This window comes from Klebsiella sp. GG_Kp146, assembly GCF_040061975.1.
GTDB classification, from domain to species: Bacteria; Pseudomonadota; Gammaproteobacteria; order Enterobacterales; family Enterobacteriaceae; genus Klebsiella; species Klebsiella quasipneumoniae.
This window is the reverse complement of record NZ_JBEAHA010000010.1, coordinates 1-57,671: the sequence shown is the minus strand read 5'-3', so window position 1 is coordinate 57,671 and position 57,671 is coordinate 1. Positions and strand designations below refer to the sequence as shown.

The window sequence follows — 57,671 nt, the reverse complement described above, 5'->3', positions numbered from 1 at the left end:
AAAGGTATACTCCGCCTCCTTTTTCCGCGTTGGTTTCGATGGAACGCTCCAGTGAGAGGATGCTACTGCGCACCATGACACAATTCACTTCTCCTGTACTGCATTCGCTGCTTGATACGGATGCCTACAAGCTGCACATGCAGCAGGCTGTCTTCCACCGCTACGGCGATGTACATGTGGCGGCGGAGTTTCGCTGCCGTGGAGACGACCTGCTCGGCATTTATGCCGACGCGATCCGCGAGCAGGTGGAGTCCATGCGCGATCTGAGGCTGCGGGATGATGAATATCGCTGGCTGTCCACCCTTCCCTTTTTTCGCCAGGATTACCTCGACTGGCTGCGCGATTTTCGCTATGACCCGCGCCAGGTCACGGTCGCCAATGACAACGGCAAGCTGAACATTCGCCTCACCGGCCCGTGGCGGGAAGCCATCATGTGGGAAGTCCCCCTGCTGGCGGTGATAAGCGAGCTGGTCCATCGCTACCGTTCACCCGAGATGGGCGTTGAACAAGCGCTAAACGCGCTGGAGCATAAGCTAGGCGACTTCGCCACCATGACCGCTGACCTCGATATGAGCGCCTTCCGCCTGATGGATTTCGGCACCCGCCGTCGTTTTTCACGCGATGTACAGGAAGCCATTGTGCAACGCCTGCAGCAGGAGCCATGGTTTGTCGGCACCAGCAACTACGATCTGGCGCGCCGTCTGAACTTAACCCCGATGGGCACCCAGGCCCATGAGTGGTTCCAGGCCCACCAGCAGATCAGCCCGAACCTGGCCAGCAGCCAGCGGGCGGCCCTCGCCGCCTGGCTGGAAGAGTATCCTGACCAGCTGGGCATCGCGCTGACCGACTGCATCACCATGGATGCGTTCCTGCGCGATTTCGGTCCGGAGTTCGCCACCCGCTATCAGGGTTTGCGCCACGACTCCGGCGACCCGGTGGAATGGGGTGAAAAAGCCATCGCCCATTACCAGAAGCTGGGCATCGATCCGCTGAGCAAAGTGCTGGTCTTCTCCGATAATCTCGACCTGGCGAAAGCCGTCGACCTGTATCGCCACTTCGCCTCGCGGGTGAAGCTGAGCTTTGGTATTGGTACCCGTTTAACCTGCGATCTGCCGCAGGTTAAACCGCTCAATATCGTGATTAAGCTGGTGGAATGTAACGGCAAGCCGGTGGCGAAACTCTCCGACAGCCCGGGGAAAACCATCTGCCACGATAAGGCCTTCGTCCGCGCCCTGCGCGAGGCGTTCGACCTGCCGCCGATTAAAAAGGCGAGCTAAAAAACATGGCCCGACGGCATTCTGCTATCGGGCCAATCAATATCACTCCTGCGGCAGACAGGTTCTGACGACCTCGGCAAAATACTCCGCGCCAGTTAGCAATATCTCATCATTAAAGTCGTAGCAGGCATTATGCAACGGTGTATTGCCCTGAGCATCTGAACCATCGCCGTTGCCTAAAAAGATGAAACAGCCGGGGATTTTTTGCAGAAAAGCGCCAAAATCCTCCGAAATCATCATCTGTGCGACGTTGCCGTCCACCTTCTCAGCCCCTACCACGTTAATCGCAGCGGTGACCGCCACATCAACGCATTTCTGCCAGTTCACCGTTGGCGCAAATTCATGGGTATAGCTGAACTGGCACCTCGCACCGTGCATCGCGCAAATTGCTTCGCTAATGGTACGCATTCGTTCTTCGAGCAGCATCTGCACCTCCGGTACAAAGCTGCGCGTATCCCCTTTGATTTCAACATGCGTCGGAATCGCATTGCGGATGCCATCGGTGTGCAGTTCAGTACAGGAAATGACCGCTGGCACGTTCGGATCAATATTTCGCGAAACAATTGTCTGCAAAGCCAGGATGATTTCCGCCGCAATTACCAGCGGATCTTTCGCCATATGCGGCCGCGCCGCATGCGCTCCCTGCCCTTGAATACGAATAATAAAGTTATCTTCACTGGCCATAATGCCACCGACTCGCGTGGCGATAGTCCCGGCTTTCATACCCGGCATATTATGCAGACCGTAGATTTCCTCAATGCCAAAGCGTTCAATAACGCCATCGTCCATCATCGCTCTGGCGCCATAGCCAGGCTCCTCAGCAGGCTGAAAAACAAAGATGACCGTGCCGTTAAAATTCTGCCGCTGCAATAGCAACTGCGCCGCGCCCAATGCAATGCAGGTATGACCATCATGCCCGCAGCCGTGCATCCGATCGGCGGTCATGGAGCGGTAAGACCGGTCTCCCTGTTCGGTCAATTGAATGGCATCAATATCGGCACGAATAGCGATAACGCCCTTGCCGTCGCCGCATTTCAATCTCCCCACTACCCCGGTTTTGCCAATATCGCGGTGTACCTCAATGCCCATGGCCTCGAGCTTTTCGGCAATAAACCGTGAAGTATTCTGCTCTTCGAAGGCGCTTTCCGGATGGGCATGCAAATAGTGACGCCAGGCGATAAGCTGCTGCTTTAACTGTTGCTGATTCATTCTCTGCTCCTGTAAACATTAGTCCATACGCTGGGCGCGCTGTAAAACCACCTGCAGCAGCACATTGGCGCCAGCAATCAGGTCTTTGGCCGCACTGTGTTCTTTGACGTTGTGACTGATGCCATCAACGCAGGGGACAAAAATCATCCCGGCTGGACATACCGACGCCATAAATTGTGCATCGTGTCCAGCGCCGCTTGGCAAACGTCGGTAACTGAGCGCCTGACGCTCCGCCTCGGCTTCCACCGCATTGACGATCTCATCGGCAAAAATGACCGGTTCAAAGCGCACCAGTGAGCGGCTGGTTATCTCCACGCCCTCTTCCTGCGACGTTTTTGCGACAAATTCTGCCAGTTGCTGCTCCGCCAGACATAAGATCGCATTATCGGTATTGCGAAGATCCACTGACATAACGACATGGTTGGGAATGACGTTGATCAGATTAGGCTTCACGCTGAAATGCCCAACGGTAGCTACCTGATCACCACCAAGGCTTAACGCCAGCTCACGGGCAAAAACAGCGATTTTCGCAGCCGCCAGCCCGGCATCGCGTCTCATGGACATTGGGGTAGTACCCGCATGATTCGATACGCCTCTCAGGGTAAATTCCTGCCACGAAATACCCTGTACGCCGGTAACAACGCCAATATCAATTTGCTCTTTATCAAGAATCGGTCCCTGTTCGATATGCAGCTCAACGTAGCTATCTACCGCCATATCTCCCGGCTGACGTTCGCCCTTATAACCAATGTTACGCAGCGCTTCATCGAGCGTGATACCGTCGAGATCTTTTGCCGCGAGCGCCTGCGCCAACGGATACTCGCCGGCAAACACCACGCTGCCCATCATATCGGGCTGAAATCGCACCCCCTCCTCGTTAGTAAAGAAGGTTACCGCCAACGGTCGTCGGGGGCGGATCCCGGCATCCTGGAGGGTGGCAATCACCTCAAGGCCGGCCATAACGCCGTAGTTGCCATCGTATAACCCACCGGTAGCGACGGTATCGATATGTGACCCCATCATCACCATCGGCAACGTCTCCTCGCCGTGATAAACACCGGTGACATTACCGATAGCATCAATAGACACACTCAGGCCCAGGGACTTCATGCGGGCTACAACAAAGTCCCTGCCGGCTTTATCTTCGGCCGTCGCTGCCAGGCGGCATACGCCGCCGCCTTCCAGCGCACCATATTCGCCAAGCGCATACAGGGAATCGATAAGCCGTTGGCCGTTAATCTGCAGAAAATGACTCATAAAACATCTCGCTAGTGATGGTGGTTATTGGAACATGCCGTAAAAAATGGCAGAGACGGTGATAAGCCCGATCAGGGTGACGAAAACGTTGCTCGCTTTACCGCGCCAGGGGGCAAGCACCGGTAATTTATGAATGGCGTACATAGGCAACAGCAGAAGAATTGCCGCCCCGGTGGGACCGCTGATGCATTCGATAATACCGAGGATACTGGGGTTCTTGTACGCGGCGAACCAGCAGGTAAACACCATAAACACCAGGATGACCGCGTCGACGAGGCGAATGCCAGGTTTTTTCCCGCGTGCGGCGGCGGCCTCCAGAATCAGGTCGCGCAGCGATTCATAGGCGCCGATGTAGTGGCCAAGAAATGATTTAGTAATAGCGACAAAGGCGATAATCGGCGATAGCCAGGCAATAATCGGTGTATCGTACTGATTGGCCAGATAGGACAAAATCGACAGATTCTGGGCTTTGGCTTCCGCCAGTTGCTGCGGCGACAGGCTTAACACGCAGCTGAGAACAAAAAACAGCACCACCACCGTCATGAGCAGGATACCGTAGCGCTGGATCTGCGCGCATTTCCCCTCAGCGAGCGCCAGACCGTAACGCTGCTTCTGGCGCACCACCATCGGCGAAATGATGGGATAGTGGTTAAACGACATCACCAGTACCGGGAAGGTCATCCAGAGGGATAACATGATCCCCTGCCCATCGCCTGTGGCGCTGAAGCTTGCGGTTTGCAAAATTGCGCCGTTCCAGTGCGGAATCAGAAAAAGTGCCATAAAAATAAGCGAGATAATGAAGGGATAAACCAGGGTGCTCATCACCCGCATTATCAAACGCTGTCCAAAACGGACGATAAACATCAGCCCGAGGATCAGAACGATGGCCACCAGCGACCGGGGAGGCTCGGCCATTGCCAACTGGTGGGTGATAAAGCTCTGCGCGGTGTTGGTGATTGCCACCGCATACATAATCAAAATGGTATAGACAGCGAAGAAATAGATGACGGTAAACACTTTTCCCGCCAGCGCGCCAAAATGCTCGCCAATAACATCGGTAATACTGCTTTCCGGCGTATTGGAAGAGTAAATGAATCTCGCCAGACCGCGGTGAGCCAGATAAGTAATAGGAAAAGCGAGGACAAAAACAATCAGCAGCGGCCAGAAGCCGCCAATTCCGGCATTAATCGGCAGAAACAGCGCCCCGGCGCCAATTGCGGTACCGAAAAGGCCAAGGACCCAAACGGTATCTTCGCTATGCCACTTTGCGGGATCGGAACATCCTTTATTGATAATTATATTTTCAGTATTCATCGGTCAGGTTCTCTCTGTGCATGACGCGAAAGCGCGTATGTTTTCGTTATGAGTCAGAACGCTTGTCACACCGAGGGCTCGTAGGGTAGGTAAGATGGCCCCCTTGTTATTGTCGATAGCGCTCAACCATTACGGCCAAACCAGACGATGTCTTCATAGACATCGGGTGATGTATCTCCTTCCGTGCTGATTAACAGAACCTGTGCATCGGCATTCAGGCGCAGAGATTCGGCAAGCTCGCGATACTCCGGCTGAGTCATCAGCGCGTAAAGCACGCCAGTGCCGATAGCGCCGGATTCCCCGGAGACAAAAGGTTCGTCAGTACCTGGTCGCGGAGCGGCCAGCAGGCGCATGCCATTGGCGGCCAGACAATCGTCGGCGGAAATAAAACAGGTGGCATGGTCGCGGAGCATTGGCCAGCTGGTGATATTAGGTTCACCACAGGCAAGCCCGGCCATCAGGGTTGACATATCCCCGCCGACGCTGTGCGGCAGTCCGTCATTAATGGTTGCCGAGCGATACAGGCAGTTCGCCTTGTGCGGCTCAACGATGATGATGGTGGGAGCCTGCTGCTGCATCTTTTCGATGAAATATCCCATGATGCTGCCGGCAAACGACCCGACACCGGCTTGTAAAAACAGATGCGTCGGCATCGGCGCCCCGCTTTCTACCAATTGCTGCCAGATTTCAACAGCGAGGGTCATATAGCCTTGCATGATCCATGTGGGGATCTGCTCGTAGCCCTGCCAGGCGGTATCCTGGAGTAAAACCCATCCCTGCTCGCGCGCGGTTTTGGCCGCCAGCCGAACTGTGTCGTCGTAGTTCAGTTCAGTAATCGTGCATTCGGCGCCATGCCGGCGAATATTCTGCGCGCGTACCGGTGACGAGCCCTTTGGCATATACACCACCGCACGCAGCCCAAGCTGCTCAGCCGCCCACGCCACGCCACGTCCATGGTTACCGTCGGTAGCAGTCACAAATACGATGTCCTTGATACGCGCCTTAATCGCTGGTGAATTAAGCTCGGCAAAGCTCAACGTAGTAATATCTCGCTCAAGCAGAGCGGCGAGATATTTCCCCATCGCATAAGATCCGCCTAATCCTTTAAACGCATTCAAACCGAATCGCTGGGCTTCATCTTTTATATGGATCGACCCCAGGCCCAGCCGCTGGCTTAAAAATTCCAGCTTACGCAGCGGCGTGACCCGGTAATCAGGAAATTTTTGATGGAATGCCAGCACTTCGTTCCCCACGCTTTCATTGAGCAGACTCAAGTCTGCTCCCTGGCCATAGGGCTGCCGCCGGGCGTTGAGTTGAAATTTAATTGTGTCCACTATTCAGGCACCTCTATTTTCATATCGTCCTGCGACGATAACGTTATTTGCGACCATTCCGCCTAAACGACGGGTGCACGGATCCGTGCGGCCTGAGACAGGACGGTCGCTTTAAATTGGTTAAGTCGGAGTGTGAGAGGCTTTTTGTCGCGATATGCCGCTTTCCCACTGCCTGTGATGGTACACTGCGCCCGGCGGTTAATTGGCGCAAAGTTGCCCATCGCGCCGCAATTTTCACTCTGTTTTATGATTCTCACGCAACAACGTTGCATGAGTGAGGTTGATCACAGGCTTGCAGGACGAGATATATGATGAAACTTGACGCATGGGATAAAAAAATTCTTACGCTCTTGCAGCGTAATAATCGCTTGTCGCAACGGGAGATCGCCGATCGGATCAGCCTGTCTCCTTCGGCAGTCAATCGGCGTATCGCTGCACTTGAGGATGCAGGGGTGATTAAAGGCAGTGTTAGCTTAGTGGACGCCAGTAAAGTGGGAAGACCCATCACCATTATGGTGCAGGTGACCATTGAGAATGAACGTCTCGATCTGCTTGAGGAGGATAAACAGCGTTTCGTAACCTGTCCGCAAGTGCAGCAGGTCTACTATGTCACTGGCGACTTCGATTTTCTGCTCGTGATCAACGTCCGTGATATGGCGGAATACGAAGCGCTAACCCGTGAACTCTTTTTTGCCTCGGGAAATATCAAGTCTTTCCGGACCATCGTGTCGATGCAAAATGCGAAGCAGGAAATGACGGTCATTATCGAGTAAGTCGTGTAAAAGTCGAAATGGGGAGTCAAAGAACGCCCCGGAGGTGTATTTATTTCCGAAATCCACCCTTCCCTGTGCGAAATCTACTTGTCTGATGGAAGATGACAGGTAACATAGATATCCCCCCGCTGTAGGGGGAAGAGACTTTTTTATTGGACTATATAGAGAGATTATTATGAGCGTTGTGCCTGTAGCCGACGTACTCCAGGGCCGCGTTGCCGTTGACAGCGAAGTCACGGTCCGCGGATGGGTGCGTACCCGCCGAGATTCAAAAGCTGGCTTTTCATTCCTCGCCGTCTATGACGGTTCCTGCTTTGATCCTGTACAGGCCGTTATTAATAATTCTCTGCCCAATTACAATCAGGAAGTGCTGCGTCTGACCACCGGTTGCTCGGTGATTGTCACCGGTAAAGTCGTGGCTTCCCAGGGCCAGGGTCAAAGCTTTGAGATCCAGGCGACCAACGTGGAAGTGACCGGCTGGGTGGAAGACCCGGACACCTACCCGATGGCGGCCAAGCGTCACAGCATCGAGTATCTGCGTGAAGTGGCCCACCTGCGTCCGCGCACCAACCTGATCGGCGCGGTTGCCCGCGTGCGTCACACCCTGGCGCAGGCGCTGCATCGCTTCTTTGATGAGCAGGGCTTCTTCTGGGTCTCCACCCCGCTGATCACCGCCTCCGATACCGAAGGCGCCGGCGAAATGTTCCGCGTGTCGACGCTGGATCTGGAAAACCTGCCGCGTAACGATCAGGGCAAAGTCGATTTCGACAAAGACTTCTTCGGTAAAGAGTCGTTCCTGACCGTTTCCGGCCAGCTGAACGGCGAGACCTATGCCTGCGCGCTGTCGAAGATTTACACCTTCGGCCCGACCTTCCGTGCGGAAAACTCCAACACCAGCCGCCACCTGGCGGAGTTCTGGATGCTGGAGCCGGAAGTGGCCTTCGCTAACCTGAACGATGTTGCCGGCCTGGCGGAAGCGATGCTCAAGTACGTCTTTAAAGCGGTACTGGAAGAGCGCGCGGACGACATGCAGTTCTTCGCCGAGCGCGTTGATAAAGACGCTATCGACCGTCTGCAGCGCTTTATCACCGCTGATTTTGCGCAGGTGGATTATACCGACGCCGTCACTATTCTGGAAAACTGCGGCAAGCAGTTCGAGAACCCGGTGTACTGGGGCGTGGATCTCTCCTCCGAGCACGAACGTTACCTGGCTGAAGAACACTTCAAAGCGCCGGTGGTAGTGAAAAACTATCCGAAAGATATTAAAGCCTTCTACATGCGCCTTAACGAAGACGGTAAAACCGTCGCGGCAATGGACGTCCTGGCGCCGGGTATTGGCGAGATCATCGGCGGTTCCCAACGTGAAGAGCGCCTCGACGTGCTCGACGCGCGTATGGCCGAGATGGGTCTGAATAAAGAAGACTACTGGTGGTATCGCGACCTGCGCCGCTACGGCACCGTTCCACACTCCGGCTTTGGCCTGGGCTTCGAGCGTCTGATTGCCTACGTGACCGGCGTGCAGAACGTCCGCGATGTCATCCCGTTCCCGCGGACCCCGCGCAACGCGACATTCTAAATTTTTCTGACATAAACCTGAAAGGCCAGCGCAAGCTGGCCTTTTTTTATGTCAATTACTGTTATCAAAATTCAACAAACTTAAACATCAAGGCCTCGGATTCACATTTATGTTACGCACTGTTTCGGTGCATCCGGGTGATGCAGATCGCACTTTATGTTCATAACAGAGCAAAACCCCTGATAAATTTGCTCATTTTTTAACCACGCGCCGCACGTCTTGCCAAGACAAAGGCTGAATAAAAAGAAGGCGAATTCAACACACAAAATGAGCAAATTTACGCTTATCCAAATTAATCATAAATAATTCATATAGATAGATATGGGAAGGCGATTTACCTCACCATGTGGAACGGAATTTTGATTAAGTTCACAAAGTTCCCATAAATACATATTTAGTTACATGTTTTTTCTTTTTGTTACTCATATGAGATATTAGTAGCATTTTCCGGCTAGCGAAACGTTGTCGCGGATGGAAAGATGCCTTCAGACACCAAACTCTCATCAATGGTTCTGTAAGTTTTTATTGACAGAACTTATTGACGGCAGTGGCACGTGTTCATATAAAAAATATTAATGAGGGTAATAAATAATGATGAAGCGCAATATTCTGGCAGTGGTGATCCCTGCCCTGCTGGTAGCCGGTGCAGCTAACGCTGCAGAAATCTATAACAAAAACGGCAACAAACTGGACTTCTACGGAAAAATGGTCGGCGAGCACGTCTGGACCACCAATGGCAAGACCAGCAGCGACGATACCACCTACGCCCGTATCGGCCTGAAAGGCGAAACCCAGATCAACGATCAGCTGACCGGCTACGGTCAGTGGGAATACAACATGGACGCCTCCAATGTTGAAGGTTCCCAGCCGACGAAAACCCGTCTGGCGTTCGCAGGTCTGAAAGCGGGCGAGTATGGTTCATTCGACTACGGCCGTAACTACGGCGCGATCTACGACGTCGAAGCAGCAACCGATATGCTGGTTGAATGGGGTGGCGACGGTTGGAACTACACCGACAACTACATGACCGGCCGTACCAACGGCGTGGCAACCTACCGTAACTCTGACTTCTTCGGTCTGGTTGACGGCCTGAGCTTCGCGCTGCAGTACCAGGGTAAAAACGACCACGACCGTTCTATCAGTAAGCAGAATGGCGACGGCTTCAGCACCGCGGCGACCTACGCGTTCGACAACGGTATCGCGCTCTCCGCAGGTTACGCTAATTCCAACCGCAGCAGCGCGCAGAAAGCTGACGGTAATGGCGACAAAGCCGAAGCCTGGGCGACCTCTGCTAAGTATGACGCCAACAACGTCTATGCAGCCGTCATGTACTCCCAGACCTACAATATGACTCCTGAGAGCAACCCGTCTGATGCACCTGCCACCGCTAAAAAGTATTTTGCAGGTAAAACTCAAAACTTTGAAGCGGTTGTACAGTATCAGTTCGACTTCGGCCTGCGTCCGTCCATCGGCTACGTGCAGACCAAAGGTAAAAATCTGCAGGCACGTCCAGGTACTGATTTCGAAGGCGGCGATGCGGATCTGGTTAAATACATTGAAGTGGGAACCTGGTACTACTTCAACAAGAACATGAACGTCTACGCTGCGTATAAATTCAACCAGCTGAGCGACAACGATTACACCAAAGCAGCTGGCGTAGCGACCGACGACCAGGCGGCCGTGGGTATCGTTTACCAGTTCTAATCTGCAGTACACCCCTTCGTGATATGCCTTCAGAGCAGGACTTCGGTCCTGCTTTTCTCTATTACTGAGGCAAAGATCGTATCTTTCGAAAACCTTCGCGCTTTTTATCGCAAACGGTTGGCAATTCGTTGTTCTCCCGTTAACCTGATAGCGGATTTCCCTTCAGTAATCACAATGGAACCTCGTCATGTTTGAGAACATTACCGCCGCCCCAGCCGACCCGATTTTAGGTCTGGCCGATCTGTTTCGTGCCGATGACCGCCCTGAAAAGATTAACCTCGGAATTGGTGTTTACAAGGATGAAACCGGTAAAACACCCGTTCTGACCAGCGTCAAAAAAGCAGAGCAGTACCTGCTGGAAAATGAAACGACTAAAAACTATCTGGGCATTGATGGTATTCCTGAATTTGGTCGCTGCACCCAGGAGCTGCTGTTCGGTAAAGGCAATGCGATTATCGCCGATAAACGCGCCCGCACCGCGCAGACCCCGGGCGGTACCGGTGCGCTGCGCGTCGCCGCCGACTTCCTCGCCAAAAACACCGACGTGAAACGCGTGTGGGTAAGCAATCCAAGCTGGCCAAACCATAAGAGTGTGTTTACCTCCGCCGGGCTGGAAGTACGTGAATATGCCTACTACGATGCGGCTAACCACGCGCTGGACTTTGATGGTCTGCTGGCCAGCCTGAACGAAGCCCAGGCAGGCGACGTGGTACTGTTCCACGGCTGCTGCCACAACCCGACCGGTATCGATCCGACGCTCGATCAGTGGCAGACGCTGGCGCAGCTGTCGGTCGAGAAAGGCTGGCTGCCGCTGTTCGATTTCGCCTACCAGGGCTTCGCCCGCGGTCTGGAAGAAGATGCTGAAGGGTTGCGCGCCTTTGCTGCTCTGCATAAAGAGCTGCTGGTCGCCAGCTCCTACTCGAAAAACTTTGGCCTGTACAACGAGCGCGTCGGCGCCTGCACCCTGGTCGCCGCCGATCAGGAGACCGTGGACCGCGCGTTCAGCCAGATGAAGTCGGTGATCCGCGCTAACTACTCCAACCCGCCAGCGCACGGCGCGTCCGTGGTCGCGACCATCCTGAGCAACGATGCGCTGCGGGCAATCTGGGAGCAGGAGCTGACCGATATGCGCCAGCGCATCCAGCGTATGCGCCTGCTGTTCGTCAACACCCTGCAGGAGAAAGGCGCGAGCCGCGACTTCAGCTTTATCAGCAAGCAGAACGGTATGTTCTCGTTCAGCGGCCTGACTAAAGAGCAAGTGCTGCGTCTGCGTGAAGAGTTCGCCATCTATGCGGTCGCGTCCGGCCGTATCAACGTGGCCGGCATGACGCCTGACAACATGGCGCCGCTGTGTGAAGCCATCGTCGCCGTGCTGTAAGCGATATTATTCGCTATAAAGAAAAAGGCCGCGAATGCGGCCTTTTTTACGTTCGCGTCAGGTCGGTTACCAGACCGGCATCTCATCCTGCAGGAACGGGTTGTTGCGGCGTTCCTCACCCAGCGTCGACAGCGGACCATGGCCGGGAATAAAGGTCACGTCATCGCCCAGCGGCAACAGCTTATCCTTAATGGCCGCGATCAGCTGTCCATGGTCGCCGCGTGGAAAATCACTGCGCCCCACCCCGCCTTTGAAAATCACATCTCCGGAAATGAGCAGTCGGGAAGCGTCATCAAAGAAGACCACGTGACCCGGCGTATGGCCCGGGCAGTGCAGTACCCGCAGCGCCACATTCCCCACATTAACCACATCGCCTTCATTGAGCCAGCGATCCGGACGCAGCGGCTGGCAATCCTCCAGGCCGAACATCCGGCTTTGCGCCGGTAATCCTTCCAGCCAGAACTCATCTTCTTTTTCCGGACCAATAACCGGTACGCCATAATGCTGCGCCAGTTCCGCAGCGGCGCCGACGTGATCGAGATGGCCATGCGTCAGCAGGATCTGCATCAGCGTGACGCCAGCCTCCGCCACCACCGCTTTGATACGTTCAGCATCGCCGCCAGGATCGACCAGCGCCGCCAGCCGGGTTTGTTCGCACCAGATAAGAGAACAGTTCTGCGCGAACGCGGTAACCGGAATAATACGATAGTTCATGACGCTCCTTTCGTTACCAGTGCCTTACGGGACCGGTATCAATATGCACAAAGTTACTACGTGGGTAATATCCTACACCACCTGCGCGCATAGATAACGCCGCTTTGCGAATATTGCTTAACGAAATACCTTCAATATGGAAATCCATTGCCTGCCCCTTGGTGTGATAGCTGTGCTTTGCTACACCACGGCTTCGTGCGCGTAGCTCATCATTGGTATCGAGGGAACGATAGCCAGAGATAAGCTGGACAGGTTTGTTGGTGCCAAGTAGTCCCTGCAACCGATAAAGATGATCGAACAGATTTGGATCGATGGACTTAATTTTATTCGCGCGGTAATCACGGAAAAAATGGTTAAGTCTTGCTAATTCATCCTGAATATAGCCTCTGCCATCGAAAAACTCCGCCTTGAGTGATTCACCGGTATGCAGGTTATTCAGCGTCAAAATACGCGGACGGGGGGTCGAGAGGGTGGCAAATGCCGGCGCAGGGAGAATGGCGGCAGCACCCAGCGCAGCACCACCCAACGCCAGCAATCTGCGGCGATTAGCGTCAAATTTGTCCATGATAATCAGGTCTACAGTCAATGAATCGTTATATACTTTTTCCGCTTTGCGCGATGCTGAACCCCAGCACGCCATCGCTCGCCACAGCCGTGATGCTGCCCGGCAAAAGAGAGCGTTCGCGCTGACTGCGTCACGCATTGAGCGGAATGATATGTATATGCACTTCTGGCGCACGAAAGGCACCTTACCGGGCATTATTGCCAACGTCAAGGCAGCCTCACCCCAGGAAAATCGGGCGCTGCAGAGGAGCAGCGCCCTTTTTTACCCAGTGCTAGGACAACAAAATCCATTGAACTACTTCATTTACCTGATTAATTGCTCAGCTTTCGTCAGAATTTGTGCGCTGGATCGCGCGGTGATATCGTAATTGTAAATATCTGTTCGATATTGTGTACGTCCATCACCGTCCACAAACGCCGTTAAGTAATATAAATTCACCGGTATATTTTGCCGAATATTGACATAGCGCGTGTCCCCTTGCTTCAGGGCATCGGAAATACGCGTGTCATTCCAGCCCGCATCCTGCAGCAGCATATTGGCCAGTTCCGAAGCCTTATTCACCCTCACACAGCCGGAACTGAGCGCACGAACATCCTTCTGGAACAGGTTATGGTTCGGCGTATCGTGCAGGTAGATGGCATCGGAGCTCGGCATATTGAACTTGTAGCGTCCGAGCGAGTTACGCGCTCCGGGCGCCTGCTGAAAACGGAACGGTAAGTTGTTCTCGGTGATGGTCGACCAGTCGACCCGATAAGGATCGATGGTCTCTTTACTGTTCCAGCCGCGCATGACGGTGTAGCCATGCTGCTCAAGATAGCCTGGATTGTTACGCACCTTCGGCAGGATATCTTTGCGCGCCAGGGTTGGCGGCACGTTCCATGGCGGATTGACCACCACGTTATTCAGCGCGCTGCTCATCATTGGCGTTTTGCGATCCGGACGCCCCACAATTACCCGCGAGGCCAGCACCTGGCTGCCGTCCTGATAATAGACCAGCGAGAACGCCGGAATATTGACCATAATGCCGGTGGACAGTTTGCCCGGCAGTAAGCGTAAACGCTGAATGTTCAGGGCCAGCACCCCTGCGCGCTGCGCGGAAGAGACGTTGAGCCAGTCGCGAGTCGACTGGCCGATGACGCCATCCGCCCCCAGCCCCTGCATCGCCTGGAAGCGCTTAACCCCCTCCACCAGCTGGCGATCGTACACGCCGCGCGCCGCAGGTTTGCTCTTTTTCTTCGCCGACGGGCTCACCACATCGCCGGGCAGAACGATATTGGCGGTATCGTCCAGCATTCCGGTACGCTGGAGGATCTCGCGCAGGGCGCCGATATCATTGCTCCATTCGCCGGGGCGCAGCGAGCCGCTGCCGGTCATCTGCGGCCATGGGCGAGAATCAGCCACCAGCGCCAGCAGCGACTGATGCATGGCTTCATACTGCGGATGATGCGGCGCCAGGCCGGCGATAAACGCCGGCAGGGAGCCATTGTCCAGCGCCAGCTGCCACTGGTTAATCACCGACAGCGGCGGGGTCGCCATCTTGTACGGCGTTGAACTGTACAACCAGCGGGTCCCCTGGGTGGGGATGCCGCTGATAAAGTGCAGATAGCCCATCATGGCGTCCGACAGCACCACATCGCGCGCCATGCCGCTGACGGCGGGATCGGTCAGCAGACTGACCCAGGTGGTAAACTGCGGCTGAAAACCGGCGATGGCGATCTCCGCCAGCTGCTGCTGGAACGCCTGCACTGCCTCGCGGTTTTCCCACATCGGTTTCATATCCCTGGCGGCGTACAGCGACACCAGCGGATTCATAAAGACGGGTTTGTACCCTGCCGGCAACAGCGCCTCGATCTGGGCGCGGCTGTTTGCCGCCGCCTCCATCGACAGCGGCTGCTCACCGGCCAGCTTCGCGACCGCCGGCGATTGCCCATCGCTTTGCGCCAGCGCGGCGGAAACCTCGGCGGGCGCCGCAGAACTGTCGCCGGGTACGACTTCAGGCTCTTCGGCCTGGACATTGAACAGCGGAGCAAATGCCAGTGCCAGGCTCAGGCTGAGCGCTGACAATGGACGACCATACCGTTTCTTTAGCAACATCCCTTGCCCCCTGTTGTCACACATTGCTGCCCACAAAATTGGGGCTCTTTTTTCAGTATATAAAGACGAAAAGGCTTTTGCCTTACCTAATGTAAAGAAGTTTAAAGATTATACCACCCTCGCATACCGGGCTGGATAGAAAAAAAGGGCAACGTAACGTTGCCCTCTTCACCGCTTAGCCGCCAGAATGTAGCCGCAGCCTCAGGAGGCGTCGGCTGTTCCCGGCAGCGCTTCCGGCAGCGGCGCGGCAAACCCGCGCAGCCCCACCACGTGGACGTGTTCGTGATTATTGAACACCTTACGCACCAGTTTATAGGTGGTGCCTTTCTCCGGACTGATGTTCTCCGGCGCCGCGATAATCAGCTGCATCTCCAGACGTTCGCACAGCTCGAACAGCGTGGCGATGGAGCGGGCGTCGAGACGCGCCGCTTCATCGAGGAACAGCAGACGGCAAGGCGAGATATCCTTGCCGCGCAGGCGGCGGGATTCATCTTCCCAGCTCTGGACGACCATCACCAGAATCGACATCCCGGTACCGATCGCTTCCCCAGTGGACAGCGCGCCGGACTCCGCGCGCAGCCAGCCGTCGGAGCCGCGGTTAACTTCCACTTCCATCTCCAGATAGTTGCGGTAGTCGAGCAGCTCTTCGCCGATGGTTTGCGGCGTGCGCTGCCCCATGTCGATCTGCGGATTCAGGCGCTGATAGAGCTTGGCCAGCGCTTCCGAGAAGGTCAGGCGGTTGCTGTTGAACAGATCCTGATGCTGTTCATGCTGCTCGGAGAGCACATCAAGCAGCGTCGAGTGGGTCTCGCGCACGTTGACGTTCAGACGCACGCTGTTGACCTGGCCGAAGGAGACGCTCTGCAATCCCTGGTTGAGCATTCGGATACGGTTCTGCTCGCGCTGAATGGTTTTGCGAATAATGTTGGCCACGCTGCGGGAGCTGATGGCCAGCTTCTGTTCGCGGTTTGTCAGCTCTTCGGTCAGGCGGCTGAGCTCAATCTCCATCTGCTCGATCGCTTCCACCGGGTCATCGGTGCGGATAATATCCTGGCGGATACGCTCGCGCAGATGCTGGTAGACGGCAACGAAGAACTGAATTTTGCGCTCCGGGCGCTTCGGATCTTCCGAGATACGCAGCACGTCGCGCAGATGTTCGTTATCGGCGACCGCCAGACGCAGCGCACCGAGCGCCTTATCCGACATGGAGCGCAGCTCGTCGGCGGAGAGATAGGCCAGCTCGCGGCGGTGCAGACGACGCTCGACGCCGTTGTCTTTCACCAGGCGCATTACCGCGCACCAGCCCGCCTTGGCGGTCACTACCTGCTCGCGCATTTCGCAGTAATCGCGCTCCAGCTTGCGCAGTTTGCGGGTCAGGTTGTCCATTTCCGCTTCGCAGAAGGTCAGCGCTTTCTCCAGCTGATTGCGACGGGAGCGGTTATTGCTCAGCTGCATGTGCAGCTCATCGCGACGCGCACGGGCACGCTCTTCCGCGCCGGCATCGGCGCGCACGCCAATGTCCTGCAGCTCTTTATACAGATCGTTGAGCAGCTCTTTCTTGGTGTCATACGAGCTCTTCAGCGAGGCCAGCACCTGATTGTACTGGCTAAGCTGCGCCGCATGGGCACGCATCGCGTCGCGCGCGCGGCTGCGTTCGGTTTCCGCCTGCTCCAGGCGCTGGCGCAGTTTCTCGTTGAGATCGCTGTTGCCGCTGAGCATTTCCGCCGAATCGGAGTAGCTGAAGTGGGCCCGGCGCTGGACGACTTCCGCCAGGGCAAAAGCCTGCTGGCGCGCATCGCGCTGGGTCTGCTGCGCATAGGCGTAATCTTCTTTCAGCTGCTCAAACTGCTCCGGATCGCTCTGCAGCACCGAAACAATCGGCTCCAGCTTCGCCAGCTGGTTGCCGTGCTGCTGAATAAAGCGCGCGGCCTCCTGCGCTTCGTCCAGACGTTCCTGGATCTCGTCCACGCGGTCGGCCAGCGTATCATCCGCCAGCAGATTAAGGCGCGGCAGCAGGCGGTTGAGCGCCGACACGCCCTCTTTCGCCTGCTCATACTGCACGCGGTTCTGTTGGTTATCGCTTTCATGGGCGCTCAGCGCGCGCTCCAGCTCGCCGCGGCGGCTGTTGAGTTTGCGGATCTCTTCTTCCGGATCGTCCTCAAAGGCCACTGCCAGATGGCTGCCAATGAAGCGGCTAAAGGCCTGATGCAGACGCTGAGTTTTCTGCACGTCAAACGACAGGGTCGCAAAACGCTCGGACAGCGATTCACGCTCGGCATGCAGGGTTTCAATGCGGTTTTCACGCGCGGCGCGGCCAAACAGCGGCAGCGACGGGAAGCGTGAATAACGCCACTGGCGGTCGGCGATCTTCACCACCACCGCTTTTTCCAGCTCATCCACGCTGAATACGCTATCGTCAAAGGACTGCGGATCGCCTTCGATCAGATAGAGATCTTCCGGACAATCTTCCAGTCCTTCAAGCTGCTCGGCAACCTGCGACAGATCCGGCACCACGATGGCATGGCGCGACGGACCGTACAGCGCGGAGAAGTACGGCGCATCGTCAAGGCTGACATCATCGTAGATCTCGGACAGCAGAACGCCGCCGAACCGTTCCGCCAGCGCGTTGAGGCGCGGATCTTCCGAACCGCCCGGCTGGCTGAGACGCTCAATTTCTTCGTCGATGGCGCGCTTGCGGGCGCCGACCTCGTCACGTTCAACGATAGCTTCGCGCTCGCGCTCCAGCAGCTGCTGCAGGTATTCGGTAACCTCCTGGCCGGACTCAAACTGCTCACCGCTCTGCTCGCACAGCTGGTTAAGGCTGTTCTGCGCCGCCAGCCAGACCGGCGCCCGGCGCATCAGCGTCTGAGTGCGCGACTGCAGCTGCTCCAGTTCCTGGCGCAGGGTCATGCGCTGTTCCTGCGCGTTAGAAACGCTGTCGGCCAGCGAAGCGATGCGCGCTTCCAGCTCCTGATGCAGCGTTTCCAGATCGTCGATATCGTAGCGTTTGCCCTGCCGTTTGCAGAACTCAGCCAGCTGGCGCTCGGCGTCCTGCTGCTCGCGCAGGCGCTGCTCCAGCTCGTTGAGGCGGCTACGCAGCCCCTGCGCCTGCTCGGCCTGGTGACGCTGGTTCACGCCGTCGCGCAGCAATTCGCGCGCCACGTCCCAGGCTTCATTGCGCGCCAGCGGGCCGTTAATCGTCGCCACCAGCTGGTAGGCCTGTTCAAACTGGCTGTGCGCGGTTTGCGCCACGCTCATTTTCTGTTCCAGCGACAGCATTTTCTCCGTCGCTTCCTGCTCTTTCGCCTGGAAGGTTTCCAGCCACTCGTCGGCGCTCTCCGGCGTCAGATCCGGCAGATGGCACAGCGCCTTCGCGCGCTCCAGCGCCTGCAGCGCCTGGTTATACTGAATGGCGCGGGTCTGCTGCACGTCGAGCGCCTGCTGATAGTCGGCGAGCTGGTTTTTCAGCTCATCCACTTCCAGCTCGGCGGCCTCGGCACGGGCTTCGTTCTCTTCCTGGCGATCGATGGCTTCCGCCACCACTTCGTTCTGCTCTTCCAGACGGATCTGCAGCTCGTCGAGATCCGCTTCGTAGCGCTCGATTTTTTCCTGCTGACGCAGTGCGGTCTGCACCAGGTTCAGGTGATCGCTGGCGGCCTGGTAATCCGCTTCCAGATCGCCTTCTGCGCCGTTATGCTCCTGCAGCTCGCGCGCCATGTCGACGTGCTTATACTGCTCTGCCGCCAGCTGCGAACGCGAGGTAAAGAGATCGCGACGATACTCCAGCGCCTTATCAAGATGAATGCGCCGCTCGTTGGCGTGACGCATATAGTCCGCCGCCACGTAGTTGGTGGCTTCGCTGATCAGGTGTTTGAACAGATCGCGATCGGACTGGGTGACGCGGATCGCCTCGAGGGTCATGCGGTTTTCCCGCAGCGCCGCTTCCATATCCTGGAATGCCTTACGCACGCCGCTGTTTTCCGGCAACAGGTAGTCGCGCAGCGAGCGGGTAATGGTGCTGGAGATCCCGCCGTACAGCGAGGCCTCGATCAGGCGATAGTATTTACTTCGATCGGAGGCCGAACGCAGACGACGCGCCACCACGCCCAGGTCGAACATCAGCGAGTGATACTCGGTGATCGAGTTGAACTGCTTAAACTGGACCCCTTCCATCGCCTCGAGCTTGTCTTTCAGCTCATTGAGACTGACCACGCGCGCCTGGCGATCGTTCAGCGTTTCGGTTAACAGCTGGGTCGGCAGGATAGCGGTGGGCAGCCCCTGAATGGCGAAAGGCTTGATATCGACTTTGCGATCGCGCCCGGCAACCTGCTGCAGACGCACGCCGACCACCACGCGCTGATGGCGCGAGTTGATGACGTCGAGCACGGAGTAACAGACCCCGGCGCGCAGCTTCCCGTGCAGGCCTTTATCGCGTGAGCCGCTGGTGGCCCCCGCTTCGGTGGTGTTACGGAAGTGCAGCAGGGTTAAATCGGGGATCAGCGCCGTGACGAAGGCCGCCATGGTCGTCGACTTACCGGCGCCGTTCCCCCCGGAGAGGGTGGTGACCAGTTCATCAAGATCAAAGGTCCGGGCAAAGAAACCGTTCCAGTTAACCAGCGTCAGCGAGCGAAACTTACCGCGTTCAATCATTACTCTTCCTCCCCGCTATCCGGCTGGTTCTCTTCATTCTCATCATTGAGCTGCAGGTGATTTTCCAGGGCCATCGCTTCCCCGTCGCGGATCAGGCGGCGCTGCGCCTCGCGTGGGTCGTCGCCGGCGCGCACATCGGCGCCAAAGCGGAATACCGATTCGGTAATACGGAACTTGCTGCTGTCATGGCCCATAAACCACACCATCCCCAGACGGCGCAGGCGGTTAAGCGACGCGCGCATTTTTTCCTGCAGCTTCTGGCGGTCCAGATCCGAACCGGTGGAACGGTTGTTGACCAGCTTCAGCAGCCTGGATTCATCCGCCAGGGTCAGCAGCTCGTCATACAGCTCCTGCTGGGTGAAAATCCCTTCATTTGCCAGGCGCTCCGGGCTGAGATAGAGATAGCAAAGAATTTTGCCCACCATCATATCCAGTTCGGACAGCACCGAGCGTGAAATCAGGGTTGTGGAACGCGGGCGAAGGTAGAAGAAGCCCTCCGGCGCGCGGATCAGCTCGACGTTATAGCGAGCATAAAACTCTTCCAGATAATCCTGGAAATCCATCAAAAATGCGTGATTATCCAGCTCGTCGAGGCCGATATGTCGGCCCGCGCGCAGGGCGCTGTCCAGCGCCGGAAATAACGGATTGGCCAACGCCTGCGCCAGCTTAACCGGCATCACTTGTTCAATATTTGTCAATGACATGCGCCTGTACCTTGGCTCCGTAATCATTAATCGGCTGCCATTTGGCTGGCAGTCCGGTGAAATCTGCCTGGGCGACGCCCAGCTGTACCGCCTGATCCACGACGATCCGCGCCACGTCAAAGTGACGCCCGCGCGGATATTGCGCCAGGAACTCCCGCGCCACCAGGCCGAGATCCAGCGGTATTCCTTTCTCTTTATAGACCGCCAGCTGCGCTTCGATCAGCGCCGCCAGCTGCTCGCGAATTTCGTTAAACTCTTCAAATTCAAGGTCCGCAGGCAGCTCGCCGGTGACCTCTTCATCGCGCAGGGCCATCTCCTCGTCGCGCATATCCAGCAGACGGTCGGCGTTGGCGTAAGTCAGCGCCCACGGCTCATCAAAATAGGTCTGTACCGACTGGCGCAGACGCTGAGCGAAGACGCGGTTCTTATCCATATCGATAGCGGTACGGATAAACTTGTGCACGTGGCGGTCATAGCCGATCCACAGGTCAATCGCCTGCTGGCCCCAGCTGACGATGCGGTCGAGCTTGCTTTGCAGATCGAACACCAGCCGGTCGACAAAATGGAGATCGTCGCGCGCCATGGTCGAATCCTGAATGCGCAGCAGATTCGCCTGCAGCTTATCCCCCGCCGCATCCAGCGTATCCTGCAGTTCACGCAGGGTACCGGAAGTTTCCGACAGCAACAGTTCACAGCTGGAAATCGCCGCGCGCCAGTCTTTGTTCAACAGCTGCGCGATATCGTCTTTTACCAGCTGCTGCTGCTCATCCATGATGCGCTGCGTCAGGTCGATGCTGTCGAAAATTTCCGCTACCGAATACTTCAGCGGGGCAAAAACGTTGCGATGCCAGTGAAACTCATCGCCGCCCTCTTCTGCCGCGTCCGCCGCGCGCTTCAGCTCGCCGGCGACGATCGACAACTGCATCGAGAGACGCAGCGTCGAAAATTCGCGCTGCCGGATATAATAATCGGTGATCCCGATCCCCAACGGCGTCAGACGATAGATTGCATTGCCTTCGGTAATTTCGCTGGTAAAGCGGTTCAGCAGACGCTGGCGCACCAAATCGTTGATGGCATTATTGGCGCGCTGGCTGATGGTTTCGCTGGTCTGCTCAAACGCATCACTCACGTGGCGGAACGCATCCACCAGTTCTCCCTCGCTCATTTCTCCTTCCAGCCGTTCGCCATTCAGGGTGGCGATCGCCAGCAGGAAAGAGAGCCTGTCGACCGGCAGCGAGATAGAAAAATCATTTTTCCTGGCCCAGGCAACCAGTTCGGGGACTGTCTGGGAAAATTCACTCATACTTTATCCTTGCATCTGCGGCTATGAGCCTGGCTCTTAAGCGCGGTGACATGAATATAACGGCCCAGGCTGAGGTACGGCTCCTGACGACAGTAGCGCGTCTCCAGCTCCAGCAGCGCCGCATAGCTGTCATGCTGTTGGCGTTTTTCACGCAGATAATCATGAAACACCCGCACGCCGGTTTTGCTGACAATCTGCCAGCCAATCTCTTCCAGCCAGTGATAAACCTGCTGCGGCTCACGCGGATAATCCGGCGACAGCGTGCGTTTTTTCTTTTTTGGCATGCCCAGTTGTACGTAATCGAAATTACCGGCAACCATATTGTGCATCAGCAGGCCGTTAGCATTGTAGAACATCAACGACAAGCCGCCGCCAGGACGCAGCGTCGACCACAGGGTACGCAGCACCGCCTGGGGCTCCGCCACCCACTCCAGCACCGCATGAAACAGTACCAGATCGACCGGGCTTTCCAAGTGCTGCGCAATATCCTGAGCCGCGCATTGTACAAAATGCATGTTGTCGATCACACCTTTATCGACAGCAGCCTGGCGGGCGCGGGCCACCATTTCAGCGGAGAGATCGCACAGCGTCACGTGATGGCCCAGTTGCGCCACTTTAATGGCCGTTTGCCCTTCGCCGCCGCCGGCATCCAGTACCCTCAGCGGTCCCGGCCCCAGCTGCGCCAGCAGCGGCTCCAGATCCTGCCAGAGGATCTCCTGGCGCAGCTGGCCTTTTGTGGTGCCGTAAATATTGCGCGAAAACTTTTCAGCAATGTCATCGAAATTGCGATCCTGCACGGGCGACTCCACAAGCCAACACAAAACCGCTATTTTGTCATACCCGCGCCGAGAATGAAGCGATCTGTTATAAGATCCGAACATAACTTTGGTTATATGGTTAAAAAAGGAACCATCTGGCATGCTTTTCACGCTAAAAAAGATCGTCGGCGGTCTGCTGCTGCCGCTTCCTGCCCTGCTGTTGCTGATCGGTATCGGGATCGCCCTGTTATGGTTCAGCCGCTTTCAACGTACCGGGAAGCTGTGCGTGAGCCTCGGCTGGCTGCTGCTGGCGCTGCTGAGCCTGCAGCCCGTGGCAGACAGCCTGCTTAAACCGATAGAAGATCGCTATCCCACCTGGCGCGGCGAGCAGCCGGTGAGCTACGTGGTGGTGCTGGGCGGCGGCTATACCTGGAACCCGGAGTGGGCGCCAAGCTCTAACCTTATCAGCAACAGCCTGCCGCGCCTGACGGAGGGCATTCGCCTGTGGCAGGAGAATCCGGGATCGAAAATGATCTTTACCGGCGCGGCGGCAAAAACCAACCCCGTCAGCACGGCGGAGGCCGGGGCGAGAGTGGCGGAGAGCCTCGGCGTACCGCGCAGCGATATCATCGTGCTCGATAAGCCGAAAGATACGGAAGAGGAAGCGCTGGCGGTGAAGGGCGCCATCGGCGACGCGCCCTTCCTGCTGGTCACCTCGGCGTCACACCTTCCGCGGGCGATGATCTTCTTTCGCCATGCCGGTCTGGACCCGCTGCCCGCACCGGCTAATCAGATGGCGATCACGTCACCGCTCAATCCGTGGGAGCGGGTCATTCCTTCTCCGGTGTGGCTGATGCACAGCGACCGGGTCGGCTATGAAACGCTCGGTCGCGTTTGGCAATGGCTGAAAGGCAGCTCAGGCGAGCCAGGGCAGGAGTGATTTTGCGGCGAGGTCGAAACGGGCGCGGTCAAAGCGCCCGGTATTGACCAGACTATCCACCTCATCCCACAGCAGATAAAGCCAGCGCCGCCAGACAAAGGCCTCGGAAACCGGCGCCTGCTGCAGGTAGCGCCATAGCAGCTGCTCGGCCTGGCCCCCCTCCGCGAGACGGAACAGTTCGTACTCCCGCGGCGCCCACAGCATCATCCCCGGGCCGACCATCGCCAGCAGCTGGTCGCTGCGCGGATCTTTCAGCATGCTGCGCAGGGTGAAATTGCCGTGCACCAGGACGGCATTATCATTGAAGTCGCGGAACAGCTCCGGCAGACACTCGCGAGAGCGGAACAAAACCCGCTTATCCTGCATGGTCAGGCCGGTGTCCTGATACAGTTTCAGGGTGCTCCACAACATCGCCACCCGCTGCCGGTACCAGTTCGGCCACAGATTGTCCTGGGTATTATCGACCATCCCCACGCAGCCGCCGCTGTCCTGACGATGCCAGGCCAGCAGCGCCTCGACGATCTGCTCCTGCAGCTGCTCCCAGCGCGCCGGGGTGCGGGTGGGCGCCTCCACCGGGACGCCGCGCAGGCGCTCAAGCAGCAGCACATCCGGCCCAGGATGCTCTTCGTGCGTCATCACGCCGTAGACCACCGGCATGCGCACCGTACCGCTGCGCGCCAGAGTGGAGATCTTCCAGGCCAGCTGCCGCGCCACCCCGGGCGTGGTGAAACTTCGCGCCAGCAGCGGCATCGGATTTCCCTGCGCGTCATACAGGGACCACAGCGCCGTAGCGGCTTTTTCACTGACACACTCCACCCGGCTCAGCTTTTCGCCAAGCAGGTGACTGAGTTCGGTTCGCAACTGTTCCATTGTCGATTACCCCTATGAACACTACTGATTTCATAATGAGCGCCCGCATCTGGGTTGTCATCGGATAAGATCAAAAATGGGCAAAAAAAGCATAAAACTGGAGGGGATATCCCCTCCTGCAAGGAGGGGACAGAGGACTAGCGCAGTTCAGCGCGGACGCGCGCCAGATCTTCAGGGGTATCGACGCCGGTGCCGGGCACTTCGGCCGCCACGGCGACGTGGATCTTCTCGCCATACCACAGCACCCGCAGCTGCTCGAGCATTTCAATCTGCTCCAGCGGGCTTGGCGCCCAGCTGACGTAGCGGCGAATAAAGCCGGCGCGATAGCCATAGATGCCGATGTGGCGCAGCAGAGAGTCACCAATGGCGTCGCGGGAGTGGGCAAAGCGATCGCGATCCCAGGGAATGGTGGCGCGGGAGAAATAGAGCGCATAGCCCTGCGCATCCATCACTACTTTGACCGCATTTGGATTAAACGCCTCTTCCGCATCGTGGATCGGTACCGCCAGCGTCGCCATTCCGCTGGTGCTGGCAGCCAGATTCTCCGCCACCTGGCGGACGATAGCCGGGGGAATCATCGGCTCATCGCCCTGGATATTGACGATGATGGTGTCATCGCTGAACGCGCACTTCTCTACCACCTCCGCCAGCCGTTCGGTGCCGGACTGATGGTCGGCGCGGGTCATGCAGACCTCGCCGCCGGCGGCTTCAACCGCCCGGGCGACATCTTCGTGATCGGTGGCGACAATAATGCGTTCCGCGCCGGATTCGCGGGCGCGCTCCAGCACATGGACAATCATCGGCTTGCCGTTAATGTCCTGCAGTGGTTTTCCCGGCAGGCGCGTGGAGGCGAAACGCGCAGGAATAATGACCACGAAACTCATGAGTGACTCTCTTCTACCGCCAGCGGACGCGCTTCTGTCTCCAGCAGCACAGGGATGCCGTCGCGGAGCGGAAACGCCAGACTATCAAGTTTGCAAATAAGTTCTTGCTTATCCTGACTGTAATACAGCTTACCGTTACAGACCGGGCAGGCGATGATTTCAAGTAAACGGTGATCCATGTTTCCTCCTGATGGACCGGATAGATTTCTCAGCAGCATAACACAGGAAGGTCGGCGCCGGGATCAATCGGCATCGATTTCCCACCCCTGCGTCTGGCCGACAAACAGCCCTTCCGGCAGGCGTCGGCACAGGATCCGCTCTGCCGATTGCCAGCGTGCGAAATCGTTGATCGCCCGGCGCAGCCCCTGCTCCAGACCACGGGTGATCTTCACCCCATCCTCCAGCCACAGGGCGAAGATCTCCAGTTCCCGGCTTTTGCGATGTATTTTACTGTCCATCCGCCCGACCAGTTTTCCCTGGTGCAGCAGAGGCAGTACGAAGTAGCCATACTGACGCTTCGGCGCAGGGGTATAGCACTCCAGGCGATAGCTGAAGTTGAACAGCTGCTCAGCGCGTTTCCGATCCCAGACCACCGGGTCGAAGGGCGAGAGCACGGCGCTATGGCTGGCGGTAAGTTTACCGCCGGGCGCGGACTCCAACTGCGCCAGCGCATCGCGATGCAACCACATCTCGCCAAGCGCTTCCACGTTGGCCTGGGTCACCAGACCCTCTTCCTGCCAGGCCGCCAGCAGACCCGGTAGCGCCGGCTGACGTAAACGATAGTAATCCGCCAGCCACTGGGGACGAAAGATGCCGAGGCTGCGGGCGCTGTTGCGCAGCATGATGGCCTCTGCGGCGTCGCGGGACAGCGCATCGCGCTCGTCGTCCCAGTGCGGCATCACCCGCCGGGTTAAATCATACACGCGGTGAAAGTTGCGCCGCTCCACCACCATCACTTCCCCGGCGGTAAACAGCCCTTCCAGGTGGCGCTTATGCGGTTTCCACTCCCACCAGCCGCTGGCGCCTTTGCGAGGGTGGGCAAAATCCGCCGAGCGAACCGGCCCGTTTTGGCCGATATGCGCCACCAGCTCTGCAATACTGCCGGCATGCTCCTCCATCCACGCGCGATGATATTTCCAGCCCATCTTGTCGGGGTTCAACATCCGGTGGCGTACAAGGGCGAAATCGCTGCGCGGCAGAAAACAGGCTTCATGCGCCCAGTATTCCATCAGCTCGCCGTTGCGCAGCGACTCATCCAGCCAGTGCTGCGGATAGCTGCCGAGACGGCTGAACAGCACCAGGTAGGGGCTGCGGGCCACCACGTTGATGGTATCGATTTGCAGCAGCGACATCTGCTGGACGGTGGAAAGGATGTCATTTGGGCGAGCGCGACGCCGGGGCTTTTTTAATAACCCCTGCGCCGCGAGATGGAGGTGGCGCGCCTCATTAAGCGATAGTTGCAATACCGACATGCAGGTTCTCCGTCAGGATTTCCAGCACAGCGGCGAGCAAAGCCGGCGCGTCGGTTAACGTTGCGCCAACGTCGCTAAGTCCGCAAGCAACCGCTGTGCGCGTTCATCGGCCATTATGGCGTCGACCGGTAAATACCACCAGTTCGCAGCGGCGAAATCGCGACATTTCACGGCGTCTTTTTCGGTCATCAGCAGCGTCTGCCCGGCGGTTACCAGGGCGGCGACATCGGCCTGGCTCAGCGCCTGATGGTCCGCCAGAGCCACGGTTTTGACCGGTTGGACGCCACTGCTTTCGAGGGTGGCGAAAAAGCGCGGCGGATGGCCGATGCCGGCCATTGCCACCACGTTAGTGAAGGTAGAGACATCGCGACGTTCACCGGTGAGCAGGTTGACCGCCATCCCGGGACGCAGCTGCATCGGGATCTCTCCCGGACGCGCCACGCCGCCGTTGACGATAACCGCATCAACGCTTTGCAAGCGCGACGCCCGCTCACGCATCGGCCCGGCAGGCAGCCACCAGCCGTTGCCAAAGCGGCGCACGCCGTCGATGATGACAATTTCCCGGTCCCGCGCCAGCTTATAGTGCTGCAAACCATCGTCGGTCACGATAATCTGCAGATCGTGCGCGCTGAGCAGCGATTTCACCGCGTCGCTGCGCAGCGGAGAGACAGCCACCGGCGCGCCGGTGCGCTGATGGATGAGCACCGGTTCATCACCTGCCTGCGCCGTACTGGTCCGGTCAGTTAACACCAGCGGGTAGCGTTCGGCTTTACCGCCGTAGCCGCGGGAGACCACCCCAACGCGAATGCCGCGCTGTTGCAGCTGCTCCACCAGCCAGATCACCACCGGCGTTTTACCATTGCCGCCGGCGGTCAGGTTACCGACCACCACCACCGGCACCGGCGCGCGCCAGGCTTTTTTCCACCCCAGCTGATAACTGAGGCGAATCACCGCGCTCACCAGGCCATACAGCCAGGAGAGCGGCAGCAGCAGGCGCCACAGCGGCGATTCACCGGACCAGATGCGCGCGATCATTCGCCGAATTGCATCTTATGCAGCTGGGCGTATACGCCTTTATGCTCCAGCAGGTCGTGGTGCGTTCCGCGCTCCACGATCCGCCCGTCTTCAACCACCACGATCTCATCAGCCTGCTCAATGGTTGACAGACGGTGGGCGATAACCAGCGAGGTGCGGTTTTTCTGCAGCTCATCCAGCGCCGCCTGAATCGCACGCTCGGACTCGGTATCCAGCGCCGAGGTGGCTTCATCGAGGATCAGGATCGGGCTGTTACGCAGTAGCGCACGGGCGATAGCAATACGCTGGCGCTGGCCGCCGGACAGCATCACGCCATTTTCGCCGATGATGGTATCCAGGCCATTGTCCATCTTGTTGATGAAGTCCATGGCGTAGGCCATCCGCGCAGCCTCTTCAATTTGCTCGCGGCTGTACTCTTCGGTACGGGCATAGGCGATGTTATTAGCGACGGTATCATTGAACAGGTGCACGTTCTGTGAAACCAGCGCGACCTGGTCGCGCAGCGAGCTCAGCTTGTACTCGCGCAGGTCGTGGCCATCCAGCAGGATCTGCCCGTCGTCGACATCGTAGAAGCGTGTGATCAGGCTGGCGATGGTCGATTTACCCGACCCGGAGCGTCCCACCAGCGCCACGGTTTTCCCTTCCGGGATATCGAGATTGATATTGCGCAGCGCGGCCACTTCGCGACCCGGATAGGTAAAGGTGACGTTCTCGAACTTGAGATTGCCTTTCGCCCGCTCAATGACGCGCGTACCTTCGTCTTTTTCCTGCTCGGAATCGAGGATCGCAAACAGCGTCTGGCATGCCGCCATCCCGCGCTGGAACTGGGCATTGACGTTGGTCAGCGACTTCAGCGGACGCATCAGCGCAATCATGGAGGAGAAGACCACGGTAATGGTCCCGGCGGTCAGGGTGTCCATCACGCTCGGGAAGCTGGCGGCATACAGGACAAAGGCCAGCGCCAGGGAGGCGATAAGCTGAATGATCGGGTCGGAGATAGACGAGGCGGAAACCATCTTCATCCCCTGCAGGCGCATTTTATTGCTGACCTTATCAAAACGTTTGGTTTCCACTTCCTGGCCGCCAAACATCAGCACCTCTTTGTGCCCTTTCAGCATCTGCTCGGCGCTGGTGGTGACCTGCCCCATCGTGTTCTGCATATTCTTACTGATATTGCGAAAACGCTTGGAGACCACGCGGATTGCTACCGACACGATAGGCGCCAGTACGATCAGGATCAGCGACAGCTGCCAGCTGTAATAGAACATCATCACGAACAGGCCGATAATCGATGCCCCTTCGCGGACCACGGTGATCAGCGCGCTGGAAGAAGAGGAAGCGACCTGCTCGGAATCATAGGTGATACGTGACAGCAGCGTCCCGGTAGACTGCTTGTCAAAGAATGCCACCGGCATACCCATCATGTGGCCGAACAGGCGACGACGCATGGTCATCACCACTTTGCCGGAAACCCAGGAGATACAATAGCTCGAGATGTAGCTGGTGATCCCACGCAGCACCATCAGCCCGATAACCACCAGCGGCATCCATAGCAGCACTGAGCGATCCGTTTTACCAAAACCATCATCCAATAACGGTTTAAGAAGCGATAACATGAAGGTGTCACTGCCCGCGTTAAGCACTAACGCCACCGCCGCTACGATTAGCCCGGCTTTAAACGGTGCAATAATCGGCCAAAGTCGGCGGAAGGTCTGCCACGTGGAGAGATCTTTATCGTTCTGCATTCAATAAACCAGCTTGTGTTGAAATAGCCGCATATTCTACCCGTTATCGGCGGGCGCGCCAAACCACTGATGATACCAACGTGGTAAAACTTGATCCCGTAAGCTATGGATTTGCCACCCTTCTGCAGAAAAAACCACCGTTATCTGCCCCTGCTGCGGCGTGGCGAACCAGCGATACCCCCGCTGGCGATAACGCTGAACGACCTTCTGCGAGGGCATCCGCCACGCATTGTAGCGCGAAGCGGAAACCAGCGCGGCCGCGCCATCCACCCGCCGGATCAGCAGCTCGCTGGAGGAGGTGTTGCTGCCGTGATGGGGAACCTGAATAAGTGTAGACGCCAGATGCTGCCAGTAGCGGCTGATCATCGCCTGCTCCGCCTGACGTTCTATATCGCCGGTCAGCAGGATGCTGGAGCGACCGTCATCGATCCGCACCACGCAGGAGTGATTATTTCCCTTTGCCGTGCTGCCCGGCAGCGGCCACAGCGCCTGGAAAGTGAGTCCCTGCCACTGCCAGCGCTCGCCGCGATGGCACGGCAGATGACCCGACCAGCCTGGCGGGCTGCGCACCCACGCCTGCGGCCATGCCTGCAGCACCGATTCGAGGCCGCCGCGATGGTCAAGATGCTCGTGGCTCAGCATAATCCCCTGCAGCTGCAGATGGTGCCAGCGCAGCCACGGGATAATCACCTGTCGACCGCTGTCGCCCTGCGGCCATGCCGGCCCGGTATCGTACAATAACGCCTTGCCGTAACGCTCGATCACCATCGCCAGCCCCTGCCCGACATCCAGCATCGTCACCTGCCATTGGTCCGCGGGCGGTTGCCGGCTGAATGGCCGCGTCAGCAAAAACAGCACGCTCAGACACAGCGCCGGCGAATGTCGCCAGCTCTGAAAACGCCAGCCCATCACCAGCAGCCACGGCAGGCTACTGATCCAGAGCCAGCGGGCATCCAACGTCAGCCAGCCGTCCGGTAAACGTCGTAACCCCCAGAACAATACCGCCAGCACGCGATCGGCTGCCAGCCAGATCAGCGACGCCACCATCTCCGGTCCAGTGAGATGCAGCAGCATTCCGGCGAGAATGAGCGGCACCGCCAGCAGGGTCACTAACGGTACCGCCAGCAAATTGGCGGCCATCGACGTCAGGCTTATACCGTGGAAGAGCAGCAGTTGCAGCGGCATCAGCAGCAGCGTCACGCCAGCCTGCAAATGCGCGAGGGCGAACAGGGCTTTCCACGGCCAGCGCCAGCGGCTGTCAGGCAGCGGTAACCACTGGTACCAGAAGATCAGCCCCGCCACGGCGAAGGCGGATAGCCACAGGCTTTGCGACAACACCGCTAACGGATCGGCAACCAGTATCGCCCCCAGACAGCAGAGCCACACCTGCCACGCCGTCCAGCGTTGACCCGACAAACGTAAAGCACAGCAGACCGCAAGCCCTACGCAAGTGCGCAGGGCCGGCGGCTGCATACCGGTCAGCCAGGCATAGCCGACGGCGCCCGCCAGCCCTGCCAGCAGCGGTAGCCGCCAGCCGATCCAGCGCCCCGGTAAAAGTGACTGTAATCCGCGCAGCAGGAGCACGATCAGGGAAGCCGCGAGGGCAATATGCAAACCGGAGATAGCCATCAGATGGGAGGTGCCTGTGTTCTGCATCAGGACCTTTATCTCCGCCGGCAGCGCCAGCCGCTCCCCCATTCCCAGCCCCAGCATCACCGGATGCCAGGGATAAGTCTGCAATCGCCGGGTCAGCGACGCCAGGTAGCGGGCGCGCAGACTGCAGCGGGTATCCAGCGCGGAAGCGGCGACGATCCCCCCGCTCAGAGGCCGATGCTGAGCCAGCGCATAGCGCTGGCTGTCGAAGCCCCCGTCATTGAGCTGCCCATGCACCGGCCGCAGGCGCAGCGTCATCATCCAGCGCTGCCCCTCGCAGACGGGCGCAGGTGCAAGTTCCCCGTATAAAGTCACGCCAACCGGAGGGAACAGGAAGCGACCCGCCAGGCGCACAATCTGCCCGCGGTGCAGGGTCTGACCATCCGTCTCGTGGAGGATCACTTCCGCCTGACGGACGGCGCCGGTGAGGTGCTGCGTTGGCCACAGCGCCTGATACGCGCTTAAAACTCCCCAGACCATCAGCAGAAGCGTCACCGCCACAACGGCGACGACCGTCCCGCGCAGACGGGTCAGCAACATCGCCAGTACGCCGGCGACCGCCAGAATGCCCGGCCCCGGCAACGCGGGTAGCCAGAGTAGCGGCAGTATTGCGATGATGGCGCATCCGGCAAGCCATGGTAGACGCATAAACACCTCCCTGTGAGCGGGCAGTGTTACGCAAAGCGAGGCTGGCGTCCTGGGGCAGTATTCAGGCGCGCGCGCAGCGTTCCAGACAATCGTCACGCTTGCAGTCAGGCACTTTTGTTTTGCGAGGCGGAACGCAAATGGCGGGTACAAAAAAAGCACCCAAAGGTGCTTTTATCGTCAGGCAGGTTGCACGTCGTGCAACTCACCCTTCATAAATATTGGCGCGGTCACGTAATTCTTTCCCGGGCTTAAAGTGCGGAACGTACTTACCTTCCAGTTCGACTTTATCACCAGTTTTCGGGTTACGTCCGGTGCGAGGTGCTCGATAGTGCAGAGAGAAGCTGCCGAAACCGCGGATTTCAATGCGCTCACCTTGAGCAAGCGTTGAGGCCATATGTTCCAGCATTTCTTTAACAGCATCTTCCACCGCTTTCGCCGGAATGTGAGATTGCTGGCTGGCAAGTCTTTCAATCAATTCTGACTTGGTCATTATTCCTCCGGTTTCCTTCAAGGCAAAAATTAGCTAACAGCTTAAACAAGGGCGGCCGTAGCCGCCCTTTGTGCTTGATTACAGGACGAATCCTGCAATCTGTCAAGTAAACTCGTCACTATTCAGGTTGTTATTACCTGAATGACAAAGATTACTCGCCTTTCGCTGCTTTGAACGCTTCAGCCATGGCGTTGTTGGAGAAGTTCGCGTCTTCCTGCTTGTTCACGGTAGCGATAGCGTCTTTTTCTTCCGCTTCGTCTTTCGCACGTACAGACAGGCTCACTACGCGGTTCTTACGATCCACGCCAGTGAATTTCGCTTCAACTTCGTCGCCAACGCTCAGAACCAGAGTTGCGTCTTCAACGCGGTCACGGGATGCTTCAGAAGCACGCAGGTAACCTTCTACGCCGTCAGCCAGTTCTACGGTTGCGCCTTTAGCGTCAACTGCAGTCACTTTACCAACAACGATAGCGCCTTTCTTGTTCAGAGCAACGTAGTTGTTGAACGGATCTTCCGCCAGCTGTTTAACGCCCAGGGAGATACGCTCACGCTCTGCGTCAACCTGCAGAACAACTGCTGCGATTTCGTCGCCTTTTTTGTATTCACGAACTGCTTCTTCGCCTGCAACGTTCCAGGAGATGTCAGACAGGTGAACCAGGCCGTCGATGCCGCCGTCCAGGCCGATGAAGATACCGAAGTCAGTGATAGACTTGATTTTACCTTCAACACGGTCGCCCTTGTTGTGGGTTTCCGCGAACTGCTGCCATGGGTTAGATTTGCACTGCTTCAGACCCAGGGAGATACGACGACGCTCTTCGTCGATATCCAGAACCATTACTTCCACTACGTCGCCAACGTTAACAACTTTGGACGGGTGGATGTTTTTGTTGGTCCAATCCATTTCGGAAACGTGAACCAGGCCTTCAACGCCTTCTTCGATTTCAACGAAGCAGCCGTAGTCGGTCAGGTTGGTCACGCGACCGGTCAGTTTGGTACCTTCCGGATAACGTTTAGCGATAGCTACCCACGGATCTTCGCCCAGCTGTTTCAGGCCCAGGGATACACGGGTACGCTCGCGGTCGAACTTCAGCACTTTAACAGTGATTTCGTCGCCAACGTTTACGATTTCGCTCGGATGCTTAACGCGTTTCCAGGCCATATCGGTGATGTGCAGCAGGCCGTCAACGCCGCCCAGATCAACGAATGCACCGTAGTCAGTGAGGTTCTTAACGATACCTTTGACTTCCATGCCTTCCTGCAGGTTTTCCAGCAGCTGATCGCGCTCTGCGCTGTTTTCGGATTCGATAACGGCACGACGAGAAACAACAACGTTGTTACGCTTCTGGTCCAGCTTGATGACTTTGAACTCAAGCTCTTTGCCTTCCAGGTGCAGCGTGTCGCGCACCGGACGAACGTCTACCAGGGAACCCGGCAGGAACGCACGAATACCGTTCAGCTCAACAGTGAAGCCACCTTTAACTTTGCCGTTGATAACACCGGTAACAGTTTCAGCGTCTTCGTAAGCTTTTTCCAGCGTGATCCAAGCTTCGTGACGTTTAGCTTTCTCACGGGACAGCAGAGTTTCACCGAAGCCGTCTTCTACTGCATCCAGAGCAACGTCAACTTCGTCACCAACCTGGATTTCCAGCTCGCCCTGGGCGTTTTTGAACTGCTCAGCCGGGATGGCGGACTCAGATTTCAGACCGGCGTCAACCAGTACTACGTCTTTGTCGATAGCAACAACAACACCACGAACGATGGAACCCGGGCGGGTTTCGATTTCTTTTAAGGATTCTTCAAACAGTTGAGCAAAAGATTCAGTCATGTTTAATCTTCAGGTTAATATTAACGTCCACCTGGCTCCGTGCCGGATGGGGTTGTTTCACATACCCGCTGACCATCCATTGCCGCGGGGTACTGCTATAATTCGGAGGCTTCGGCGCGTGACCGGTTAAGGCTTACGCAACGGCCAATTTTTCGCGCGCATATTGTAGCGCTTTTTCAATCACTTGCTCAATGTTTAGTTCGGTTGAATCGAGAACTAATGCATCGGCAGCCGGGACAAGCGGCGCCACGGCGCGATTTCTATCGCGATCGTCACGCTCTTTTATCTCGGACAAAAGACGTTCAAAGTTAACATCAAAGCCCTTTTCCTGCAACTGCCGCATGCGGCGATGCGCCCGCTCATCGGCCGAGGCATCGAGGAAAATTTTCACCGGCGCGTCCGGGAAAACCACCGTGCCCATATCGCGCCCGTCGGCAATCAGCCCCGGCAGTTCACGAAAGGCGCGCTGGCGACGCAGCAGCGCTTCGCGAACGCGAGGGAAAGCCGCCACTTTCGAGGCGGCGTTCGCGACCTCCTGGGTGCGAATTTCGCCGCTGACATCTTCCCCTTCCAGCACCACTTCGAGGTTGCCGTCAGTAGAAATAAAGCGCACGTCAAGATGGGCAGCCAGGGGCACCAGCGCCTCTTCGGACTCCACGTCAACATGATGATGCAGCGACGCCAGCGCCAGAACGCGGTAGATCGCGCCTGAATCTAACAGATGCCAGCCCAGCGCTTCCGCCATTGCCTTGCATAACGTACCTTTACCCGCACCGCCAGGCCCATCAATGGTGATTACCGGAACTGTTGCCGTCATCTTTTTCTCCTTCAGCAAGGCGCATAAATATCTAAACGCCGCGCATTATACGCATCTCTTCGGCGGAAAGTGAGTCTTGCTTTTAAATTACAGATAACTGGAAATCTCATGCGGAAGAATTGAGCAATTATAGCGGGCTGATAGAGCATCAGCCCGGAAGATGAGGCAGTTTTACTTTTTATCTGCAGCGATACGGTCGCGGATATGCTGCGCGCGTTCAGCTGAAGGCGGGTGTGAATCGAACAGAGATTTACTGTGGCCGGCGTCAAGGCTGGCCAGTTTGTCGAAGCTGCCCACCAGCCCCTGAGTGCTGATGTTGCGTTTTTTCAGCAGATCGTAAGAGAAATCATCAGCATCCGACTCCTGCGAGCGGGAGAACGCAGAGTTGATCATTCCCTCAGCGATATCGCCCAACTGAGATTTAGACAAGTTTGCAGCCGCTTCGCTGGTCGCTGAAATTGCATCGCGTGCGGCAATAGTCGCATACGCGGTTTGCATCGCTTTGCGCGAGTGTCCGAGCGCTACGTGACCCAGCTCATGGCCCAGAACCGCTTCAACTTCATTATCGGTCATCATGTCCATCAGGCCGCTATAGACGCGGACGCAGCCGTTGGCCATTGCCCAGGCGTTGACGTCGGATGTCATGTAAACCTTATAGGTTACCGGCGTGCCGTTGATATTATTTCCTAACGCTTTGGCAATTTTGTTCAGACGTTTGGTGTACTTACTTGATGCACTAGCCAGTTTATTTTCACTATCCATTTGCTTACAGGCATCGTCGGAAAGCGTTTTGACTTCAGAGTCAGAAAGCGTCGCCGCTTTGTAAGCCGTCATTCCTGAATTGACGAGGGCGTTGGTGTCCATCCCCTGCATATTTTTACAACCTGCCAACAACGTGGCGGAAACGGCCAAAGCCAGCATTACTTTTGTATTTCTCATATCAATCATCCATTGATTAGCATAATAAATGCTTATAAATCCTATATTTACAAGCAAGCAAGGCTAGCATTTAGTTTCCTGTCCGACAAGCAGAGATAAAAAAAACGCCGACCCTCAGGTCGGCGTTGTTACCTTAAATTCGCATCATTCAGGCCGGCGTACTGATCCGCGCCAGTTGCTCAAAATAGTCGGGGAAGGTTTTCGCCGTACACTTCGGATCAAGGATGGTCACCGGCGTATCAGACAGCGCCACCAGCGAGAAGCACATCGCCATCCGGTGGTCGTTATAGGTGCCGATTTCAGCATACTTCAGCGTCGCCGGCGGGGTGATGCGAATATAATCTTCACCCTCTTCCACCTCGGCGCCCACTTTACGCAACTCGGTCGCCATGGCGAACAGACGGTCCGTCTCCTTGACCCGCCAGTTGTAGATATTGCGCAGCGTGGTGGTCCCTTGCGCGAACAGCGCGGCGGTGGCGATGGTCATCGCGGCGTCCGGGATATGGTTCATATCCATATCGATAGCCTTGAGCTCGCCACGGGTACAGGCGATGAAATCGTCGCCCCAAGTGACGGTGGCGCCCATTTTTTCCAGTACGTCGGCGAAACGAATATCGCCCTGTACGCTGCCGCGGCCGATACCGGTGACTTTCACCGTGCCGCCCTTAATGGCGCCAGCGGCAAGGAAATACGAGGCCGATGAAGCATCCCCTTCCACCAGGTAATCCCCCGGCGACTGATACTGTTGCTTGCCGCGCACCACAAAGCGCTGATAAGACTGGTTGTCCACCTCAACCCCGAAGGTTTTCATCAGGTGCAGCGTAATGTCGATATAGGGTTTTGACACCAGATCGCCCTTAATGGCGATCACAGTATCCTGCGGTGCCAGCGGCGCGGTCATCAGCAGCGCGGTCAGGAACTGGCTGGAGACGCTGCCGTCAACTTCAACATTGCCCCCCTGGAACCCCCCGCGCAGGCGCAGCGGCGGATAATTTTCCTGCTCCAGATAGTCGATCTGAGCGCCGCCCTGACGCAGGGCATCCACCAGATGGCCGATCGGGCGCTCTTTCATTCGCGGCTCGCCGGTCAGCACGATATCGTTGCTGCCAAGGCACAGGGCTGCCGCCAGCGGGCGCATCGCGGTACCGGCGTTGCCGAGGAACAGCTCCAGCGCCGCTGCGGCATGCAGCGGGCCGCCGTTGCCGGTCACTTCACAGCGGGTACGGTCAGCAGACAGGGTGTATTGAACCCCCAGCGCACTCAGGGCATTCAGCATATGGCGCACATCGTCGCTGTCCAGCAGGTTGGTCAGCACCGTCGTGCCGCGGGCCAGGGCGGCCAGCAGCAGCGCGCGGTTGGAGACGCTTTTCGAACCTGGCAGGTTCACGGTGCCCTCTACGCGTGCGATGGGTTGTAACGTCAGGGAATCCATCAAACTTCACTCTCAAACAAACAGAATAAAAACCCCGCAGACAGGCCGCGGGGAGGAAGAAAGGAACGGGCGATTAACCGTGGCGGCGTTCGAAGTCCAGCATAAAGTCGGTTAACGCCTTCACGCCGTCCAACGGCATCGCGTTGTAGATGGAGGCACGCATGCCGCCCACCACCCGGTGGCCCTTAAGCGCGTGCAGCCCGGCGGCAAACGACTCTTCAAGGAACAGTTTATCCAGCGCGCTGTCCGCCAGCTGGAACGGCACGTTCATACGGGAGCGGTTGGCTTGCGCCACATCGTTACGATAGAAGCCGCTGTTATCGATCACGCCATACAGCAGTTCGGCTTTCTGCTGGTTGATCTTGTCCATCGCGGCAACGCCGCCCTGCTGTTTTAGCCACTTAAACACCAGACCAGCCAGATACCAGGCGAACGTCGGCGGCGTGTTAAACATCGAGTCATTCTCGCTTAACACGGTGTAGTCGAGGATTGACGGGCAGGCCACGCTGGCTTTACCCAGCAGATCTTCACGTACGATGACCAGCGTCAACCCTGCCGGGCCGATATTCTTCTGCGCGCCGGCATAGATCACGCCGAAGCGGTTGACGTCAATTTCGCGGGACAGAATGGTGGAGGAGAAATCGGCGGTCACGATGACGTCGTCGCCGAAGTTCGGCGTATCATCAATCGCGATACCGTCAATGGTTTCGTTCGGGCAGTAGTGGAGATACGCCGCGCCCGGCGTCAGCTGCCACTCGCTCATTGGCTTGACCGCGCGCTTGCCGTCGACGGTGATTTTCGCGTCGATGACGTTAGGCGTGCAGTATTTCTTCGCCTCTTTGACCGCGCTGGCGGCCCAGTAGCCAGCGTCCACATAGTCAGCGACGTTTTTATCGCCGAGGATGTTCAGCGGGATCCCGGCGAACTGGCCGCGGCCGCCGCCATGACAGAACAACACTTTATAGTTGGAAGGGATATTCAGCAGAGAACGGAAGTCCTGTTCTGCCTCTTCTGCCACCTGGATGAACTCCTTACCACGGTGACTGATTTCCATGACCGACGTACCCAGACCGTGCCAGTCGCACAGTTCCTGCTGAGCCAGTTTGAGTACTTCCGCCGGCAGCATTGCCGGGCCCGAACTGAAGTTATAGACCTGAGCCATTTCCCCTCACCACGTTGCTATGTTGTTTTGCCCGCGAACCGCCGCGGGCATAAGTTATTCCTGTGGCTATCGGTTTTATCATTCAGTGACACGGTCCGCAATGGCTAAAACTCGCCGACGGCAAAACGCGGCAGCCGTCACACAACAGAATCTATCGGCTTGACGTAATAAAACCGACATATTTGCTGTCAGGTGAGCCGTTTCGCCCGGCTGGCCTTCGACCATTCTGCATTTGCGCAGCGGGAACATATTCGCTTTTCTCCCGCCTGCATCGCCATCACGATGCTGCAGCGTACGCAGGCGTAGATCCCCTCCTGAGGAATAGTGGTATAGCGCGTGGTGCAGTGCGTCGGGAGAATCGACAACCCGGCCCTCACTTCGTCATCGGGATAATAAAACACGCTGATCTGGCCATTGGTTTCAAGGATCGCCAGCCGCACCTGGCCGAGCTGCTCGACGCTGTTGACCCGTAGCTCCATAAAAAATTCGAATTCGGTCATATTTTCCGCATGCAGTTTCTCCCATGCCAGTTGCCCCTCCTCCACCACCACGATAGGCTTGCCCTCCAGCAGATCCTCCAGCTTTTCACTATGCCCCATCAGCCACATGATGCCGCGATAAAGCAGCGCCAGCGTGACGAAGACCACCAGCACCGGCAACAGCGGGACATCGTCATAAAACGCCACGTCCCCCGCCGCCGAGCCGAGGGTCAGAATAATCAGCACCTCAAACAGCGACATCTGCCGCACGCCGCGCCGTCCGGTAATTTTGAGGAAAATAAAGACCAGAACGAAGGTGTAGAGGCTGCGCAACGCCACCTCGCCGAGAAATTCCACCGGCACTTTATCGAGCGCCATCCGCTGCCAGTCAAAGGCTTTCATTATCATCTCCCTGAGCATTAAAAGATGTCTCTAAGCATAGCCAGATGATGGAGATAGCACCTGTCAGATAAAAGCCGTATCATTGCGCGCTTTCCGTACGACAAAAGTGATCGCCATGACCCAAACGTTTATTCCCGGCAAAGATGCCGCCCTGGAAGATTCCATCGCTCGCTTCCAGCAAAAATTGCTCGACCTCGGATTTGATATCGAAGAGGCCTCGTGGCTGAACCCGGTGCCGCACGTGTGGTCCGTTCACATTCGCGATAAGGAATGCGCGCTGTGCTTTACCAATGGTAAAGGCGCCACCAAAAAGGCAGCCCTCGCCTCCGCGCTGGGCGAATATTTCGAGCGCCTGTCCACCAACTATTTTTTCGCTGACTTCTGGTTAGGCGACACTATCGCTAACGGCCCGTTCGTTCACTACCCGAACGAAAAGTGGTTCCCGCTGACCGAAAACGACGACGTCCCGGAAGGTCTGCTGGATGCCCGCCTGCTCGCGTTCTACGATCCGGACGATCAGCTGACGGCCAGCATGCTGGTGGATCTGCAATCCGGTAACGATGAGCGCGGCGTGTGCGGCCTGCCCTTTACCCGCCAGTCCGACGGCGAAACAGTCTATATTCCTATGAATATCGTCGGCAACCTGTATGTCTCCAACGGCATGTCCGCCGGCAACACCCGTAATGAAGCTCGCGTGCAGGGCCTGTCCGAAGTCTTTGAGCGCCATATCAAAAACCGCATCATCGCCGAAAGCATCAGCCTGCCGGAGATCCCGGCGGAGGTCATGGCGCGCTATCCGGGCGTCGTGGAGTCGATCGCCAAACTGGAAGCCGAAGGTTTCCCGATCTTTGCCTATGATGGCTCACTGGGCGGCAAATATCCGGTTATCTGCGTCGTGCTGTTTAACCCGGCAAACGGCACCTGCTTCGCCTCTTTCGGCGCCCATCCGGACTTCGGCGTGGCGCTGGAGCGTACGGTCACCGAACTGCTGCAGGGCCGCAGCCTGAAAGATCTCGACGTCTTCACGCCGCCGACCTTCGACGACGAAGAAGTCGCCGAGCATGCTAACCTCGAAACCCACTTTATCGACTCCAGCGGCCTGATTTCCTGGGATATGTTCAAGCAGGATGCCGACTATCCGTTCGTTGACTGGAGCTTCTCCGGCACCACAGAAGAAGAGTTCGCCACCCTGATGGCCATCTTCAAGGCCGAAGATAAAGAAGTGTATATCGCCGACTACGAGCACCTGGGCGTTTACGCCTGCCGTATCATCGTCCCGGGGATGTCGGATATTTACCCGGCGGAAGATCTGTGGCTGGCGAACAACAGCATGGGTGCTCATCTGCGCGACACCATTCTGTCCCTGCCGGGCAGCGAGTGGGAAAAAGAAGATTACCTGGCGCTGATCGAGCAGATGGACGATGAAGGCCTGGATGATTTCACCCGCGTTCGCGAACTGCTGGGCCTCGCCACCGGCAAAGACAACGGCTGGTATACCCTGCGCGTTGGCGAGCTTAAAGCCATGCTGGCCCTGGCCGGCGGCGATCTGGAGCAGGCGCTGATCTGGACCGAGTGGACCATGGAGTTCAACGCTTCGGTCTTCAGCGCGGAACGCGCTAACTACTATCGCTGCCTGCAGACCCTGCTGCTGCTGAGCCAGGAAGAGGAGCGTCAGCCGCTGCAATACCTGAACGCCTTTATCCGTATGTACGGCGCCGAAGCGGTCGAAGCCGCCAGCGCGGCGCTGAGCGGGGAAGCGCCGTTCTATGGCCTTCAGGCTGTCGACAGCGATCTGCAGGCCTTCCCGGCCCATCAGTCGCTACTGAAGGCTTATGAAAAACTGCAGCGAGCGAAGGCGGCGTTCTGGGCAAAATAAGCCCTAAGCGCGCCATCGTGGTGACCAGCAACGGAGCCCAATACGGCTCCGTTGATTTCACCTGACGAGGCGGCCACTATAGTTTGTAGTTGCAAAGTTAATTAATAGTAAATAATGCGCTTATAAGATTTACCATTCGTTAATTTTAAATAAAATACTCCATATTAATTAACTCAAAAAATGGCGTGAAAACGAAAAAATTCAACATAACTTATAAATTTTAAAATTTATTTTCTTCTTAATATTCAAACAGTTAAACACTAAAAACACAAAAACCACACACTAAAAAGGCATATAGTTCCGGTGAGATATGATCTATATCAATTTCCCTTCTATAATGCTTTGTTAGTATCTCACCGCCAACTTATATAAAGAGAGAGTTAGTGTGAAAGCTGACAACCCTTTTGATCTTTTGCTCCCTGCCGCGATGGCGAAAGTCGCCGAAGAAGCAGGTGTCTATAAAGCAACGAAGCATCCGATGAAGACCTTTTATCTGGCGATCACCGCTGGCGTTTTCATCTCCATCGCTTTCGTATTCTATATCACCGCGACCACCGGCACTGCCGCGATGCCTTATGGGATTGCCAAGCTTATCGGTGGGGTCTGTTTTTCCCTGGGTCTGATTCTGTGCATTATCTGCGGCGCTGACCTCTTTACCTCTACGGTATTGATCGTGGTGGCGAAAGCCAGCGGTCGAATTACCTGGGGGCAACTGGCAAAAAACTGGCTCAACGTCTATTTTGGTAACCTGGTGGGCGCACTGCTGTTTGTGCTGCTGATGTGGTTATCAGGCGAATATATGACTGCCAACGGCGGTTGGGGGCTCAATGTCCTGCAAACCGCTGACCACAAAATGCACCATACTTTTGTGGAGGCCGTGAGCCTGGGTATCCTCGCTAACCTGATGGTTTGTCTCGCCGTATGGATGAGCTATTCCGGTCGTAGCCTGATGGATAAAGCGATGATCATGGTCCTGCCGGTAGCGATGTTCGTTGCCAGCGGCTTTGAGCACAGCATCGCCAACATGTTTATGATCCCGATGGGTATCGTAATCCGCAACTTTGCAAGCCCGGAATTCTGGACCGCAATCGGTTCGACTCCGGAAAGTTTCTCTCACTTGACCGTTATGAACTTCATCACTGATAACCTGATTCCGGTAACTATCGGGAACATTATCGGCGGGGGTCTGCTGGTCGGGTTGACATACTGGGTCATTTACCTGCGTGGCAACGACCATCACTAAGGGTTGTTTCAGGCAGTAAATAAAAAATCCACTTAAGAAGGTAGGTGTTACATGTCCGAGCTTAATGAAAAGTTAGCCACAGCCTGGGAAGGTTTTGCGAAAGGTGACTGGCAGAATGAAGTCAACGTCCGTGACTTTATTCAGAAAAACTACACCCCATATGAAGGCGACGAATCCTTCCTGGCTGGCGCGACTGAAGCGACCACCAAGCTGTGGGACAGCGTAATGGAAGGTGTAAAACAGGAAAACCGCACTCACGCGCCTGTTGATTTTGACACTGCCCTGGCTTCCACCATCACCTCTCACGACGCAGGCTATATCGAGAAAGGTCTGGAAAAAATCGTTGGTCTGCAGACCGAAGCGCCGCTGAAACGTGCGATCATCCCGTTCGGTGGTATTAAAATGGTTGAAGGTTCCTGCAAAGCGTACAATCGCGAGCTGGACCCGATGCTGAAAAAAATCTTCACTGAGTACCGTAAAACTCACAACCAGGGCGTTTTCGACGTCTATACTCCGGACATCCTGCGCTGCCGTAAATCCGGCGTGCTGACCGGTCTGCCGGATGCTTACGGCCGTGGTCGTATCATCGGTGACTACCGTCGCGTTGCGCTGTACGGTATCGACTTCCTGATGAAAGACAAATTCGCCCAGTTCAACTCTCTGCAAGCGAAACTGGAAAGCGGCGAAGATCTGGAAGCGACCATCCGTCTGCGTGAAGAAATCGCTGAACAGCACCGCGCGCTGGGCCAGATCAAAGAGATGGCGGCTAAATATGGCTACGACATCTCCGGTCCGGCGACCACCGCTCAGGAAGCTATCCAGTGGACCTACTTCGGTTACCTGGCTGCCGTTAAATCTCAGAACGGCGCGGCAATGTCCTTCGGTCGTACCTCCAGCTTCCTGGATATCTACATCGAACGTGACCTGCAGGCGGGTAAAATCACCGAGCAAGACGCGCAGGAAATGGTTGACCACCTGGTCATGAAACTGCGTATGGTTCGCTTCCTGCGTACCCCGGAATACGATGAACTGTTCTCCGGTGACCCGATTTGGGCAACAGAATCCATCGGCGGTATGGGCGTTGACGGCCGTACTCTGGTGACCAAAAACAGCTTCCGCTTCCTGAACACCCTGTACACCATGGGGCCGTCTCCGGAGCCGAACATCACTATCCTGTGGTCTGAAAAACTGCCGCTGAGCTTCAAGAAATTCGCTGCTAAAGTGTCCATCGATACCTCTTCTCTGCAGTATGAGAACGATGACCTGATGCGTCCGGACTTCAACAACGACGACTACGCTATCGCATGCTGCGTAAGCCCGATGGTTGTTGGTAAGCAAATGCAGTTCTTCGGTGCTCGCGCCAACCTCGCAAAAACCATGCTGTACGCTATCAACGGCGGCGTGGATGAAAAACTGAAAATGCAGGTGGGTCCGAAATCTGAACCGATCAAAGGCGACGTTCTGAACTTCGACGAAGTGATGGAACGCATGGATCACTTCATGGACTGGCTGGCTAAACAGTACGTCACTGCGCTGAACATCATCCACTACATGCACGACAAGTACAGCTACGAAGCCTCTCTGATGGCGCTGCACGACCGTGACGTTATCCGCACCATGGCGTGTGGTATCGCGGGTCTGTCCGTTGCTGCTGACTCCCTGTCTGCAATCAAATATGCGAAAGTTAAACCGATTCGTGACGAAGACGGTCTGGCTGTCGACTTCGAAATCGAAGGCGAATACCCGCAGTTTGGTAACAACGATGCTCGCGTCGATGACATGGCCGTTGACCTGGTTGAACGTTTCATGAAGAAAATTCAGAAACTGCACACCTACCGCAACGCGATCCCGACTCAGTCTGTTCTGACCATTACCTCTAACGTGGTATATGGTAAGAAAACCGGTAACACCCCAGACGGTCGTCGCGCTGGCGCGCCGTTCGGACCAGGTGCTAACCCGATGCACGGCCGTGACCAGAAAGGTGCTGTTGCCTCTCTGACCTCCGTAGCGAAACTGCCGTTTGCTTACGCGAAAGATGGTATCTCTTACACCTTCTCTATCGTACCGAACGCGCTGGGTAAAGATGACGAAGTTCGTAAGACCAACCTGGCGGGTCTGATGGATGGTTACTTCCACCACGAAGCGTCCATCGAAGGTGGTCAGCACCTGAACGTGAACGTGATGAACCGCGAAATGCTGCTCGACGCGATGGAAAACCCGGAAAAATATCCGCAGTTGACCATCCGCGTATCTGGCTACGCTGTACGTTTTAACTCCCTGACTAAAGAACAGCAGCAGGACGTTATTACCCGTACCTTCACTCAGACCATGTAATTCCCTGGCTGACTGAAAAAGCGTACAATAAAGGCCCCACATCAGTGGGGCCTTTTTAACAAGCAATCCCCGCCCTAGCCTGCTTTGCCAGTTATCTATACTTTGGGTATCTGTCAAAACAGACTCGACACAGCCGCTGAGCTGTGCACCAACACGGCCCCGGATGGGCCACATCTGGAGAAAACACCGCAATGTCAGTTATTGGTCGCATTCACTCCTTTGAATCCTGTGGCACCGTTGATGGCCCGGGCATCCGCTTTATTACCTTTTTCCAGGGCTGCCTGATGCGCTGCCTGTATTGCCATAACCGTGATACCTGGGATACCCACGGCGGCAAAGAAATCACCGTTGAAGAGTTAATGAAAGAGGTGGTGACCTATCGTCACTTTATGAATGCTTCCGGCGGCGGCGTCACCGCATCGGGCGGCGAAGCGATCCTGCAGGCGGAGTTTGTTCGCGACTGGTTCCGCGCCTGTAAGAAGGAAGGTATTCATACCTGTCTCGATACCAATGGCTTTGTTCGTCGCTACGATCCCGTTATCGACGAACTGCTGGAGGTAACAGACCTGGTGATGCTGGATCTCAAGCAGATGAACGATGAGATTCACCAGAACCTGGTCGGCGTCTCTAACCATCGTACACTGGAATTCGCCCAGTATCTGGCGAAGAAGAATATCAATGTCTGGATCCGCTACGTGGTGGTTCCGGGCTGGTCAGACGATGATGATTCCGCGCACCGCCTGGGCGAATTTACCCGCGATATGGGCAATGTCGAAAAAATCGAGCTACTGCCCTACCATGAGCTGGGCAAACACAAATGGGTAGCGATGGGCGAAGAGTACAAGCTGGACGGCGTCCATCCGCCGAAGAAAGAGACCATGGAGCGAGTCAAAGGCATCCTTGAGCAATATGGGCACAAAGTGATGTACTAATCCCGCCCGGGCCGGTGATGCGCTTATGCCGGCCTGCAACGGCGTGGGAAGCTGTTACCGTCCAGCCCGTTGCATTCTTATGCAAACCGGCTCTACTGCAGTAAGCACAGGCTATTAAAACGGATGACGCGCAGCATGCGCTGCGCGCTACAGGGTCAGGCGTGCGCCACCGGCGTTGGATGATGCCCGGCTTTGCGCAGCAGGGTCAGCAGATAGATAAACGACACGCTGGCGATCATAATAAACAGCAGGTTATCCGAGAAGTTCTGCATCAGCATCGCCGTCAGCGTCGGGCCCAGCAGGCTGCCGATGGTATAGCTCATCAACAGCGCCTGGTTCATTGCCACCAGCTGATGGTGCTCCACTTTTTCACAGGCCCAGGCCATCGCCACCGGATAGAGGGTAAAGCCCGAAGCGCCCAACACAAACAGCGCCGGCGCCATCGCCGCCTGGCTGAGCATCGCCATACATCCCAGAATCACCACAAACACCTGCACCCGCAGCACCAGCAGGCGACCGTAGCGGTCTGCCAGCCGCCCTACCGGCCACTGGCCGAGGATCCCGGCGCTAACCATCACCGCCATCCAGAAGCCAATGCCGGCGTCGCTGACGCCCTGATGGTTCAGCCACAGCGGCATCAGACCATACAGCGAGCCGAGGACAATCCCTGAGATAATGCAGCCATTGACCCCGTGGCGCGCCTGGCGCAGCTTCAGCATCGGCCAGATACGTACCGTTTCATGTGGCTCTTCGGCCTGCCCCATGATGCGGGTAAACAGCAGCGGCAGGATCGCCGCCAGCGCCAGACCCGTCACCCACGGCAGGACGCTCATTAAATCGGTGGGGAGTTTACTGACCATCAGCTGGCCCAGTACGGTACCGACGTAATAGACCATCATGTACGCCGCCAGCAGACGACCGCGGCTGCGTGAAGTGCCGCTGCAGACCAGCGCGCTTTCCACCACCACCCAAATCATCGCGCAGCCTACGCCGGCGATAAAACGCCAGCTCAGCCACGTCCAGAAACCCACGGTGATCCCCAGCCCTACGCAGCCGACGGCGAATATTAACGACGCGAGATAATAGCTGCGGTTAAACCCCAGGCGCTTGATCACCCAGCCGGCAAGCAACGTACCGGCCAGGTTGCCGGTAAAATAGGATGACCCCACCATGCCGACCTGCCAGGTTGGCATATTTTCATGGGCGAGCCAGAGCGGGACGAGCGTATTCAGCACCGCTATCGCCAGGGTCAGTAAAAGCAGGCCACAGAGCAGCATTTGCACTGGCCGGGTGTAGATGGTCATGGGTAAAAACCGTGAGGAATGTTCAGATCGCGAGCGCATCATGCCACCGCTAAAAACATTGTCAATCCACCTGAAATCAGGCCTGACGCGGTTTTGCCGGGCACGATAGAAGTTTTTTATCCACAGAAGGGATAAAGATGAGGCAACAGATAATACGCTGTTGTTTTTCTTAATTTATTAATAAATGTCGACGTTGATTTCAGTTGAAAAATTTCATCTATCGACAGCACGTTTTCATCATGCCGGCACGCCTGCGCCGGCATGATGACGCTGATTAACTGGCGATAGCCATCCCGACGGTCATATGCAGACCATAGAATACGCCGCGGCCAATCATCTCTCCCGCCAGCACCAGAACAAACGCCAGGCCGAGCAGCGAGACCGTCGGCTTGCGGCCGCGGATCTGCGGCACGCACCAGCAGGCCAGGGCCAGCGCCAGCAGCACCACGCGCCAGGCCATAAGCAGCCCATAATCCGGCACCAGGGCGGAGGCCTGCTGAATTGAGCTGCGGATAGTGGCGAGTTCACTCCCCTGCATCAGGACCACCACGATACTCACCAGCAGCGCCAGTAAAGTGACCACCGGCAGCAGGCGCAGCGCCCAACCGTCAACGCCTGCGACGCGCAGCAGCAGGTAGCCCAGCAGCGGACCGCCGATAAACAACGTCAGGAAGAAGCTCAGCGGCGTCCAGAGGGTATACCAGGTCGGCACCGTGTCGATGGTGTTATAGACCCGCACCATCATCCAGACGAAGATCACCCCAAGCGCCATGGTCGCGACCAGCCACAGGCTACGCAGTCCGGCAGGCAGCTTTTTACACACGGCCAGCAGCCAGCCAATCCCGCCGACGGCGAAGAAGATCGCCCCGCTGGCTATCTCATTACTCAGCGATGAGGCCCCTACGCGATTGAGCGAGTTAAAGGCCCGCAGCGGCGAACCGAGGTGCATTGTCGAGGCGATAAACCCGATCCCCATCAATACCCACAGGCCGAACATGCTACCCACCACGCGCTGCTCCTGCTCACGGGAAAGCTTGCCCGTCATGAGCGCCAGCGCCAGGACGATGAAGCCGCCCGCGACGCACTGGCCGAAGACCGTAAAGATCATCAGCGGCCATTCATGCCATCCGTTTCCCATCTTACACCTCCTTCGGGTTTGCCAGGTAACCGGTGGTATCGCCACACGGCCGGGCATTGGCGTTAGGTTTGATCACGATGCTCGGCCGGGTAAAGTGCGCCGAAGGCAACGGCGCCACCGCCGCCAGCTGGCCGTGCTTAGCGCGCAGTTCGGCAATCGGCCCGAAATCCAGCGCCCGCAGCGGGCAGGACTCGACGCAGATCGGCTTTTTCCCGTCGGCGACGCGCTCGTGGCAGCCGTCACACTTGGTCATATGGCATTTGTCGGCATTATATTGCGGCGCGCCGTAAGGACAGGCCATATGGCAGTAACGGCAGCCAATGCACACCTCTTCGTTGACCACCACAAAACCGTCTTCGCGCTTGTGCATCGCTCCGCTCGGACAGACCTTGGTGCAGGCAGGATCTTCGCAGTGGTTACAGGCGATGGAGAGGTAATAGGCGAACACGTTCTGATTCCAGACGCCGTTATCCTCCTGCCAGTCGCCGCCGGCATATTCATAAATGCGGCGGAAGCTGACCTCCGGGGTCAGATTTTTGTAGTCCTTACAGGCCAGTTCGCAGGTCTTGCAACCGGTGCAACGGGCGGAATCAATAAAAAATCCATACTGAGTTGTCATCGGTTACTCCTTACAGCTTCTCAACCTGGACGAGGTTGGTATGCGACGGGTTCCCCTTCGCCAGCGGCGAGGGGCGCTGGGTGGTCAGCACGTTAATGCTGCCAGCCTGATCCACGCGCGAGGCGTCCGGGTTATACCAGGCCCCTTCCCCCAGCGCGACCACGCCCGGCATCATGCGCGGGGTCACCTTCGCTTCGATATGCACTTCCCCACGGTCATTGAAGATGCGAATGCGATCGCCGTTGGCAATACCGCGCTGGCGGGCATCGATCGGGTTAATCCACATCTCCTGCCGACAGGCAGCCTTCAGTACATCGACGTTGCCGTAGGTTGAGTGGACGCGCGATTTATAGTGGAAGCCGGTCAGCTGTAGCGGGTATTTCGCCGTCAGCGGATCGTTGTAGTTTTCGAAGCCCGGGGTGTATATCGGCAGCGGATCGATGACATCGCCTTCCGGCAGCTCCCAGGTGGCGGCGATTTTCGCCAGCGCCTGCGAATAGATTTCAATCTTGCCCGAAGGCGTGGTCAGCGGATTAGCCTGCGGATCCTCGCGGAAGGCTTTATAAGCCACATGGTGCCCTTGCGGATCGCGCTGCTTATAGATGCCCTGCTGACGGAAGGTGTCGAAATCCGGCAGGTCGGGAATCGCTGTGCGCGACTGCTCATACAGATAGCGCATCCAGCCTTCCTGGGTACGGCCTTCGGTAAATTTTTCCTCGACGCCGAGGCGCTTCGCCAGCTCGCTGGTCATCTCATAGATAGTTTTGCATTCGAAACGCGGCTTGATGGCCTGGTCGGCAAAGATGACGTAGGACATGTTGCCGCAGGAGGCATCCAGCGCGAAATCCATCTGCTCAGAGGCGGTGCAGTCCGGCAGCAGAATATCGGCGTATTTCGCTGACGAGGTCATATGGCAGTCGATGACCACAATCATCTCGCACTTCTTGTCGTCCTGCAGGATCTCGTGGGTGCGGTTAATCTCTGAGTGCTGGTTGATCAGGCAGTTGCCCGCATAGTTCCAGATCATTTTGATCGGCACATCGAGCTTATCTTTGCCACGCACCCCATCGCGCAGGGCGGTCATTTCCGGGCCGCGCTCAATCGCATCGGTCCACATAAACATTGAGATGCTGGTCTGAACCGGATTCTCCAGCGTCGGCATGCGCTCAAACGGCAGGCTGTAGGAGCCCTCGCGCGCGCCGCTGTTGCCGCCGTTGATCCCGACGTTACCGGTCAGAATGGCGAGCATCGCGATAGCCCGGGTGGCGATTTCGCCGTTGGCGTGACGCTGCGGCCCCCAGCCCTGGCTGATATAGGCCGGTTTGGCGCTGGCAATTTCGCGCGCCAGTTTAACAATGCGTTCGCGCGGAATACCGGTTATGGTCGAGGCCCACTCCGGCGTTTTGGCGATACCGTCAGCGCCCTGGCCAAGGATCCAGGCTTTATAGTGGCCATTGGCCGGGGCATCGGCAGGCAAGGTTTTCTCGTCGTATCCCACACAGTATTTATCGAGGAACGGCTGATCGACCAGATTCTCGGTGATCATCACCCACGCCAGACCCGATACCAGCGCCGCATCGGTACCGGGGCGAATCGGGATCCATTCATCTTCGCGGCCGGCGCCGGTGTCGGTATAGCGCGGATCGATAATGATCATCCGGGCATTGGATTTCTGGCGCGCCTGCTCAAGATAGTAGGTCACCCCGCCGCCGCTCATCCGCGTTTCCCCGGGGTTGTTGCCGAACAGCACCACTAACTGGCTGTTTTCAATATCCGACGGGCTGTTGCCATCCGCCCAGCCGCCGTAGGTGTAATTCAACCCTGCGGCAATCTGCGCGGATGAATAGTCGCCGTAATGATTGAGATACCCACCGCAGCAGTTCATCAGACGGGCAATCAGGGTTTTCCCCGGCGGCCAGGAGCGGGTCAGCGTGCCTCCCAGCGTGCCGGTGCCGTAGTTCAGATAGATGGACTCGTTGCCGTAGTCTTTAATCAGGCGCTGCGTCGTGCTGGCGATGATATCGAACGCCTCTTCCCAGCTGATTTGCTCGAATTTACCCTCACCGCGTTTGCCTACGCGCTTCATCGGATATTTCAGCCGATCGGGGTTATAAACCCGGCGGCGCATAGACCGCCCGCGCAGGCAGGCGCGTACCTGATGCAGGCCGTCATAGTTATCGTCACCGGTATTATCGGTTTCGACGTATTTAATCGCGCCATCCACCACGTGCATGCGCAGCGGGCAGCGGCTACCGCAGTTGACGGTGCAGGCGCTCCAGACCACCTTCTCACTGGCCGGGGCTGGCGTGTCGGCGGCGTGGGCCATACGGGAAAAGGGTAACGTTAGTGCGTTGCTGGCCAGCGCCAGGCCGCCTATTGCCGTGGTTTTCATCAGACCACGGCGGCTTACCTCAGCAGCCAGTAAAGCATCGGGGGCTTTAATTTTCATGGATACTCGCTTTGGTTGCTCACAATAAACTGACAAGCGCTATATAGTCATATATATAAGGCTTTGAAATATTATTGGTTTTTTATGCTGGTTTAATCCAAAGGGAGTATCACTGCATTCGCGGATGGGATTATTGCCCGGTATCAATAAGGATGTAAAAAAAGCGCCCGCAGGCGCTTTTAAGGGAGAAGGTAAAAATTAACCGATATATTCGAGGCCGCGCATATACGGGCGCAGGATTTCCGGGATCTCGATACGGCCATCGGCCTGCTGATAGTTTTCCATCAGCGCCACCAGGGTACGACCGACCGCCAGGCCAGAACCATTCAGGGTATGAACGAGACGGGTCTTCTTGTCGGACTTGCTGCGGCAGCGAGCCTGCATACGACGCGCCTGGAAATCCCAGACGTTGGAGCAGGAAGAGATCTCACGGTAGGTGTTCTGCGCCGGGACCCATACTTCGAGGTCATAGGTTTTGCAGGCGCTGAAGCCCATATCGCCGGTGCACAGCGCGACCTTACGGTAAGGCAGGCCCAGCAGCTGCAGCACTTTCTCGGCGTGGCCGGTCATCTCTTCTAGTGCCGCCATCGAGTCTTCCGGACGGACAATCTGCACCATTTCAACTTTATCGAACTGGTGCATACGGATCAGACCGCGGGTGTCGCGACCATAAGAACCTGCTTCGGAACGGAAGCACGGCGTATGGGCGGTCATTTTTATCGGCAGATCGTCTTCATCGATAATTTCATCACGCACCAGGTTGGTCAGCGGCACTTCCGCCGTCGGGATCAGCGCGTAGTTGCTGTTGTCAGCCTCTTCTTCCAGCGGACGGGTATGGAACAGGTCGCCGGCGAATTTCGGCAACTGGCCGGTGCCATACAGGGTGTCCTGGTTAACCAAGTACGGGACATAGTTTTCGCTATAGCCATGCTGTTCAGTGTGCAGATCCAGCATGAACTGCGCCAGGGCGCGGTGCAGACGGGCCAGCTGGCCTTTCATCACCACGAAGCGCGAACCGGTGAGCTTAACGGCGGCGGCAAAATCCAGCCCCCCGTGCATTTCACCCAGCGTCACGTGATCGCGCACGTCGAAATCGAACTGGCGCGGCGTGCCCCAGCGGCTGACTTCAACGTTGTCGTTTTCGTCACGGCCAACCGGCACGTCATCGTGAGGTATATTCGGGATCGCCAGCGCGATATCGCGGATTTCCGCCAGCAGCGCTTCCAGCTCGGATTTTGCGGCATCCAGCTGTTCGCCGAGTTTGTTCACTTCCAGGCGTAATGGCTCGATGTCTTCCCCGCGCGCTTTCGCCTGGCCAATGGATTTCGATCGGGAGTTGCGCTCCGCCTGCAGGTTTTCCGTTTGCACCTGCAGAACTTTACGACGCTCTTCAAGCGCGCGAAGTTTATCTACATCCAGCTTAAAGCCCCGGCGTGCCAGTTTTTCTGCGACTGCGTCTGGCTCGGTACGCAGCAGATTGGGATCGAGCATGCTTATCCTGTGCTTATCGAATTAAAAAAAGAATAGTGGCCGCAGACTACGACCACGGAAATAGTGTAATAACCTTACCGCAACGCCTCAATTAGCGGTAGCGTTTTATCGGGCTATTTTGATCCTGTTCAGCGAGCCAGGCGAGCTTTTCGCCAATTTTGCCCTCAAGCCCCCGGTTTGTCGGGTGATAATAGCGTGTTTGCGCCATTTCCTGCGGGAAATACTGCTCACCGGCGGCGTAGGCGTTAGGTTCGTCATGAGCGTAACGATACTCCTGCCCGTAGCCCATCTCTTTCATCAGCTTCGTCGGGGCATTGCGCAGATGCACCGGAACGTCATAGTCCGGACGGTCTCGCGCGTCGGCCAGCGCCGCTTTAAAGGCGGTGTAGACCGCATTGCTCTTCGGCGCGCAGGCCAGATAGACAATGGCCTGGGCAATCGCCCGTTCGCCTTCCGCCGGCCCGACGCGGGTAAAGCAGTCCCACGCCGAAATGGCCACCTGCATCGCCCGCGGGTCGGCGTTGCCGACGTCTTCCGAGGCAATCGCCAGACAACGGCGGGCAACGTACAGCGGATCGCCCCCGGCGGTGATGATCCGCGCGTACCAGTAGAGCGCCGCGTCCGGCGCGCTCCCGCGCACTGACTTATGCAGGGCGGAAATCAAATCGTAGAAACGGTCGCCTTTATTATCAAAGCGCGCGCTGCGCTCGCCGGCGATCTCGGTCAGCAGTTCCGCCTTCAACACCCGCTTGCCCGCATCATCGCTCTCGGCCATATCGGCCATCATTTCCAGGGTATTCAGCGCCCGCCGCGCATCGCCGTTCACCAGTTCGGCGATGGCCCTGCGGGTCTCATCCGGCAAAACGATATCCTGGCCGCCGTAGCCGCGGGTTTTATCGTGCATCGCCTGGTCAAGCACCTGCTCGATATCGTCGGTGGTGAGCGATTTCAGTAAGTAGACGCGTGCGCGGGAGAGCAGCGCCGAGTTAAGCTCAAAGGAGGGATTTTCGGTGGTCGCGCCAATAAAGGTGATGGTGCCATCTTCAATATGCGGCAGAAAGGCATCCTGCTGGCTTTTATTGAAGCGATGCACTTCGTCAACAAACAGAATCGTTCGTCGGCCGGCGTGGCGATTCTGCCGCGCGCGCTCAATGGCCTCGCGGATCTCTTTCACCCCGGAGGTCACCGCCGAGATCCTTTCGACATCGGCGCTGGCATAGCGGGCGATCACTTCCGCCAGGGTAGTCTTGCCGGTGCCCGGCGGCCCCCAGAGGATCATCGAATGCAGGTGCCCGGCTTCGATCGCCCGCGGCAGGGGTTTGCCCGGCGCCAGCAGGTGCTGCTGGCCAATATACTGCGCTAAATTTTCTGGCCGCATGCGAGCGGCCAGAGGTTGAAACGCGTTGTCGGAAAAATCGAGCGACAGATTGCTCACTTTCGCCTCTACTTACGTTGATCGTCCACCGTCACCCCTTTCGGCGGCGTAAAGGTGAACTTAGATGCGTCGACGGCGCCGTTCTGCTGCGATTTCAGCTGATAGCTGCTGCGCTGATCATCCTGCTCGACGGCGCTGAACTGATGGATGGTGCCGTCCCGACCGACGTTGATCGTGAACTGCTTCAGGTTGCCGCTGCCGCTTTTCGGCGTCAGCACAAAATCATCGCCGTTTTGTTTGATATTGTACTGCTGCCAGTCGCTGGACTGGTTGCGGGCAATCAGCATAAACGGCGTGTTGCTGGTGGCGTCTTTCAGCCAGGTCGCCGTGGCCTGCTCGACGAACGGGTTATAGAACCACAGGGTTTTACCATCCGAAACGAGGACGCTCTCATCCGGCTGGGTCATATGCCAGTTAAACAGATTCGGGCGTTTTACCCACAGGTCGCCCTGTCCGTCCTGTACGGCGTTGCCGCTGCCGTCGGTGACTTTTTGCGTGAAGCTGGCATGGAAGCTGCTCACTTTATCAAGACGGCTTTTTAAGTCACTGGCCGCATCTGCCCAGACCTGGCTGACGACCATACCAGACAGTAATGCACAGGTGATTGCGAGTTTTTTCATTGTTCTTCCTTAATGTGCGTCACTCCCGACGCGGGAGCCTCTTCTGCCCCTAATGTAGGACCGCCTACGGCGGCGGGACAGAAGAATTGGCTGATTTTGCGCTTATTTACCCAACTTTGCACTCATTCAAAGGGCGGCGGCGCCAGTACTTCGCGGTTACCGTTATGGCCCTGCTCGCTGACAATGCCCTGCGCTTCCATCTGTTCGATAATACGCGCGGCACGGTTATAGCCGATGCGGAACTGGCGCTGCACCCCGGAAATCGACGCTTTACGCTTCTCGGTCACAAAGCTGACCGCCTGATCGAACAGCGGATCCAGCTCTTCACCACCGTCGAAGCCACCGCCGCCGCCTTCGCTTTCGCTGTCGGAGGTAATGCCGTCTACATACTGCGGACGACCGCGGGCTTTCCAGTCCTGAACCACGGCGTGGACTTCCTGGTCGCGAACAAACGCCCCATGGACGCGCACCGGCGTGGTGGAGTTCGGCCCGGAGTAGAGCATGTCCCCCATCCCGAGCAGCGATTCCGCACCGCCCTGATCCAGAATGGTACGCGAGTCAATTTTGCTCGACACGGTAAAAGCGATGCGCGTCGGAATGTTGGCCTTAATCAGACCGGTAATGACATCCACCGACGGACGCTGCGTCGCCAGCACCAGGTGGATCCCCGCCGCACGCGCTTTCTGCGCCAGGCGAGCGATCAGCTCTTCCACCTTCTTACCGACGGTCATCATCAGGTCGGCGAATTCGTCCACCAGCACCACAATGTACGGCAGCTTTTCCAGTACCGGGTGCACGGCGTCCATACTGTCGCCAGGCTTCCAGTACGGATCCGGGATCGGACGCCCCATGCGCGCCGCTTCTGCAATCTTCTCGTTATAGCCCGCCAGGTTACGCACGCCCAGCGCCGACATCAGCTTGTAGCGACGCTCCATCTCGTTGACGCTCCAGCGCAGCGCATTGGCGGCGTCTTTCATGTCGGTAACCACTTCCGTCAGCAGGTGCGGAATACCTTCGTAGACCGACAGCTCCAGCATTTTCGGGTCGATCATGATGAAACGCACATCTTCCGGCTGCGCCTTGTAGAGCATGCTGAGGATCATGGCGTTGACGCCGACCGACTTACCGGAACCGGTGGTACCGGCCACCAGCAGGTGCGGCATTTTCGCCAGATCGGCCACCACCGGATCGCCGGCGATGTCTTTACCCAGCACCACGGTCAGCGGCGACGGGTTATCACGGAACTTGCTGTTGTCGAGCACTTCACGCAGGTAGACGGTCTGGCGCTTTTTATTCGGCAGCTCAAGCCCGACATACGGTTTACCCGGGATCACCTCCACCACGCGCACGGCGACCGTGGACAGTGAACGCGCCAGATCCCGTGACAGGTTAGAGATTCGCGCCGCTTTGACGCCAGGCGCCAGATTCAGTTCGAAGCGGGTGATCACCGGCCCCGGCGAGTAGTTCACCACATCCGCTTTAATGCGGAAATCGGCGAGTCGCGCTTCCACCAGTCGTGCCATCTGCTCGAGAGCAAAGGTATCCACCGGCTCGACTTCACTGGGCGGCGGCGTAAGCAGATCCAGCGACGGCAGCGGCGTCGTCGGCTTTTGCAGCGGTCGACTATCGCCATTGCGCATCAGCAGCGGGTGGATCAGGCTCTCCTGCGGCGCAGGCGCGGCAGGCTGATGCCCCGGCGGGGTAACCGGCTGGTGGTGAGGCACGGACTGCGGCGCAGTCTGGTAAGGCTGCGGCGGTACTGGCTGATGGTGTACCGGCTGGTGCTGCGCAGGTTGATAACCCTGCTGCGGAGCGGCGGCCGGTTGTTGATAGTGCTGGGCTGGCTGCTGCGGCTGTACTTCCGGTGTCGGCGTAAACAGCGGCTCGCTCGGCCCCTCATTGACCAGAGTTTTCATCGGCGAGAATTCGTAATCCGCCGGCGAGAACGGATTGGCGCCCGGCGGCTGCTCGGAGGCGTAGCGCTGCTGCTGGGTGGCGGCAAACTGGCGCGCCAGCTCCGCTTCCGCCGCGGCGTCCGCATCATCGTCATCAGTCGCGTTATCGTCTTCCCAGCGATGGCCATAGCGCTGCTGTTGAGTGGCGGCGAACTGGCGAGCCAGTTCATCCTGCTCCATAGCATCCGCTTCCTCATCCGAGAGTAGCCCATCATCATAATGGGGGTCGCGCTCCGCCTGCCGCGCGCGCTGTTCTGCTTCACGCTGCGACGGTAGCTTGATGCCGTAGGAGGCCAGTTCCCGACGCGTCGGTACGCGAACGCGATTAGGCCGCGGTAATTTTGGACCAATGCCCTCTTTCACCTGTACCCGCGGTCCGCTGGAGGCCGGGCTGAACAATGGCGCCGTCGCTGCGGACGCGGCGGTCGCCGTCGTCGCGGCCGCTGAGCCGCCGCTGGCAGCCGTTGCCTGATGCACCCCGGCCGCCACCGCAGAAACCACGGTTGACTCCACGGGCGGTTTGGCCGGGGCGGCTGGCGGCGTCAGCGGTTTGGTGGCGATCGGGCTTTCCGGCTCCGGAATAGGCTGATACCAGGAAGCCAGCAGCTCGCGTTCGCGCGCCCGCTTCTCTTCCACTTCCTCGAAGTAATAGAGCGGCGGACGTTTCACTTCTTCCTGCACGACCTCAGGCTCTGGCTGCGCGGCAGGTACCGGCGCGGGCTCAGGCTGATACGCCTGCGGCGCGGGCTGGCCGGCATGCGGATCGTAACTCGGCTGCTGATACTGTGCAGGCTCGGGTTGATACCCCTGCGGCGCGGGCTGACCGGCATGCGGATCGTAAACCGGCTGCTGATACTGTGCAGGCTCGGGTT

Annotated in this window: 43 protein-coding genes; 10 read left to right on the top strand and 33 right to left on the bottom strand. The window is 57.3% G+C overall.

Annotated features, from left to right (window positions below):
* The first annotated feature begins 74 nt into the window (after positions 1-74).
* Positions 75-1,277, top strand: coding sequence for a nicotinate phosphoribosyltransferase (gene pncB, locus ABLU95_RS11600; RefSeq protein ID WP_032428717.1), 1,203 nt, complete (start codon positions 75-77; stop codon positions 1,275-1,277).
* A gap of 42 nt (positions 1,278-1,319) precedes the next feature.
* On the opposite strand, the gene ABLU95_RS11595 is transcribed toward pncB, so the two are convergent.
* The 4 genes from ABLU95_RS11595 to dpaL form a co-directional block, all read right to left on the bottom strand.
* Complete coding sequence (locus ABLU95_RS11595) at positions 1,320-2,486, bottom strand: M20 aminoacylase family protein (protein WP_262962897.1); 1,167 nt, start codon at positions 2,484-2,486, stop codon at positions 1,320-1,322.
* 18 nt (positions 2,487-2,504) lie between these two features.
* Positions 2,505-3,743: a Zn-dependent hydrolase gene (locus ABLU95_RS11590; RefSeq protein WP_049014861.1), complete on the bottom strand. Its 1,239-nt coding sequence runs from the start codon at positions 3,741-3,743 to the stop codon at positions 2,505-2,507.
* Between the two features lie 24 nt (positions 3,744-3,767).
* A complete protein-coding gene (locus ABLU95_RS11585) occupies positions 3,768-5,057 on the bottom strand; it encodes an aromatic amino acid transport family protein (RefSeq protein ID WP_348879612.1) in 1,290 nt (429 codons plus the stop codon).
* Positions 5,058-5,179: 122 nt separating this feature from the next.
* A complete protein-coding gene (dpaL, locus tag ABLU95_RS11580; RefSeq protein WP_072096462.1) occupies positions 5,180-6,391 on the bottom strand; it encodes a diaminopropionate ammonia-lyase in 1,212 nt (403 codons plus the stop codon).
* A gap of 311 nt (positions 6,392-6,702) precedes the next feature.
* On the opposite strand from dpaL, the gene ABLU95_RS11575 reads away from it, so the two are divergent.
* The 4 genes from ABLU95_RS11575 to ABLU95_RS11560 all read left to right on the top strand — a co-directional run bounded on the left by ABLU95_RS11575 (position 6,703) and on the right by ABLU95_RS11560 (position 11,822).
* Positions 6,703-7,164 (top strand): Lrp/AsnC family transcriptional regulator, encoded by a 462-nt coding sequence (locus ABLU95_RS11575; protein ID WP_002898209.1) that lies wholly within the window; start codon positions 6,703-6,705, stop codon positions 7,162-7,164.
* Between the two features lie 175 nt (positions 7,165-7,339).
* Entirely contained in the window at positions 7,340-8,740 is a 1,401-nt protein-coding gene (gene asnS / locus ABLU95_RS11570; RefSeq protein ID WP_017899452.1) for an asparagine--tRNA ligase, read from the top strand.
* A 591-nt stretch (positions 8,741-9,331) separates the two neighbouring features.
* Positions 9,332-10,444, top strand: a complete 1,113-nt coding sequence (locus tag ABLU95_RS11565; protein ID WP_087849036.1) for a porin — start codon at positions 9,332-9,334, stop codon at positions 10,442-10,444.
* Positions 10,445-10,631: 187 nt separating this feature from the next.
* Positions 10,632-11,822 (top strand): amino acid aminotransferase, encoded by a 1,191-nt coding sequence (locus tag ABLU95_RS11560; protein WP_017899450.1) that lies wholly within the window; start codon positions 10,632-10,634, stop codon positions 11,820-11,822.
* Between the two features lie 66 nt (positions 11,823-11,888).
* Here ABLU95_RS11560 and ABLU95_RS11555 read toward each other — a convergent pair whose 3' ends face one another.
* The 7 genes from ABLU95_RS11555 to cmoM all read right to left on the bottom strand — a co-directional run bounded on the left by ABLU95_RS11555 (position 11,889) and on the right by cmoM (position 22,649).
* On the bottom strand, positions 11,889-12,536 hold the full coding sequence (locus tag ABLU95_RS11555) for an MBL fold metallo-hydrolase (RefSeq protein WP_023289031.1): 648 nt from the start codon (positions 12,534-12,536) through the stop codon (positions 11,889-11,891).
* 13 nt (positions 12,537-12,549) lie between these two features.
* The gene (locus tag ABLU95_RS11550; protein ID WP_004201403.1) at positions 12,550-13,101 is read right to left on the bottom strand and encodes a YcbK family protein; all 552 of its coding nucleotides are present in this window, start codon (positions 13,099-13,101) and stop codon (positions 12,550-12,552) included.
* 303 nt (positions 13,102-13,404) lie between these two features.
* Complete coding sequence (gene ldtD, locus ABLU95_RS11545) at positions 13,405-15,195, bottom strand: L,D-transpeptidase (RefSeq protein WP_348879610.1); 1,791 nt, start codon at positions 15,193-15,195, stop codon at positions 13,405-13,407.
* A 201-nt stretch (positions 15,196-15,396) separates the two neighbouring features.
* On the bottom strand, positions 15,397-19,845 hold the full coding sequence (gene mukB / locus ABLU95_RS11540; protein ID WP_348879608.1) for a chromosome partition protein MukB: 4,449 nt from the start codon (positions 19,843-19,845) through the stop codon (positions 15,397-15,399).
* Positions 19,845-20,549, bottom strand: a complete 705-nt coding sequence (mukE, locus tag ABLU95_RS11535; RefSeq protein WP_004150840.1) for a chromosome partition protein MukE — start codon at positions 20,547-20,549, stop codon at positions 19,845-19,847. Before mukE ends, mukB begins: the two co-directional genes overlap by 1 nt.
* Positions 20,530-21,852: a chromosome partition protein MukF gene (gene mukF / locus ABLU95_RS11530; protein ID WP_002898189.1), complete on the bottom strand. Its 1,323-nt coding sequence runs from the start codon at positions 21,850-21,852 to the stop codon at positions 20,530-20,532. The genes mukE and mukF overlap by 20 nt, the downstream gene beginning before the upstream one ends.
* A complete protein-coding gene (cmoM, locus tag ABLU95_RS11525; protein ID WP_065881841.1) occupies positions 21,849-22,649 on the bottom strand; it encodes a tRNA uridine 5-oxyacetic acid(34) methyltransferase CmoM in 801 nt (266 codons plus the stop codon). The genes mukF and cmoM overlap by 4 nt, the downstream gene beginning before the upstream one ends.
* 121 nt (positions 22,650-22,770) lie before the next feature.
* Here cmoM and elyC point away from each other — a divergent pair, with 121 nt between their 5' ends.
* Entirely contained in the window at positions 22,771-23,550 is a 780-nt protein-coding gene (gene elyC, locus ABLU95_RS11520) for an envelope biogenesis factor ElyC (protein ID WP_032455272.1), read from the top strand.
* Here the strand turns inward: elyC and ABLU95_RS11515 are convergent.
* From ABLU95_RS11515 to ABLU95_RS11450, 14 genes are all read right to left on the bottom strand, one after another.
* On the bottom strand, positions 23,527-24,420 hold the full coding sequence (locus ABLU95_RS11515; protein WP_348879606.1) for a YcbJ family phosphotransferase: 894 nt from the start codon (positions 24,418-24,420) through the stop codon (positions 23,527-23,529). The genes elyC and ABLU95_RS11515 overlap by 24 nt on opposite strands.
* Before the next feature lie 137 nt (positions 24,421-24,557).
* On the bottom strand, positions 24,558-25,304 hold the full coding sequence (gene kdsB / locus ABLU95_RS11510; RefSeq protein ID WP_023289025.1) for a 3-deoxy-manno-octulosonate cytidylyltransferase: 747 nt from the start codon (positions 25,302-25,304) through the stop codon (positions 24,558-24,560).
* Positions 25,301-25,483, bottom strand: a complete 183-nt coding sequence (gene ycaR / locus ABLU95_RS11505) for a protein YcaR (protein ID WP_004201390.1) — start codon at positions 25,481-25,483, stop codon at positions 25,301-25,303. Before ycaR ends, kdsB begins: the two co-directional genes overlap by 4 nt.
* A gap of 63 nt (positions 25,484-25,546) precedes the next feature.
* Complete coding sequence (locus tag ABLU95_RS11500; RefSeq protein WP_087849037.1) at positions 25,547-26,776, bottom strand: winged helix-turn-helix domain-containing protein; 1,230 nt, start codon at positions 26,774-26,776, stop codon at positions 25,547-25,549.
* 54 nt (positions 26,777-26,830) lie between these two features.
* Positions 26,831-27,811, bottom strand: coding sequence for a tetraacyldisaccharide 4'-kinase (lpxK, locus tag ABLU95_RS11495; RefSeq protein WP_348879604.1), 981 nt, complete (start codon positions 27,809-27,811; stop codon positions 26,831-26,833).
* The gene (gene msbA / locus ABLU95_RS11490; protein WP_004201387.1) at positions 27,808-29,556 is read right to left on the bottom strand and encodes a lipid A ABC transporter ATP-binding protein/permease MsbA; all 1,749 of its coding nucleotides are present in this window, start codon (positions 29,554-29,556) and stop codon (positions 27,808-27,810) included. The genes lpxK and msbA overlap by 4 nt, the downstream gene beginning before the upstream one ends.
* Positions 29,557-29,592: 36 nt before the next feature.
* Positions 29,593-31,857, bottom strand: coding sequence for a ComEC family protein (locus ABLU95_RS11485; RefSeq protein ID WP_048334597.1), 2,265 nt, complete (start codon positions 31,855-31,857; stop codon positions 29,593-29,595).
* A 202-nt stretch (positions 31,858-32,059) separates the two neighbouring features.
* Positions 32,060-32,347 (bottom strand): integration host factor subunit beta, encoded by a 288-nt coding sequence (gene ihfB / locus ABLU95_RS11480; protein WP_002898165.1) that lies wholly within the window; start codon positions 32,345-32,347, stop codon positions 32,060-32,062.
* A 151-nt stretch (positions 32,348-32,498) separates the two neighbouring features.
* Positions 32,499-34,172, bottom strand: coding sequence for a 30S ribosomal protein S1 (rpsA, locus tag ABLU95_RS11475; protein ID WP_002898162.1), 1,674 nt, complete (start codon positions 34,170-34,172; stop codon positions 32,499-32,501).
* Positions 34,173-34,305: 133 nt separating this feature from the next.
* Positions 34,306-34,989, bottom strand: a complete 684-nt coding sequence (cmk, locus tag ABLU95_RS11470; RefSeq protein WP_241516024.1) for a (d)CMP kinase — start codon at positions 34,987-34,989, stop codon at positions 34,306-34,308.
* 171 nt (positions 34,990-35,160) lie between these two features.
* Positions 35,161-35,928, bottom strand: coding sequence for a M48 family metallopeptidase (locus ABLU95_RS11465; RefSeq protein ID WP_023289020.1), 768 nt, complete (start codon positions 35,926-35,928; stop codon positions 35,161-35,163).
* 148 nt (positions 35,929-36,076) lie between these two features.
* On the bottom strand, positions 36,077-37,360 hold the full coding sequence (gene aroA, locus ABLU95_RS11460) for a 3-phosphoshikimate 1-carboxyvinyltransferase (protein WP_044521915.1): 1,284 nt from the start codon (positions 37,358-37,360) through the stop codon (positions 36,077-36,079).
* Positions 37,361-37,433: 73 nt separating this feature from the next.
* Entirely contained in the window at positions 37,434-38,522 is a 1,089-nt protein-coding gene (gene serC, locus ABLU95_RS11455; protein ID WP_023289018.1) for a 3-phosphoserine/phosphohydroxythreonine transaminase, read from the bottom strand.
* A 188-nt stretch (positions 38,523-38,710) separates the two neighbouring features.
* Positions 38,711-39,403 carry a DUF421 domain-containing protein gene (locus ABLU95_RS11450; protein ID WP_023289017.1) on the bottom strand — a complete coding sequence of 231 codons (693 nt, stop codon included), beginning with the start codon at positions 39,401-39,403 and terminating at the stop codon, positions 38,711-38,713.
* A 115-nt stretch (positions 39,404-39,518) separates the two neighbouring features.
* On the opposite strand from ABLU95_RS11450, the gene ycaO reads away from it, so the two are divergent.
* The 4 genes from ycaO (at position 39,519) to pflA (ending at position 45,788) form a co-directional block, all read left to right on the top strand.
* On the top strand, positions 39,519-41,279 hold the full coding sequence (ycaO, locus tag ABLU95_RS11445) for a 30S ribosomal protein S12 methylthiotransferase accessory factor YcaO (RefSeq protein WP_044521954.1): 1,761 nt from the start codon (positions 39,519-39,521) through the stop codon (positions 41,277-41,279).
* Positions 41,280-41,664: 385 nt separating this feature from the next.
* Positions 41,665-42,522 carry a formate transporter FocA gene (focA, locus tag ABLU95_RS11440; RefSeq protein ID WP_023289015.1) on the top strand — a complete coding sequence of 286 codons (858 nt, stop codon included), beginning with the start codon at positions 41,665-41,667 and terminating at the stop codon, positions 42,520-42,522.
* Positions 42,523-42,573: 51 nt separating this feature from the next.
* Entirely contained in the window at positions 42,574-44,856 is a 2,283-nt protein-coding gene (pflB, locus tag ABLU95_RS11435) for a formate C-acetyltransferase (protein WP_023289014.1), read from the top strand.
* Between the two features lie 191 nt (positions 44,857-45,047).
* Positions 45,048-45,788, top strand: a complete 741-nt coding sequence (gene pflA, locus ABLU95_RS11430; RefSeq protein WP_002898145.1) for a pyruvate formate lyase 1-activating protein — start codon at positions 45,048-45,050, stop codon at positions 45,786-45,788.
* A gap of 155 nt (positions 45,789-45,943) precedes the next feature.
* On the opposite strand, the gene ABLU95_RS11425 is transcribed toward pflA, so the two are convergent.
* The 8 genes from ABLU95_RS11425 to ftsK form a co-directional block, all read right to left on the bottom strand.
* A complete protein-coding gene (locus ABLU95_RS11425; RefSeq protein WP_008805851.1) occupies positions 45,944-47,092 on the bottom strand; it encodes an MFS transporter in 1,149 nt (382 codons plus the stop codon).
* Positions 47,093-47,366: 274 nt separating this feature from the next.
* Positions 47,367-48,230, bottom strand: a complete 864-nt coding sequence (locus ABLU95_RS11420; protein WP_065881852.1) for a dimethyl sulfoxide reductase anchor subunit family protein — start codon at positions 48,228-48,230, stop codon at positions 47,367-47,369.
* A 1-nt stretch (position 48,231) separates the two neighbouring features.
* The gene (locus tag ABLU95_RS11415) at positions 48,232-48,849 is read right to left on the bottom strand and encodes a DMSO/selenate family reductase complex B subunit (RefSeq protein ID WP_348879597.1); all 618 of its coding nucleotides are present in this window, start codon (positions 48,847-48,849) and stop codon (positions 48,232-48,234) included.
* Between the two features lie 10 nt (positions 48,850-48,859).
* A complete protein-coding gene (dmsA, locus tag ABLU95_RS11410; RefSeq protein WP_048297151.1) occupies positions 48,860-51,298 on the bottom strand; it encodes a dimethylsulfoxide reductase subunit A in 2,439 nt (812 codons plus the stop codon).
* A gap of 198 nt (positions 51,299-51,496) precedes the next feature.
* Positions 51,497-52,789 carry a serine--tRNA ligase gene (gene serS, locus ABLU95_RS11405; protein ID WP_065881854.1) on the bottom strand — a complete coding sequence of 431 codons (1,293 nt, stop codon included), beginning with the start codon at positions 52,787-52,789 and terminating at the stop codon, positions 51,497-51,499.
* A gap of 91 nt (positions 52,790-52,880) precedes the next feature.
* Positions 52,881-54,224 (bottom strand): replication-associated recombination protein RarA, encoded by a 1,344-nt coding sequence (gene rarA / locus ABLU95_RS11400; RefSeq protein ID WP_086076087.1) that lies wholly within the window; start codon positions 54,222-54,224, stop codon positions 52,881-52,883.
* An 8-nt stretch (positions 54,225-54,232) separates the two neighbouring features.
* The gene (gene lolA, locus ABLU95_RS11395; RefSeq protein WP_004201368.1) at positions 54,233-54,844 is read right to left on the bottom strand and encodes an outer membrane lipoprotein chaperone LolA; all 612 of its coding nucleotides are present in this window, start codon (positions 54,842-54,844) and stop codon (positions 54,233-54,235) included.
* A gap of 122 nt (positions 54,845-54,966) precedes the next feature.
* Positions 54,967-57,671 (bottom strand): DNA translocase FtsK (gene ftsK, locus ABLU95_RS11390; RefSeq protein ID WP_348879594.1); only part of this gene is annotated, 2,705 nt, incomplete at its 5' end.

Excerpts from the sequence above, each read along its gene's own strand:
- ABLU95_RS11595 (WP_262962897.1), bottom strand. The coding sequence starts at position 2,486 with ATGAATCAGCAACAGTTAAAGCAGCAGCTTATCGCCTGGCGTCACTAT.
- lpxK (WP_348879604.1), bottom strand. The coding sequence starts at position 27,811 with ATGATCGCGCGCATCTGGTCCGGTGAATCGCCGCTGTGGCGCCTGCTG.
- ycaO (WP_044521954.1), top strand. The coding sequence starts at position 39,519 with ATGACCCAAACGTTTATTCCCGGCAAAGATGCCGCCCTGGAAGATTCC.
- ABLU95_RS11585 (WP_348879612.1), bottom strand. The coding sequence starts at position 5,057 with ATGAATACTGAAAATATAATTATCAATAAAGGATGTTCCGATCCCGCA.
- ABLU95_RS11555 (WP_023289031.1), bottom strand. The coding sequence starts at position 12,536 with ATGAACTATCGTATTATTCCGGTTACCGCGTTCGCGCAGAACTGTTCT.
- lolA (WP_004201368.1), bottom strand. The coding sequence starts at position 54,844 with ATGAAAAAACTCGCAATCACCTGTGCATTACTGTCTGGTATGGTCGTC.
- ABLU95_RS11415 (WP_348879597.1), bottom strand. The coding sequence starts at position 48,849 with ATGACAACTCAGTATGGATTTTTTATTGATTCCGCCCGTTGCACCGGT.
- rpsA (WP_002898162.1), bottom strand. The coding sequence starts at position 34,172 with ATGACTGAATCTTTTGCTCAACTGTTTGAAGAATCCTTAAAAGAAATC.
- ABLU95_RS11565 (WP_087849036.1), top strand. The coding sequence starts at position 9,332 with ATGATGAAGCGCAATATTCTGGCAGTGGTGATCCCTGCCCTGCTGGTA.
- asnS (WP_017899452.1), top strand. The coding sequence starts at position 7,340 with ATGAGCGTTGTGCCTGTAGCCGACGTACTCCAGGGCCGCGTTGCCGTT.
- ABLU95_RS11425 (WP_008805851.1), bottom strand. The coding sequence starts at position 47,092 with ATGACCATCTACACCCGGCCAGTGCAAATGCTGCTCTGTGGCCTGCTT.
- cmk (WP_241516024.1), bottom strand. The coding sequence starts at position 34,989 with ATGACGGCAACAGTTCCGGTAATCACCATTGATGGGCCTGGCGGTGCG.
- elyC (WP_032455272.1), top strand. The coding sequence starts at position 22,771 with ATGCTTTTCACGCTAAAAAAGATCGTCGGCGGTCTGCTGCTGCCGCTT.
- ABLU95_RS11550 (WP_004201403.1), bottom strand. The coding sequence starts at position 13,101 with ATGGACAAATTTGACGCTAATCGCCGCAGATTGCTGGCGTTGGGTGGT.
- ycaR (WP_004201390.1), bottom strand. The coding sequence starts at position 25,483 with ATGGATCACCGTTTACTTGAAATCATCGCCTGCCCGGTCTGTAACGGT.
- serS (WP_065881854.1), bottom strand. The coding sequence starts at position 52,789 with ATGCTCGATCCCAATCTGCTGCGTACCGAGCCAGACGCAGTCGCAGAA.
- mukB (WP_348879608.1), bottom strand. The coding sequence starts at position 19,845 with ATGATTGAACGCGGTAAGTTTCGCTCGCTGACGCTGGTTAACTGGAAC.
- ABLU95_RS11450 (WP_023289017.1), bottom strand. The coding sequence starts at position 39,403 with ATGAAAGCCTTTGACTGGCAGCGGATGGCGCTCGATAAAGTGCCGGTG.
- ABLU95_RS11420 (WP_065881852.1), bottom strand. The coding sequence starts at position 48,230 with ATGGGAAACGGATGGCATGAATGGCCGCTGATGATCTTTACGGTCTTC.
- aroA (WP_044521915.1), bottom strand. The coding sequence starts at position 37,360 with ATGGATTCCCTGACGTTACAACCCATCGCACGCGTAGAGGGCACCGTG.
- ldtD (WP_348879610.1), bottom strand. The coding sequence starts at position 15,195 with ATGTTGCTAAAGAAACGGTATGGTCGTCCATTGTCAGCGCTCAGCCTG.
- mukF (WP_002898189.1), bottom strand. The coding sequence starts at position 21,852 with ATGAGTGAATTTTCCCAGACAGTCCCCGAACTGGTTGCCTGGGCCAGG.
- ABLU95_RS11485 (WP_048334597.1), bottom strand. The coding sequence starts at position 31,857 with ATGCGTCTACCATGGCTTGCCGGATGCGCCATCATCGCAATACTGCCG.
- ABLU95_RS11515 (WP_348879606.1), bottom strand. The coding sequence starts at position 24,420 with ATGGAACAGTTGCGAACCGAACTCAGTCACCTGCTTGGCGAAAAGCTG.
- ABLU95_RS11465 (WP_023289020.1), bottom strand. The coding sequence starts at position 35,928 with ATGAGAAATACAAAAGTAATGCTGGCTTTGGCCGTTTCCGCCACGTTG.
- ABLU95_RS11590 (WP_049014861.1), bottom strand. The coding sequence starts at position 3,743 with ATGAGTCATTTTCTGCAGATTAACGGCCAACGGCTTATCGATTCCCTG.
- ABLU95_RS11575 (WP_002898209.1), top strand. The coding sequence starts at position 6,703 with ATGAAACTTGACGCATGGGATAAAAAAATTCTTACGCTCTTGCAGCGT.
- dmsA (WP_048297151.1), bottom strand. The coding sequence starts at position 51,298 with ATGAAAATTAAAGCCCCCGATGCTTTACTGGCTGCTGAGGTAAGCCGC.
- ABLU95_RS11560 (WP_017899450.1), top strand. The coding sequence starts at position 10,632 with ATGTTTGAGAACATTACCGCCGCCCCAGCCGACCCGATTTTAGGTCTG.
- msbA (WP_004201387.1), bottom strand. The coding sequence starts at position 29,556 with ATGCAGAACGATAAAGATCTCTCCACGTGGCAGACCTTCCGCCGACTT.
- ABLU95_RS11500 (WP_087849037.1), bottom strand. The coding sequence starts at position 26,776 with ATGTCGGTATTGCAACTATCGCTTAATGAGGCGCGCCACCTCCATCTC.
- ihfB (WP_002898165.1), bottom strand. The coding sequence starts at position 32,347 with ATGACCAAGTCAGAATTGATTGAAAGACTTGCCAGCCAGCAATCTCAC.
- kdsB (WP_023289025.1), bottom strand. The coding sequence starts at position 25,304 with ATGAGTTTCGTGGTCATTATTCCTGCGCGTTTCGCCTCCACGCGCCTG.
- pncB (WP_032428717.1), top strand. The coding sequence starts at position 75 with ATGACACAATTCACTTCTCCTGTACTGCATTCGCTGCTTGATACGGAT.
- serC (WP_023289018.1), bottom strand. The coding sequence starts at position 38,522 with ATGGCTCAGGTCTATAACTTCAGTTCGGGCCCGGCAATGCTGCCGGCG.
- pflB (WP_023289014.1), top strand. The coding sequence starts at position 42,574 with ATGTCCGAGCTTAATGAAAAGTTAGCCACAGCCTGGGAAGGTTTTGCG.
- mukE (WP_004150840.1), bottom strand. The coding sequence starts at position 20,549 with ATGTCATTGACAAATATTGAACAAGTGATGCCGGTTAAGCTGGCGCAG.
- pflA (WP_002898145.1), top strand. The coding sequence starts at position 45,048 with ATGTCAGTTATTGGTCGCATTCACTCCTTTGAATCCTGTGGCACCGTT.